Origin of the sequence: Quisquiliibacterium transsilvanicum, assembly GCF_014202215.1 — a bacterium.
Taxonomy (GTDB): domain Bacteria; phylum Pseudomonadota; class Gammaproteobacteria; order Burkholderiales; family Burkholderiaceae_E; genus Quisquiliibacterium; species Quisquiliibacterium transsilvanicum.
This window is the reverse complement of sequence record NZ_JACHGB010000002.1, coordinates 502383-559062: the sequence shown is the minus strand read 5'-3', so window position 1 is coordinate 559062 and position 56680 is coordinate 502383. Positions and strand designations below refer to the sequence as shown.

Genomic DNA, 56680 nt, shown 5'->3' with positions numbered 1-56680 from the left:
AGACCAGAGCCATCGTCACCGGGCACAGCCGCGGTCTGGGCGCGGGAATCGCCCGCGCGCTGGTGGAGCGCGGCGTCAGGGTGCTCGGGCTGTCCCGGCACGCCGCGTCCGCGCCCGCCGAGGCCACGGCCGCGCTGCTCGAGCAGCAGGCGCTCGACCTGGCCGATCCTGCCGCGCTGTCGTCCTGGCTGGCCGGCGGAGCGCTCGAGCGCTTCCTCGCGGACGCCGAGTTGGCGCTGCTGGTGAACAACGCCGGCGTCGTCACGCCGATCGGCCCCCTGCCCGTCCAGCCGGGCGGCGACGTGGCGCGCGCAGTGGCGCTCAACGTCACCGCGCCGCTGCTGCTGGCCGCCGCCTTCGCGCAGCTGCGCACGCCGGCCACCGAGCGGCGCATCCTGCACGTGTCGAGCGGCGCCGCGCGAAGCCCGTACCCGGGCTGGTCGGTCTACTGCGCCACCAAGGCGGCGCTGGACCAGCATGCACGCTGTGTCGCGCTGGACGCCACTCCGGGGCTGCGCATCTGCAGCCTGGCGCCGGGCGTCATCGACACCGGCATGCAGGGCGAGATCCGCGCGACCGACCCGGCACGTTTCCCGATGCATGATCGCTTCGTGAACATGGCGCGCCAGGGCGCGCTGGCGGATCCCGTGCAGTGCGGCGCAAGGATCGCCGACCACCTGCTCGGCGCGGACTTCGGCGCGTCCGCGGTGGCGGACCTGCGCGAGCTCGGCGCAGGCTGAGCGCGGGCAGGGCGGGGCTCCGTCGCTCCGCCCCCCGCTCCGCCCGCCGTTCCGCCTGCACCTGCGCCTGCACCTGCACCTGCACCTGCACCTGCGCCCAGCACCGCGCCGGTGCGTCCCGCCCCGCAACGGTCGGGCCGATCCGCCAAGGTACGCAGCCGCCAGACCGCCCCGCCCACGGAACGGGCGCACAATGACATCCCCGAGCGCAAACGGTCGCGGTGCCGGGCCCGGTCTTGCTGGCCTCGAACTTGCTTCGAGAATGCGCAACACATTCCCGCCGCGTCCCCACCGCATCCGCGCCGAACCGGCCCACGAGGACTGCCCGTGTCCATTCACGTTGCGCTGCACCACGTCACCCACTACCGCTACGACCGCCGCGTCGGCCTGTCGCCGCAGGTGGTCCGGCTGCGCCCGGCGCCGCACTGCCGTACCCCGATCCTCTCCTACTCGATGCAGGTGGAGCCGGCGACCCACTTCGTGAACTGGCAGCAGGATCCCTTCTCGAACCACCTGGCGCGGCTGGTCTTCCCGGAAAAGACCGAGGAATTCAAGGTCACGGTCGACCTGGTGGCCGAGCTGGCGGTCTACAACCCCTTCGACTTCTTCCTCGAACCCAGCGCCGAATCCTTCCCGTTCGCCTACGACGCAGAACTGCGCGAGGAGCTCGCCCCCTACCTGGCGGCCGATCCGCCGACCCCGGCGCTGACGGCTTTCCTGGCGACGATCGATCGCGCAGCGATGCCCACCATCGACTTCCTCGTCGGGCTGAACCAGCGCCTGCAGAGCGAAATTCGCTACGCGATCCGGATGGAACCGGGCGTCCAGACCCCGGAGGAAACGCTGCTGGGGGGCATCGGTTCCTGCCGGGACACCGGCTGGCTGCTGGTGCAGGTGCTGCGCCATCTGGGCCTGGCCGCCCGCTTCGTGTCCGGCTACCTGATCCAGCTGCGGCCGGACGTCGAGGCGCTCGACGGTCCCAGCGGCGCGCAGGCCGATTTCACCGACCTGCACGCCTGGTGCGAGGTCTACCTGCCCGGCGGTGGCTGGATCGGCCTCGATCCAACCTCCGGGCTGCTGGCCGGCGAGGGACACATCCCGGTGGCCTGCACGCCGGCGCCGTCGAGCGCGGCGCCGATCTCCGGGGCGATCGACCCCTGCGAAGTGAGCTTCGAGCACACGATGGAGGTGACGCGCATCCACGAGTCGCCGCGCGTCACCAGGCCCTACACCGAGCAGCAGTGGTCCCGGGTGCTCGCGCTGGGCGAGGCCGTCGACGCCGACCTCCAGCGGGGCGACGTGCGGCTGACGATGGGCGGCGAGCCGACCTTCGTGTCGGTGGACGATCGCGACGGCGCAGAATGGAACACCGATGCGCTCGGCCCCACCAAACGCCGACATGCCCAGGAGCTCCTCGAGCGCCTGCGCGCGCGCTACGGCGAAGGGGGCTTCCTGCACTTCGGCCAGGGCAAGTGGTATCCGGGCGAGCAGCTGCCGCGCTGGGCGCTCTCGATCCACTGGCGCGCCGACGGCGAGCCCTGCTGGCACGACCCGTCGCTGTTCGCCGACGAGCGCACGCCGACGCAGTACACCGCCCATGACGCGCGTCGCTTCATCGCTGCGCTCAGCGCCCGGCTGGGCCTGACCGACGAGCACATCCAGACCGCCTACGAGGACACCTGGTACTACCTCTGGCGCGAGCGCCAGCTGCCGGTGAACGTCGACCCGCTGGACAGCCGGCTCGATGACCCGCTCGAGCGCATGCGCCTGCGCCGCGTGTTCGACCGGGGCCTCGACGCCGAGGTCGGCTACGTCCTGCCGCTGGAGCATGCCGACGCGCCCGACGCGCCGGGCGTGGACGGCCCGCGCTGGGTCACCGGTCGCTGGCACTTCCGGGACGACCGGATGTACCTGACTCCGGGCGACTCCCCGATGGGCTATCGCCTGCCGCTGGACGCGCTGCCCTGGCTGAGCGAGACCGAGCGCCCCTACCACCTGGCCCGCGATCCCTTCGCACCGCGAGACGCCCTGCCCGCCGCAGCACAACCCGGGGCCCACTACGAGGCGCACGAGACCGGCGGCGGCTTCGCCGAGGGCGGCACCGTGGCGATGCAGGCGGCAGCGGACGCCGGGGGCCACGCGCCCCTGCAGGGGGCGAAGCACTCGGGCGACTCCGGCGCAGCGACGCGCGCTCCGGATCGCGCCGAGCCGGCGCCCGGGGCCCCCCGAACCGCGCTGTGCGTGGAGGTGCGCGACCCCCGGCGGGCCAGCGGGCCCAGAGCCGAAGCGACCGGCGAGCCCAGCGGCGTGCTCTACGTGTTCATGCCGCCGCTGCCACGCCTGGAGGACTACCTCGCGCTGGTCGCGGCAATCGAGGCCACCGCGGCCGGGCTTGGCGTGCGCATCGTCCTCGAAGGCTATGCGCCGCCGCGCGACCCGCGGCTGAAGACCCTGCAGGTCACTCCGGACCCCGGCGTGATCGAAGTCAACATCCACCCGGCGCACGACTGGGCGGAACTGGTCGAGCACACCGAGTTCCTGTACGACGCGGCCTGGCGCTCGCGGCTGTCGACCGAGAAGTTCATGCTCGACGGCCGGCATACCGGCACCGGCGGCGGCAACCACATGGTGCTCGGCGGCGCGACGCCGGCGGACTCCCCGTTCCTGCGGCGGCCGGACCTCCTGGCGAGCCTGCTCGCCTACTGGCACAACCACCCGTCGCTGAGCTACCTGTTCAGCGGCCTGTTCATCGGGCCGACCAGCCAGGCGCCACGGATCGACGAAGCGCGCAACGACCAGGTCTACGAGCTGGAGATCGCGCTGGCCGAGATCGAGCGCCGCCGGGCAGTCGATGGCGAGGACCTGCCCCCCTGGCTGATCGATCGCACGCTGCGCAACGTGCTGATCGACGTCACCGGCAACACTCATCGCGCCGAGTTCTGCATCGACAAGCTCTACTCGCCGGACACGGCCACCGGCCGGCTGGGCCTGCTGGAGCTGCGCGCCTTCGAGATGCCGCCGCACGCGCGGATGAGCATCGTCCAGCAGCTGCTGCTGCGCGCGCTGGTGGCGCGCTTCTGGAAGCAGCCCTACCGCGCGCCGCTGGTGCGCTGGGGCGCCGAGCTGCATGACCGATTCCTGCTGCCCAGCTTCGTCCGGATGGATTTCGACGAGGTGCTCGAGGAGATGCGACTGGCGGGCTACGGTTTCGAGCCGGAATGGTTCGATCCTCATTTCGAGTTCCGCTTCCCGAAAGTGGGCGAGATCAGCGCGCGCGGGCTGCAGCTCACGCTGCGCAACGCGCTGGAGCCCTGGCACGTGATGGGCGAGGAAGGCGCGCCTGGCGGCACGGTGCGCTACGTGGACTCGTCGCTCGAGCGCATCGAGGTCCGCGTAACCGGGATGGTGGACGCGCGCCACGCAATCACGGTCAACGGCCGCACGCTGCCGCTGCAGCCGACCGGGCGCACCGGGGAGTTCGTCGCGGGCGTGCGTTACCGCGCCTGGCAGCCGAGCTCGGCGCTGCACCCGACCATCGGCGTCCATGCGCCGCTGACCTTCGACGTGGTCGACCGCTGGATGCAGCGCGCGCTCGGCGGCTGCCAGTACCATGTGGCCCACCCCGGCGGACGCAACTACGAGACCTTCCCGGTAAACTCCTACGAAGCCGAGAGCCGGCGCCTGGCGCGGTTCTTCGCGATGGGCCACAGCATCGGCACGATCGAGGCGCGCCCGCCCGAGCGCAGCCTCGAATTCCCGTTCTCGCTCGACCTGCGGCGCAGCTGATTCCTTGTCCGTGTCTCCCGTAACGCTCCCCGCCGACCCTTCTTCCGAAGAGACCGATCGCCTGGTCGCCAAGGCCGCCGCGCCCGGCAGCCCTGGGCACTACGACGAGCTGCGCGGCCGCACGCACCCGGTCGCCGGGGCGGCCGGCGCCGCGCTCGCGCCGCTCTGGCAGCGCTTCTTCTCCGCCATCGGCAGCTCCGGCTGGCGCGATCTCCCCTCGCGCCGCTCGAGCGTCCAGCGCAAGCTGATCGAGGACGGGGCGAGCTACAACGTCCACGCCAGGACTGAGGATGCGACGCGGGTCTGGCCGCTGGAGCTGCTGCCCCTGCTGATCGACGCGCCCGAGTGGGCTGCGATCGAGCAAGGGGTACGCCAGCGGGCCCGGCTGCTGGAGGCAGCGCTGGCCGACCTGTACGGCCCGCGCCTGCTGCTGGAGGAGGGACTGCTGCCCGCGACGCTGGTCCATGGCCATCCCCAGTTCCTGCGGCCGATGCACGGAGTGCGCCCGCGCGGCGGCTGGGGGCTGCATCTGGTGGCCGTGGATCTCGCGCGGGGCCCGGAGGGCTGCTGGTGGGTGGTCGGGCAGCGCACCCAGGCGCCTTCCGGACTGGGCTATCTGCTCGAGAACCGGCTGATCATCGGCCCGCAGTTCCCGGAGGCCTTCCGGGCGCTGCGCGTGCAGCGCATCGCATCGGCGTTCCGGGCAATGCTCGACGGGCTCGCGGCCGCCAGCGGCGCCGGCGACGACGCGCGGCTCGCGCTGCTGACGCCGGGCCCCTACAACGAGACCTACTTCGAGCACGTGTTCCTGGCCCGCTACCTGGGCCTGACGCTGGTCGAGGCATCGGACCTGACGGTGCGCAGCCAGCAGCTCTACCTGAAGACCCTGCAGGGCCTCGAGCGGGTGCACGTGCTGCTGCGACGCGTCGACGACGAATGGCTCGACCCGCTGGAGCTGCGGGCGGACTCCACCCTCGGCGTGCCGGGCCTGCTCGAGGCGGTGCGGGCCGGGGGCGTGGTGCTGGCCAACCTGCCCGGCGCCGGCGTGCTGGAGAGCCCCGGGCTCACCGCGTTCTGGCCGGGGGTCGCGCACCGGCTGCTCGGCGAGGAGCTGCTGCTGCCGGCGGCCACCAGTTGGTGGTGCGGCGAGTCCAGCGTCTGGGCGGAGCAGCGCGCCAGGCTGCGCGACTACGTCATCGTGCCGACCTTCCCGGCGGGCGAGGTCACCCGCGACTTCGTTCCGGTGATGGGCGCCTCGCTCGACGCGAAGCAGTTCAAGGCCTGGCAGGAACGCATCGACCAGGATCCGGCGGCCTACACGCTGATGGAGCCGATACGCCCCTCGGAGCAGCCCGTCTGGCGCGACGGCCGGATCCGCCCGCGGCCGGTGGTGCTGCGGGTCTACGCGCTGCGCGACGCCAGCGGCGCCTGGCGGGTGCTGCCCGGCGGCCTGACCCGCGTGGCCAGTGCCGACGGTCCTGCGCCGGGGGGGGAGTCGTCCGCTGCGCCCCGGATCGGCGGCGCGGCCGGAACCGATGTGTACATGTCCTTCCAGCGCGGCAGCGCGAGCACCGATTCCTGGGTGCTGACCGAAGGCGAGGTGGATGCCACGTCGCTGGTGCCGCCGCCGCTGCAGGTCTCCGAGCTGGCCAATCCGCGCCGGACCATCACCAGCCGCTCAGCCGAGAACCTGTTCTGGCTGGGCCGCTATACCGAACGCGCCGAGTGCACCATCCGCCTGGCACGGCTATCGCTCGAAGACCTTCCCGCAGCCCGCGGCCCGGTGCTCGGCCTGCTCCACGCATTGCTGACGCAGAGCGACCTGATCGGCGAGGAAGTGCCCTCGCCGGCCTCCGGCTCAGCTCAGGCGACCCGCATCTTCCAGCGCACGCTGATCCGTTCGCTCGGCGACCCGAAGGCCAGCGCCAGCATCGCCTACAACCTGCGCGCGCTGCAGCAGTGCGCGCAGGCGATTCGCGAGCGGCTGTCGCCGGACCACTGGTCACTGATCGCCGACCTGGACACCCAGTTCCAGGCGCAGCTGCGCGCCGCGCAGCGCGCGCGCGGGCAGGTATCGCTCGTCGACGTGCTCGAGGCGCTCGGCTGGGCCAGCACCCGGCTGTCGGCGATCACCGGCGCGCAGACCGACCGGATGACCCGCGACGACGGCTGGCGACTGCAGAGCGTCGGCCGCCAGATCGAGCGCCTGGACACGCTTGCAGGCATCCTGGCCAGCGGCTTCGAGGCCGGGCTGCAGCGCGACGACGATGGCTTCGAACTGCTGCTCGCGCTGTTCGATTCGACGATCACGTACCGGGCCCAGTTCCAGGCCCGGCGCGAAGTGCCTCCGCTGCTGCACCTGCTGGTGCTGGACACCGACAATCCGCGCTCGATTTCGTGGGTAGCCCGGACCATGCGCGACCGGCTGCGCAAGCTCGCACGCCACGACCAGGATTGGGCCGACGCGATGATCGCGCGCCTGCCCTGCCCCGAGGACTGGTCGCTGGCCTCGCTGTGCCAGGCCGATTCCGAGGGGCGCCATCGCTTGCTGGAGCGTCAGCTGCAGGCCTGCAGCCAGGCGGCGCAGGAACTCTCCAACGAGATCGGCCGGCGCTTCTTCGCGCATGTCGCCGGCGCCGACCGCGCGGTCTGGCAATGAGCGACGCCGACGCCGTACCGCGTGCGCTGAGGGTCGAGCACGAGACCCGCTACGAGTACGACGCCGAGGTAGAACTCGCCCGCCATCTCGCGCACCTGCGACCGCGCGACACGCCGTGGCAGCGTGTCCTCCGCTGGCGGCTCGACATCGACCCGCAGCCCGACCCGCAGCCCGGAACGCTCGGCTCGCCCGTCACCGTCCATCCGCCCGGCGTGTCGCTCTCCGAGGACGTCTGGGGCAACTGGCGGGCGGTGTTCAGCCACTCGGCGGTGCACGATGCGCTCTGCGTCCGCTCCGTGTTCGTCGCCGAACTCCGACCACGGACGGCGCCGGTTCCTGCCGACAGCCCGGCCTGGGAGTCCGTCGCCCGGCGGATCTGCTACCGCGCGGGCGCGGTTTTCGAGTACGCGACGGAGTTCGCGCTGCCGACCGCCTACACACCGCGCACTCCTGCGCTGGCCGAGTACGGCCGCAGCTCCTTCACGCCCGGGCGCCCGCTGCTGGAGGCTGCCGTCGACCTGATGCAGCGGGTGCACCGGGACTTCGAGTACGCGCCGGACGCCACCTCGGTGTCCACCCGCGCGCCCGAGGCGCTGAGCCAGCGCAAAGGTGTCTGCCAGGACTTCGCGCACGTGATGATCGGCGCGATGCGCGCGCTGGGCCTGGCCGCCCGCTACGTGAGCGGCTATCTGCTGACCCGGCCCCCGCCCGGGAAGCCGCGGCTGGTCGGCGCGGACGCGACCCATGCGTGGGTCGAGGTCTGGTGCCCAACGCAGGGCTGGGTCGGGCTCGATCCCACCAACGACATCGCGGCCGATCTCGACCACGTCACCGTGGCCTGGGGGCGCGACTACGCCGACGTGGCGCCGCTGCGCGGAGTGATCCGCGGCGGCGGCCGCGTGGTTCCCAGCGTCGCCGTCACGGTGGAGCCGCTCGGGTGCGCCTGATCACCATGCGCCCGGCGGCACGTGCCCGCCGGCGCCGTGCGATCAGGCGCAGTCCGATCAGCCGCCGTCCGATCAGGCGAGCGTCTTCAGCGCCTCGCGGCTGAACGGCAGGATCTCTTCCTGCCGCCCTTCGCGGATCTTGCTCGCCCAGTCCGGGTCCGAAATGAGTGCCCGCCCGACGGCCACCAGGTCGAACTCGCCACGCGACAGCCGCTCCAGCAGCCCTTCGATGCCGGTGGGGCGCGCCACCTTGTCGGTGTCGGCCATGAACTGGATGAACTCGCCGTCCAGCCCCACGCTGCCGACCGTGATGGTCGGCTTGCCGGTCAGCTGCCGGGTCCAGCCAGCCAGGTTCAGGGTCGAGCCCTCGAACTCCGGCTCCCAGAAACGGCGGGTGGAGCAGTGGAAGATGTCCACGCCCGCCGCGGACAGCGGCCGCAGGAAGGCCTCCAGCAGCTCCGGGGTCGCCGCCAGGCGCGCGCTGTAGTCCTGCTGCTTCCACTGGGAGAAGCGGAAGATGATCGGATAGTCCGGCCCTACCGCGGCGCGCACCGCCTGCACCAGTTCGATCGCGAAGCGCGAGCGCCGCGCGGGATCGCCGCCGTACTCGTCGGTGCGGCGGTTGCTGCCTTCCCAGAAGAACTGGTCGATCAGGTAGCCGTGCGCGCCGTGCAGTTCGACGCCATCCATGCCGATCGCCTTCGCATCGGCAGCGGCCTGCGCGAAGGCGGCAATGACGGCGCGGATGTCCTCGTGCGTCATTTCGTGGACCAGCACCTTGCCGTCCTTTTCCTTGCCCGAGGGGCCGAACGCGGGCACCTCGGGGTTGGGCAGGTTCGTTCCGCGGCGGATGTTGCCGACGTGCCAGAGCTGGGGAACGATCCTCGCGCCGGCCGCATGCACCGCGTCGACCACACGCTTCCATCCCGCGAGCGCATCCGCGCCGTGAAAGCGCGGCACGCCGGGGTAGCCGCTGGCGGCCGGATGGTCGACCGTGGTGCCCTCGGTCACGATCAGCCCGACGCCCGCCGCGGCCCGGCGCCGGTAATACTCGACCACGTCGTCGCCCGGCACGCCGCCGGGGCTGAAGTTGCGGGTCATCGGGGCCATCACCACGCGGGTGGGCAGTTCGAGCGGGCCGAGGCGGAAGGGTTCGAACAGGGCGGAAGCCGCGGGGTTCGCGGAGGGACTGGACATGTGCGTGAGTCTCGATCGGGGTTCGGGAGGACAGCCCGCGGCTTGGCGCCGAGGGCAGTGCGCAGCCGGGACGACAGCTGCCGCCCGGGACGCGGCTGCGCCGCGCCGTGGCGGGCGATGCTAGCAGATCGCGCGGCGGGCCATGGGGCGGCACTGGCGGATGCCGAGCCCGCCTGCAGCCGAGCTCAGCGGACCACGTCGATGACCCGAACGCGCAGCTTCGCCTCGCGGCCGTCGCGCAGCACGGTGAGCTCGGCAAGGTTGCCGATGCCGACCCGGTCCAGCTCCGCGACGAAGCTCGACAGCGTGACGACGCGCCGGCCGTTGACCGCGACGATCACGTCGCCGAGCTCGCCGGTGCGCCGGTCAAGCGACCGCAGCCCCGCCTGCGCCGCCGGCGTGCCGCCGCCGACCTCGCCGACGACCACTCCCTGGATGCCGGCGCGCGCGACGAGATCGGGTCGCACCGGCGCGATGCCGATTCCAGGCAGCGGCGCGCGCCCGCGCGCGATCAACGCCGGCACCACGCGGTTGACCAGGTCCGCGGGAATCGCGAAACCGACGCCCGACGATGAGCCCGACGCCGAGCGGATCGCGGTGTTGACGCCGATCAGCCGGCCGGCGCTGTCGAGCAGCGGCCCGCCGGAGTTGCCCGGGTTGATCGCCGCGTCGGTCTGGATCACGCCGGACACCTCGCGGTACTCGGTGGTCGGCAGCTCCCGGTCGAGCGCGCTCACGAGCCCGCGCGTGAGCGTGCGGGACAGCCCGAAGGGGTTGCCGATCGCGTAGACGGCCTGGCCGATCCGCAGGTCTTTCGACGAGCCGAGCGGAATCGGGCGCAGGCCGCGCGGCGCGTTCTGCAGGCGCACCACCGCCAGGTCGTACTCGGGCGAGCGTCCCACCAGGGTGGCTTCGATCGGCTGGCCCGCGTCGAGCTGGACGAACAGCCGCCGCGCACCTTCAACCACGTGATCGTTGGTCACCACGTGCCCCGCCTCGTCCCAGACGAATCCGCTTCCGGCTGAGCGGGAGACCTCGGCGCGGAACAGCCCGTCGGACTGCACCACCTCGCTGGTGATGTAGGCGACCGAAGGCGCGGCGGTTTCGAAGAGCTCGACCACCCGGCGTTCCGCCTCCGGAAGCGGCCCGCGCGGCACCACGGGCCGGGGCGTCGCGGCACCCGGCTCGCGCGGCTGGGTGACGCCCGGAGCCGCCGGCAGCGCGAGCGCGAGCAGCAGCGCAGCCAGGCGGCAGGCTCTCGGGCGCAGCGATCGCTGCGCGGGGTCAGGCCTCATCTGCGGGCGCCTCCAGGTCATCCTTGCCAGCGGAAATGATACCGAGCAGGCCGGCCAGGCTGCGCAGCGCAGGCGTCACCCGCTCCGGCGCCCACACCATCCGGGTGACCGACCGCACCCGGCGGTTGCCGATCGCGACGAAGCGCACCCCCGCCATCCCGGAGCGGGCCAGCGACGCCGGCACCAGCGCCACCCCCATGCCCGCCGCGACGAAGGCCAGCACCGTAAGCCAGTGCCGCACCTCGTGGCGCTGCTCCGGCGTGAAGCCGGACTCTGCGCACAGCGAGACGATCCGGTCGTGATATTCGGGCGATGCCTCGCGGGCAAACAGCACCAGCGGCTCGCCGGCGAGCGCTGCCAGGTCGGCACGGCGGCGCTGCGCCTGCGGATGGCCCTGCGGCAGGCAGCAGACGAAGTGCTCGGTGAGCCAGGCGATTCCGTCGAGCCCGGCAGGCAGCGTGGGCGCGTGGATGAAGCCCGCATCCAGGCGCCCTGCGCGCAGCGCCTCAACCTGCTCGCCCGAGTTCAGCTCACGCAGGGCCAGTTCGATGCCGGGCCGCTCGAGGCGAAAGCGCGCCAGCAGCTCCGGCAGGCCGCGATAGAGCATCGACGCGACGAAGCCCAGCTGCAGCCGCCCGCTGAGCCCGGCCGCGATGCGACCGACCAGTGCCCGCGCATCCTCCGCCTGGCCGAGGATGCGGCGGCTCTCGACCAGGAAGGCCGCGCCCGCGGCGGTGAGCCGCACCTGGCGGCTGGTGCGCTCGAACAGGCGCACGCCGAGCTCCTCCTCCAGCCGGCGGATGCTGAAGCTCAGCGGCGGCTGGGAGATCGACAGCCGTCGGGCTGCCCGCCCGAAATGGAGCTCCTCGGCAAGGGCGACGAAGTGGCGCAGGTGGCGAAGTTCCATGGCGCTTGCGACCGGCGACCCATCGATACATCCGCCGTATCGTTCCAATGAAAAACAGTATTTGACCAGTATCGATGGCGGGAAAACAATCTCGGCATCCCCTACCCGCCGAGGACGCCCACATGCTCGAGCCCCGCCGACTGCAGCAAGCCGCCGACCACGTTCCCGACAACCTCGGCGCCAACCTGTTCCATGCCGACCCGGGCTTCGACGCCATCCTGCCGCTATACCTGCCGGCGGATCTGATGGCGCACCTGCGTCCGCACCTCGAACGGCTCGGCGCGATGGCTGGTGGCCGCTACGACGAGCTCGCCGGGGTCGCCGACCGCAATCCGCCCACGCTCTCGCACCGCACCCGCACGGGCCGCGACCTGCAGCGCATCGACAAGCACCCCGCCTTCGTCGAGCTCGAGCGCGCCGCCTACTCGGAGTACGGGCTGGCCGCGCTCTCGCATCGCGGCGGCGTGCTCGGCTGGCCGGATCCGATGCCGCCGGCCGCCAAGTACGCGCTCACCTACCTGTTCGTGCAGGCGGAGTTCGGCCTGTGCTGCCCGGTCAGCATGACCGACTCGCTGGCCCGCACGCTGCGCAAGTTCGGCGAGCCCGATCTGGTGGCACGCCACCTGCCGGCGCTTACCAGCCTGGACTTCGACGCGCTCTCCCAGGGGGCGATGTTCATGACCGAGCAGGGTGCAGGTTCCGACGTCGGCGCCACCGCCACGCGCGCCTGGCAGGATGCCGACGGACAGTGGCACCTGGAGGGCGACAAGTGGTTCTGCTCGAACCCGGACGCCGGCCTGGCGATGGTGCTGGCCCGCCCCGAGGGCGGCCAGCCGGGCACGAAGGGGCTCACGCTGTTCCTGCTGCCGCGCCTGCTCGAGGACGGCTCGCCGAACCACTACCGGATCCTGCGGCTGAAGGACAAGCTGGGCACGCGCTCGATGGCCAGCGGCGAGATCCGCCTGGAAGGCGCGGTCGCCTATCCGGTCGGCGACCTGGGCCGCGGCTTTCTGCAGATGACCGACATGATCAACAACTCTCGGTTGTCCAACGGCGTGCGCGCCGCGGGCCTGATGCGCCGCGCGCTGACCGAAGCGCTGTTCATCGCGCGCAACCGCGAGGCCTTCGGCAAGCGTCTGGTGGAGCTGCCGCTGATGCAGCGCCAGCTCGCCAAGATCATGGTCTGGACCGAGCAGGCGCGCAGCGTGGCTTTCCAGACCGCGGCGGCCCTGCAGCGCGCGGATGCCGGCGACGAGGAGTCCCGGCGCCTGCTGCGGGTGCTCACGCCGCTGCTCAAGTTCCGCGCCTGCCGCGACGCCCGCAAGGTCACCGGCGACGCGATGGAGGTGCGCGGCGGCTGCGGCTACATCGAGGAATGGAGCGACGCCCGGCTGCTGCGCGACGCGCACCTGGGTTCCATCTGGGAGGGCACCAGCAACATCGTCGCGCTCGACGTGATCCGCTCGATCCGCCGCGAGGACAGCCTCTCCGCCCTCGACCGGCAGATGGACCGCCAGCTGCAGCAGGCCGCCCTGCCCGCCGCGCTGGACGCCCGCTTCCGGCACGCCCGCGAGCGGGTGTCGGCGCTGGCCGCGGCAGCCTGCGCCCACGAGAACGAGAGCCTCACGCGGCAGGCCGCCTCGGCGCTCTACCACCTGTTTTCGGCGACCACCATGGCCAGCGAGGCACGCCGCGCGGATGGCGCGGGCGCCGGCCGACGCCTGCTGCTCGCGCAGCTGGTGCTGCGCCACCGCGTGCTGCCGCGCGATCCGCTCGCAGTGGTTGACGACTCCGCCGACTGGCTGCCGAAGCTGCTGTCGGAAGCGCCGATCGCCTTCGAGCAGGTGCCGGTGCTTCTTTCCGCGGCGGAGTTGCCATAAGGCTGAACAGGGCCCGGCCTCCAGCCGGGCCCGGCCGCTACGCTGCGCTGCCGCCCACCCTGCGCGTTGCCGCCACCATTGCCGCGGTGAGGGCAGCGAGCACGGCCCCGGCGAGGTCGGTATAGCCCTCGGGGATGAACAGCAGCAGTCCAGCGACGCAGAACGCCACCCGCGCCCAAGTCGACAACCTGCCCAGGCGCCAGAGGTAACCCTCGAACGAGGCCGCCAGCAGGATCACGGCCAGGGTTGCGGTGAACGCGGCCTGGATCACCAGCAGCGGCGCCCCCTTGAGGATCAGCGCCGGCTGCAGCACGAACAGCACCGGCAGCAGCAGCAGCACGCTGCCCACCCGCAGAGCCTTGAATCCGACCGCCATCGCATCGGCCTTGGCAATGGACGCGGCCGCGATCGCCGCCAGCGCCACCGGCGGCGTGATGAAGGAAACGATTCCCCAGTAGAAGATGTACAGGTGCGCCGCCATCGGGTCGATGCCCACCTGGATCAGCGCCGGCGCCAGCACGATCGCCAGAAAGATGTAGCAGGCCGAGGCGGTCATTCCCATGCCCAGCACGAAGCTGGTCAGCGCGCCCGCCGCCAGCAGCAGCGCCAGGTTGCCGCCGGCGTACTGCACCAGCTCGCGCGAAAACGAGTTGGCCACGCCGGTCACCGACATCGCGCCGACGATCAGGCCGATGCCGGCGATCAGGCAGACCAGCTGCGCAACCGCCTGCCCCACGTCGACCACCAGCCGCGCGAAGGCCCGGGCGCCAAAGCCCGTCTTCCTGCCGCGCAGCACCGCGACCGCCAGCAGGAAGAGCGACACCCAGAACGGCGCCTCGCCCTCGACGCGCCAGACCAGCAGCAGCGCAGTCAGCCCCGCCAGCGCGAGCAGGTAGTACCAGCCGCCTCCGATGGTGGGCAGCAGGCGGGGCACCTCGCTGGCATCAAGGCCGCGCAGCCCGTTGCGCGCCGCGTACAGGTCTGCCTGCACCATCAGCGCCAGGTAGAACAGAATGGCCGGCAGGAAGGCTGCGGTGACGACCTCCGCGTACGGCACGTTCAGGAAGCTCGCCATGATGAAGGCCGCCGCGCCCATCACCGGCGGCATCAGACAGCCGCCGGTGGACGCGCAGGCCTCGATCGCGCCGGCATAGGTGGCGTCGTAGCCGCTGCGCTTCATCGTCGGGATCGTCATCGTCCCGGTGGTGAGCACGTTGGAGGTCGGGCTGCCGGACAGCATTCCGAACAGGCCGGACGACACGATCGCGACCTTGGCCGGGCCGCCGCGGGCACGCCCCATCATCGACGACGCGAAATCCATGAAGAAGCCGCTGCCGCCGGTGTTGGCCAGCACCACGCCGAAAACGATGAAGCCGATCAGCGTGTCCGACACCACCTGCATCGGGATGCCGATGATGCTCTCCAGCCCGTAGACGTGTTCGCGCACCGTCTGGCCGAAGTCGAGTTGCACACCCCACAGGAAGCCCGGCATGTACCCCGCATAAAGCGGATAGCAGGCGAAGATCAGGCAGAACACCAGCAGGATGGTCTCGCCGGTGCGGCGCACGGCCTCGAGCGCCAGCAGCACGTAGAGCCCGGCCACCACCGTGGCCTCGATGGGCGCGTCCTGGTTCCAGCCGCGGTCGATGATGAACTGGGCCCGGCTTGCCAGCCAGAGCGAGGCGCCGAGCACCAGCGCTGCCAGCACCCAGTCGTACCAGCGCACCTGAAGCTGTCCTTTGCGCGCCGGGAAGGCCAGGAAGCCCACCGCCACGAACAGGCCGATCATCAGGTAGTAGTAGCCGGTGCTCACCGGCCTGAAGCCGCCGAGCCCGAGATTGAACAGCTGGTTGATCGAGATCAGCAGGCCGGCGCTGGTGAGCACGAAGGCCGCCCAGAAGGCTGGTCCTTCGAGCCGCACCGAGCGCGCTTCAGGGTCCTCGACCACGGGCAGTTCGGCCGGTGCTTGTGCTGGAGTGGCCATCAGAGGGACCGTTCAGGGGAGTGGGACGCGTGGGCGCGCGCAGGCACCGGCCAGGCAAGGACTCGATCCAGCGCGCGCCCCGTGAGGATCAGAGGCTGGCCAGCACGCCCGCGCGGCGGGCCTCCCAGATTTTCTGCAGGCCGGGAAGGTCAGCCGCACGCGCCGCCGGATCGTTGACCATCATTTCCTTCCAGGCCTTCTGCAGCGCCGCGTGCCGCTTGAGCGACGCATCCTGCCAGGCCTGGTGGTCCTGCTTCCAGAGCCCCACCTCCTTCAGGTAGCGGATCGCGCCAGGATGAAAGGCCGCATCCATCGGCGGCGTCCCCGCCTTGGCGACCTGCCAGCGCGGCATGATGGGATTGGCGTCCTTGTAGAGGTCGTAGGTTTCGGCGACGGCCTTGACCATCGCATAGACCTCGTCGTCCTTCGCGCTGGCGGGCACCGTGATCATCGGGTAGCGGTAGCCCATCATCCAGACCGGCTTGTCGGCCGACAGGCCCGCACCGATGCTCTCCTGGAAGGGCTCGACGAACGGCACAGCCTTCTTCGCGCGCGCCCAGCCCTCCTTGTTGGCGGGGTCGAGCGCGACCCAGCCGATGCCGTGCGGGCTGGCCTCGAGCTCGCGCAGCGCGGCTGCGTTCGGGGCCACGCCAGCGCAGTCCGCCCTGCCTTCGACCAGCCCCTTAAGGGTCGCACCGTAGGACGGGAACTCGACCAGCTCCACGTCCTTCCAGCTCAGCCCTGCAAAGGCGAGGATCGGCTCGACCTTGATGTTCACCGAGCTGTTGGCGCGTGCGATGGCGAAACGCTTGCCCTTGAGGTCCTTGGGCTCCTTGATGCCGCTGACCTTGGTGGCGACGACGGAGAAGGCGTTCAGGCGTCCGAGCAGGGTGCGCAGATCCTGCGGGCCCCAGTCCGGCGAGCAGTATTCGTACAGCCCCTCGACCGCGAAGTAGAGCTCGTTGGCGAGCCAGGCGTGCGAGGCGCGCCCGTCGGTGACCGGACGGACCCGGCCGATCGCCGTGCCCGAGGGCTGCAGGCGCACCCGGGAACCGTACTTCTTGCCGAAGGCGTCGGCGATCGCGGAGGCCTCGACGTAGCCGGTGGAACCGACATCGTAGGTGCTCCAGATCATCGTCGACGGCAGCCCCTTCGGCGCCTCCTGCGCGAGCGCCGGACTGACGCCCACCCGGCCGAGCACGCCCGATGCCACCAGCCCGCCGGCCCCCTGGAGATAATTCCTGCGGGTGATTCGAATGCTCATCTCGTCTCCTCGTTCGATGCCCGCGATGAATCGCGGTTGTTCTCGGGAATCAACGCGCACGCCGGGCAAATGCCATCGCCACGAGCAGCGCGGGAACCGACAGCGCAAGCGCCGCCATGGTCATCTGCAGCGGGGACAGCGGCATCAGCCCGCCCCCCGGCGCGATGAAGAGCAGTCCGCCGACGACCAGCGCCGCGCGCACCGGCCTTGCGCCCGGCGTTGCAGTCGATCTGCATGAAAAGCGCGAAGTAGTAGAGCAGCGCCGGCACGGCGGCGGCCAAGGCGACATCCGAGTACGGGATGTTCAGGAATTCGGCCATCACGAAGGCCGTGGCGCCCATCACCGGCGGCGCGAGCACCGCACCGGTGGATGCGCAGGCTTCGACCGCGCCGGCCGTGGAAGCCTTCATTCCGCTGCGCTTCATCGCGGGAATGGTCATCGCGCCGGTGGTCAGCACGTTCGAGATCACGCTGCCGCTCATCGAGCCGAGCAGCCCCGACGAGAAGATCGCGACCTTGGCGGCGCCGCCGCGGTACTGGCCGCACAGCGCGAACGCGAAGCTGATGAAGAAGGTGCCTGCGCCGGTGTACTGTAGCGCGGTGCCGAACACCAGGAAGCCGATGACCAGCTCGGCGAAGGCGCGCATCGGAATCCCGAGCACGCTCTCGCGCGAGAACAGGTGGAAGGACGCCGCATCCAGCAGGCTCACCGAGGGCGCGGTCAGCGGCGCGGGCATGACGCCCGAGAACAGCGGGAACATCGAGAACACCGCCATGATAGCCAGCAGCACCCAGCCGCCGGCGCGGCGCAGCGCCTCGAGCACCAGCGCCCACAGCGCCACCGCCGACCAGGCCGCCCAGCCCGGGGCGACGCTGGTGGCGCTGTATTCCCAGCCGTTGGCCGCGGCGTCGCGCGCGGTCCAGATCATGCCCACCGACAGGGCACTTGCGCCCGCGAACAGCAGCAGGTCGTAGAACGGCACCCGATCGACGTGCAGCCCTGGCTTGAGCGGATAGACCACCCCGCGGCAGCAGCAGCAGCGGCAGCAGCAGGCGCCAGCCGCCGGACAGGCGCCTGGTCCGGCCGGGACCGGACCCCTCGTCCGCTTCAGCGGAAGCTTCGGACACTTGGACCTCTCTTGGGCTGCGCAGGACTCAGCAGGGATCGGGCACTTTGCACTGGAGCTCCTCGCGTTGCAGGGCGGGAGCGAGGAGCGATGCAGCGCATCGCTCCGGCGGCTCCGCGACCAGCCGATCGTGACGCATGGCCCCCGCACCGACAACACTCGCTAACCCTGCCCCGCCCAGGGGCATCAGGCCAGCTCGGTGCTGCGCTCCTTCACTGCGCGCTCGAAGGCATCGAGACGAATCGAGAAATTGCCGAGCGCGTTCACCGGAGTGATCGCAACGCCGACCGGCGTCGGCAGCGTCTCGTAGAAGTGGCAGGCCACCCGGTGACCCGGCGCCGCGTCGCGCAGCACCGGCTCTTCGGTGCGGCAACGCTCCTGGGCATGCGGGCAGCGCGTGTTGAAGCGGCAGCCAGGCGGCGGCTTCATCGCACTGGGCACGTCGCCCGCGAGGATCATCCGCTGCCGCTCCGCGTGCGGATCGGGACGCGGGATCGCCGACAGCAGCGCCTGCGTGTATGGATGCAGCGGCCTGGCGTACAGCGTCTTCTTGTCGGCGATCTCGACCAGCTTGCCCAGGTACATCACCGCCACCCGGTCACTGATGTGCTTGACCACCGCCAGGTCGTGCGCGATGAACAGGTAGGACAGGCCGAAGCGCTGCTGCAGGTTCTGCAGCAGGTTCACGACCTGCGCCTGGATCGACACGTCGAGCGCGGAGACCGGCTCGTCGCAGACGATCAGTTCCGGGTTCACGGTCAGGGCCCGCGCGATGCCGATGCGCTGGCGCTGGCCGCCCGAGAACTGATGCGGATAGCGCCGCGCGAACTCGGGCGGCAGGCCGACCAGCTCGAGCAGTTCGCGCACCTTCTCCTCGCGCTCGGCGGGCGTGCCGATTTCATGCACCTGCATCGGCTCGAGCAGAATGTCCTGGATCCGCATCCGCGGATTCAGCGACGCGTACGGGTCCTGGAAAATGATCTGCAGGTGACGGCGCATCCTGCGCATCTCGTCGGCCTTCAGGTTGGCGATCTCCTGCCCCTGGAACCGGACCGAGCCGCCGGTCGGCTCCATCAGCTTGAGAATCAGCCTTCCCGTGGTGGACTTGCCGCAGCCGGACTCGCCAACCAGCGCCAGGGTCTCGCCGCGAGCGATGTCGAAGCTGACATCATCCACCGCCCTCACCTGCCCGACTGTCTTGCTGAAGACCACGCCGCGCTTGATCGGGAAGTGCTTGACCAGCCCCCGCACGCTCAGAAGTGGTTCGGTCGTCATGCGGCCACCCTCCTATCGATCGCTACGGACGAGATCGTTTCGACGGGCGCCCTCCAGCAGGCCACCTCGTGGCCGGCGCCGAGCTCGCGCAGCGGCGGCGGCTCGGCATGGCAGCGGCTGTCCGCGAACGGGCAGCGCGGCGCGAAACGGCAACCGACCGGCTGGTTCGCCGGGCTGGGCACCATGCCCTCGATCGTCGCCAGGCGCTCGCGCTCGACGTCCAGCCGCGGGATGGACCCCAGCAGGCCGATGGTGTAGGGGTGCTGAGGATCGTCGAACAGCGCATGCACCGGCGCCTTCTCGACCACCTTGCCCGCGTACATCACCACCACCTCGTCGACCAGCTCGGCGATCACGCCGAGGTCGTGGGTGATGATCAGCACCGACATCCCGAGGCGCTGCTGCAGGTCGCGCAGCAGCTCCAGGATCTGCGCCTGGATGGTCACGTCGAGCGCGGTGGTCGGCTCGTCGGCGATCAGCAGCGAGGGCTCGCAGGCCAGCGCCATCGCGATCATCACGCGCTGGCGCTGGCCGCCGGACATGTTGTGCGGGTAGTCGTCGAAGCGCTGCGCCGCCGACGGAATCTTCACGAGCTCGAGCACCTCGATCGCGCGCTTCTTCGCCTGCTCCGCCGACATGTCGGAGTGGGCGCGGATCGCCTCGACGATCTGCCGGCCGATCGTGTGGACCGGATTCAGCGAGGTCATCGGCTCCTGGAACACCATTGACATGCGCCCGCCGCGCAGCTGCCTGCGATCGTGCGCCGACAGGTCGAGGAGGTTGCGGCCTTCGAACATGATCGAGTCCGCGCTGACCTGCCCCGGCGGCGACGGCACGAGGCCCATCAGCGACAGGGAGGTCACGCTCTTGCCGCAGCCGGATTCGCCAACGAGCCCCACGGAACGCCCGCGGGGAACGTCGAAACTGATGCCGTCGACGGCGCGGAACAGCCCGCGATCGGTGTCGAACCAGGTGCGCAGGTTGCGCACCTCGAGGAGTTTTTCGGGCGGCGCCGAGGCGCCCCCGGATCGGTCGTTGTTGCTCACAGCGAGAGGTCCAGTCCCTTGTAGATGGTTTGCTGGAACAGCATGTGCGCCCGCGCGTTCTTGATCCTCTTGTTGGAGGTCATGTACATGTTGATGTTCTTGATCGGGAGCATCAGGTGCTCGTTCATCACGCGCTCCTGCACCTTGGCATAGCCACGCATCCGGGTCGCGTCGTCGATCGCGGTCCGGCCTTCCTTCAGGCCGGCATCAGTGATCTCGTCCTTCCAGAACAGCCGGTTGGGCACCGGGATGTTCGCGGAGTCGAAGTAGAAGGTCATCAGCTCGCCCGCCGACATGTACGGAACCGTGACGGTCCACATGTCGTAATCGTCGGCGCCCAGGCGGCCCACCATCGTGCTCACGTCCACCGCGATGATCTGCCAGTCGATGCCGATCTTGCGGAAGTAGCCCTGCATCGCCTCGGACATGCGCGGGTAGAAGGTCAGGTTCGGAATCACCGCCTTCGGCGCGAGCCGCACGCCGTCCTTCATCCGGATGCCGTCCTTGTCGCGCTGCGTCCAGCCGGCCTCGTCGAGCAGCTTGTTGGCCCGCGCCACGTCCTCCTTGACGATGCCCTTGGTGCTCGGCGCGAAGTCACGCGCATTCGGGTGCACGTAGGTGTAGGCGGGCTCGCCCTGGCCCAGCATCACGCCCTGCACCAGCTCCTTGCGGTTGAGCGCCAGGTTCATCGCCTCGCGCACCCGCTTGTCGGCCACCAGCGGGCGGTCCTTCATCCGGAAGGCGAACATGGTGAACTGGAAGTTCGGATTGGCCTGGCTGACCTGCAGCATCGGCGATTTCTTCGCCTGGTCGATGAACTGCAGCGGGAACTGCGTGGTCAGGTCGAAGGCGCCGCTCAGCATGCCGGCGAGGCGGCTGGAATCCTCGGGGATGATCTTGATGACCATCTTCTCGAACTTCACCGGACCCGGGTTCTTGTACATCGACGGGCCCCACTTGTAGGCGTCGTGGCGCTTCAGAACCGTCTCGGTGCGCGGGCGCCAGGACTCGAAGCACCAGGGGCCGGTGCCGTCGAGGCCCTTGAGGCCGTAGTCCTTGCCCCACTGCTCGACGCTGTCCTTGTTGTGGATCGCGTTGTTGTACATGGTCAGCTGCAGCAGCAGATCCGAGTACGGCTCGTTCAGCTCGTACTCCACCGTGTAGGGGTCCGGTGCGCGCAGGTCCTTGATCTTGCCGGCGCGCCAGGCATAGGGCGCGCGCGTGGCCGGGTCCTTCTGGCGGTTGAAGCTGTAGATCACGTCGGCCGCGGTGAACTTCTTGCCGCTGCAGAACTGCACGTCGTCGCGCAGCTTGAAGGTGTAGAGCTTGCCGTCCGGGCTCACCGTCCAGGACTTGGCCAGCAGCGGGATCGGCGTCCTGCCGTCCCAGTCCAGCGCCACCAGCGTGTCCTGGACCAGGTTGACCACGTCGGCAGCGGCGGACCAGCCGGCACGGTGCCCGTCGAAATGGGGCGCGTCGCCCGATTTCGCCACGGTGAGGGTCTGGGCCTGCGCTGCCGGCAAGGCGGTGGCCAGCGCAAGGGCGGCGGCAGTGAGTAGTTGCTTCATACGATCTCCGGACTGCGATGATTCTCGATGACTGGCGGCGCGCGGGGCGCCGCTGGAGGATGGAACGGGCTGGCGCGGTGGGCAGCCCCCGCGGCGGCGCACCGCGCTCGCCGGGGAAACCGCCCCGCCCGGCCGCTCAGAAAGACGCGTCCAGGCCCTTGTACCAGGAGTACTGGAACAGCATGTGGGCGCGGGTGCCCTTCAGCTTCTTGTTGGTGACGAGGTACATTTTCGAATTCATCACCGGGATCCAGAGGTGCTCCTTGGTCACGATCTCCTGGGCGCGCTGGTAGCCCTTGGCGCGGTCGGCATCGGTGAGCGCGATGCGGCCCTGGCGGATCGCCTCGTCGGTGGCGGCATCCTTCCAGTTCATCCGGTTGGGCACCGGCATCTGCGAGGAATCGAAGTAGAAGTTCATCAGCTCGCCGGCCGACAGGTAGGGCACCGTCACGGTCCACAGGTCGAAGTCCTGGCTGGACAGCTTGGCCGGCATGATCGTGGAGTCGAGCGTGGTGATCTGCCACTCGACGCCGATCTTGCGCATCTGGCCCTGGATGGCCTCGGCGATGCGCGGGAAAATCGTCACCTGCGGCACGTAGACCACCGGAGCGAGCCGAACGCCATCCTTGGTCCGGATGCCGTCCTTGTCGCGCTTGGTCCAGCCGGCCTCGTCGAGCAGCCTGTTGGCGCGCGCAACGTCTTCCTTGACGATCCCCCGGGTGCTCGGCGCGAAGTCCAGCGCATCCGGGTGGATGTAGGTCAGCGAAGGCTCCGACTGGCCGAGCGTCACCGCCTGGACGATGTCGGCACGATTGACCGCGATGCTCATCGCCTCGCGCACGCGCTTGTCCGAGACCAGCGGACGGGTGATCTTGAAGCCGTAGTAGTTCAACTGGAAGTTGGGCTTGGCCTCCTCCACGTTGAGGACCGCGCTCTTCTTGGCCTGGTCGATGAACTGGCCGGGGAAGTGCTGGGTGACGTCGAAGTGGCCGCTCATCATTGCCGCCAGCCGGCTGGAGTCCTCCGGCACGATCTTGATGACCATCTTCTCGAACTTCACCGGGCCCGGATTCTTGTAGATCCGCGGGCCCCACTTGTAGGCGTCGTGGCGCTTGAGCACCATCTCGGTGCGCGGCTGCCAGGAGACCCAGCACCAGGGGCCAGTGCCGTCGACACCCTTGAGGCCGTAGTCCTTGCCCAGGGCGTCGACGCTGTCCTTGTTGTGGATCGAATTATTGAACATCGTCAACTGCACCAGCAGGTCCGAGTACGGCTCGACCAGCTCGTACTCCACCGTGTAGGGATCAGGCGCGCGAAGGTCCTTGATCTTGCCGGCGCGCCAGGCATAGGGCGCGCGCGTGGCCGGATCCTTCTGGCGGTTGAAGCTGTAGATCACGTCCTGGGCAGTGAACTTCTTGCCGCTGCAGAACTGCACGTCGTCGCGCAGCTTGAAGGTGTAGAGCTTGCCGTCGGGGCTCACCGTCCAGGACTTGGCCAGCAGCGGCACCGGGGTCTTGCCGTCCCAGTCCAAGGCCACCAGCGTGTCCTGGATCATGTGCGTGACGTCCGAGGTCGGCGACCAGGTCGTCCGCTGGCTGTCGTAGTGCGGCGAATCCAGGGCCTTGGCGAAGGTGATCGTCTGTGCCTGGGTCGCAGGGATGACGGATGCCAGCGCAAGCGCAAGGGCAAAGGTCGAGGGTCTCATCGTGTCTCCAGCTTTGGTACGGTTGCTTTTGTTCTGGTGTGGACCGGGGAGGCATCGAGCATTGCCCCCGGAAACCTGTTTCCGCGGATCAGAAAGTGGCGTCCAGGCCCTTGTAGAAGGTGTACTGGAACAGCATGTGCGCCCGCAGGTTCTTCAGCTTCTTGTTGGTGGTCTGGTACATCTTCGTCGTCATGACGGGAATCCAAAGGTGCTCGGCCATGACGATCTCCTGGGCGCGCTGGTAGCCCTTGGCGCGCTCGGCGTCATTGAGCGCGGTGCGACCGAGGCGGATCGCTTCGTCGGTGGCCGGGTCCTTCCAGTTCATCCGATTGGGCACGGGCATCTGCGCGGAATCGAAGTAGAAGTTCATCAGCTCGCCGGCCGACAGGTAGGGCACCGTCACGGTCCACAGGTCGAAGTCCTGGCTGGACAGCTTGGCCGGCATCACCGACGAGTCGAGCGAGACGATCTTCCAGTCGACGCCGATCTTGCGCATGTAGCCCTGGATCGCCTCCGACACGCGCGGAAAATAGGCCAGCGCCGGGATGTACACGATCGGCTCCATCCGCTGGCCGTCCTTGGTGCGGATGCCGTCCTTGTCGCGCTTGGTCCAGCCGGCGTCGTCGAGCAGCTTGTTGGCGCGCGCCAGGTCTTCCTTGACCACGCCCTTGGTGCTCGGCGCGAAGTCCAGCGCGTCCGGGTGGATGTAGGTGTACGCCGGATCGGACGCCCCGAGCATCACCGCCTTGGTCAGTTCGGCGCGGTTGATCGCGATGCTCATCGCCTCGCGCACGCGCTTGTCCGACACCAGGGGGCGCGTGGCCTTGAAGCCGTAGTACATCAGCTGGAAGTTCGGCTTGGCCTCTTCCACCTTGAGCATCGGGTTCTTCTTCGCCTGCTCGATGAACTGGGTCGGGAAGTCGCGCGTGCTGTCGAAGGCGCCGCTCATCATCGCGGCCAGGCGGCTGGTGTCCTCCGGGACGATCTTGATGACCAGCTTCTCGAAGTTCACCGGGCCGCGGTTCTTGTACATCGAGGGACCCCAGCGGTAGGCGTCATGGCGCTTGAGGACCGTCTCGGTCCGCGGCTGCCAGGACACGAAGCAGTACGGCCCGGTGCCGTCGATGCCCTTGATGCCGTAGTCCTTGCCGAGCGCGTCCACGCTCTCCTTGTTCTGGATCGCGCTGTTGAACATCGTCAGCTGCACCAGCAGGTCCGAATAGGGCTCGGCCAGCTCGTATTCCACGGTGTAGGGATCCGGCGCGCGAAGCTCCTTGATCTTGCCGGCGCGCCACGCATAGGGCGACTTCTTGCCGTCGACCTGCCCGATCTGGCGCTTGAAGCTGTAGATGACGTCCTCGGCGGTGAACTTCTTGCCGCTGCAGAAGGTGACGTCGTCGCGCAGCTTGAAGGTGTAGAGCTTGCCGTCCGGGGTCACCGTCCACGACTTGGCCAGCAGCGGGATCGCGGTCTTGCCGTCCCAGTCCAGGGCCACCAGCGTGTCCTGCGTCATGTGGGTGACGTCGGAGGTCGCCGACCAGGTCGTACGCTGCGGGTCGTAGTGCGGCGCCTCGGTGGCGCGCACGATGTTCAGCGTCTGCGCGCTCGCGAGCGGCGCGGCGACCGACAGCGCCAGCGCCGCGCTCATCCAGATCTTGTTCATGGCTGTCTCCATCATTTGTGTGTCGTCGGCGACGGATTCACTGCTGCAACCGGGGATCGAGGACGTCCCGGACTGCATCGCCCAGCAGGTTGGCGGCCAGCACGATCACGAAGATCGCAAGACTGGGAACGGTGGAGATGTGCGGCGCCATGAACAGGAAATCCCTGCCCTGCGCAGCCATCATGCCGAGCTCCGCGGTCGGCGGCTGCGCACCCATGCCCAGGAAGCCCAGGGCCGAGCCGACCAGGATCACCTGGCCGAAACGCAGCGTGAGGAACACGGAGATCGTCGAGATGCAGTTCAGCGTGAGGTAGCGCCAGATCAGGGTGCGGTTTGAGACCCCGACCGCGCGGCCCGCCTCCATGAACTCCTGGCTCATCACGCCGATGGCCGAACCGCGCGCCACGCGCGCCACGTCGGGCACCGTCGACACCACCAGTGCGACGATGACCGCCGTGAGGCCGGCGCCGAAGATCGCCGCGACCGCGAGGCCGATCAGGATGGCCGGGAAGGCCAGCATGATGTCCACCAGGCGCATGATCCACGGATCGAGCTTGCGGTAGAACGCGGCGAGGATGCCGAGGACTCCGCCGAACACGCCGCCGATCAGCACGCCCGCAAGACCCATCATCAGCGTGTTGCGCGTTCCATAGAGCACGCGGCTGAGGATGTCGCGGCCGGTATTGTCCATGCCGAACCAGTGCTCGGCGCTGGGCGGCTGCATGGCCTTGGACAGGTCGGTGTAGTAGGGATCGTAGGGCGAGATCCACGGCGCGAACAGCGCCGCCAAGACGACCAGGCCCAGCACGATCGCAGCCGTGAACGCGATCCTGTCGCGGACGAGCCGCGCAACCAGGCCGCTGCTGCGGCCGGCGCCCACCGGGGCCGCGGGAGCGGTCACTGCAATGCTTTCGGCGCTCATGAGTGCTGCACCCTCGGGTCGAGATAGACGTACAGGACGTCGACGAACAGGTTGATCAGGAGGAAGGCCAGCGCAAGGATCATGATTGCGCCCTGCGCCGTCGGGAAATCGCTGGAGATGATCGCGCCCACCGCCAGGCGGCCGACGCCGGGCCAGGAGAACATCGTCTCGGTGACCACGGCGCCGCCGAGCAGGTAGGCCGCCTGCAGCCCCACCAGCGTGACCACCGGGATCAGCGCGTTGCGCAGCGCGTGATGGACAACCACCACGGATTCGCGCAGCCCTTTGGCGCGGGCGGTGCGCACGAAGTCAGCACCCAGCACTTCCAGCACCGCGGTTCGCGTGAGACGGGCCACCGGACCGACCAGCACGCTGGCAAGCGTCAGCGAGGGCAGGATCAGGCTGGGCAGTCCGCCCGCCCAGATGGGGCCGGTGCGCCCGGTGAAGGGCAGCAGCCCCCAGTGGAAGCCGACGTACTGGATCAGGATCAGGCCGACGAAGAACACCGGCATCGAGACGCCGGCCACCGAAATGGCCATGATGATGCGGTCGACCGCCGTGCCGCGGCGCACCGCGGCCAGCGTGCCGAGCAGCAGCCCGATCGGCACTGCCATGACCATCGAGGCGATCATCAGCTCCGCCGTCGGCCCGACGGTGTCGGCAAGCTCTTCGCTGACCGACTTGTTGGAGATGATCGAGCGGCCGAGGTCGCCTTGTGCGACGCGGCCGATGTACTCCACGAACTGGACGGGAATGGACCGGTCGAGACCGAGCTCCTTGCGGATCTCGGCGACGACTTCGGGCCGCGCGTCGGGGCCGGCGATGATCTGCGCAGGATCGGTGGGAACGATCTGCAGCAGCGCGAAACAAAGGAACAGCACGCCGATCAGCGCGGGCAGCGATACGAGCAATCGCCGAATGATCAATGGTCCCACCAAGAGTCTCCTCGAATACGTTTGTCTCGAGGCTGACAGTCTTGTCAGGTAGCGTCAATCAGGGGTCTCACCGCCTTTCCACCCCTGCCGTCGTATTCGGAACGAGAGGGTCTCGCGGGTCGATGAAACGCGCAGTTCCTTACCGGCGCACGCCAGGCGGCATCGACGGAAAACGCAGGGATCGAGACGGCAGGAAATCGGGAAGCGGACGTGGTGACATCCGAGGGCCGGCAGCCGGACGGCCGGCCTTGCCGGCGGCAGCAGGACGCTGCCGCCGGACGCCCGCAGGCCCGCCAGGGGCCCGCGGGCGAAGCGGAATCAGACCCGCTCGATGATGATCGCAGGCGCCATGCCGCCGGCCGCGCACATCGTGACCAGGCCGCGGCGCAGGTCGCGGCGCTCGAGCTCGTCGAGCAGCGTGCCGATCAGGATGGAGCCGGTGCCGCCGATCGGGTGACCCAGCGCCATCGCACCGCCGTTCACGTTGACCTTCTCGCGATCAAGCTTCAGGTCGCGGATGAACTTCTCAGCCACCACCGCGAAGGCTTCGTTGATTTCCCACAGGTCGATGTCCTCGACCTTCAGGCCGGCCTTGGCCAGCGCCTTGCGGGCAGCGGGCACCGGGGCGTTGAGCATCAGCGTCGGGCAGTCGCCGACGTTGGCCATCGCGACGATGCGGGCGCGCGGCTTGAGGCCGTTCTTCTTCGCGTACTCGGGCGAGGCGAGCAACACGGCGCCGGCGCCGTCGACCACGCCCGACGAATTGCCGGCGTGGTGCACGTACTGGATGTCGAGGCCTGGATACTTCTGCAGGATCAGGCCCTTGTACGTGGTGCCCTTGTCATCCAGCGGCATCTCGGCGAGCGCCGGGAACGCGGCCTTCAGCGAAGCGAGGCCCTCGAGCGTGGTGCCCGGGCGGGGGAACTCTTCGTGGTCGAGCGCCAGGCTGCCGTCGGCCTTGAAGACCGGGACCAGGCTCTTGCTGAAAGCGCCCTCGGCGATCGCCTTGGCGGCGCGCTGCTGGCTGACCAGCGCGAGCTCGTCCAGAGCCTGGCGCGGAATGCCTTCCAGGGTGGCGATCGCGTCGGCGCACACGCCCTGGTGCGACTGCGGATGACGGGCGCGCAGGCGCAGGTTGCCCGCGTCCATCATGCTCGGACCGTCGTTCGGGTTGCGCTGGCCGGTGAACGACATCATCTCGGTGCCGCCGGCGATCATCAGGTCTTCCATGCCCGACATGATCGAGGAGGCAGCGAGGTTGACCGAGGTAATGCCCGAGCCGCAGAAGCGGTCCAGGGTGACGCCGCTGGCGCGGGTGTCGTAGCCGGCGTCGAGCAGGGCCATGCGGGCCATGTCGTTGCCCTGCACGCCGCGCTGGGAGCTGCAGCCCCAGATGACGTCGTCCACTTCCGCGGTCTTCAGGTTGTTGCGCTCGGCCAGGGCCTTGAGCACGGTGGCCGCCAGGTGCTGCGGATGCATGTCGGCGAGCGCGCCTTTGCCGACCTTGCCGATACCGCGGGGCGTGCGGCAGGCGTCGATGATGAAAGCTTCGGGCATGGAGAACCTCCAGGAGAGTGAATGGACGGCCGACGGTCGACCGGAGACAGGAATGCCGTGGTCCGGCCGCTGCAGGTAACTGCGGACCCGGATAACCCGACATGATGCCACCACCGGCCCCGAGCCCGCCCGCCCGCTGGCCACGCGCAGGCGCGCCGGGACGTCCAGCGGCCCGCCGGGAACCGGGCAGCACTGATTTCGGAACCCCGCGTCCCCGCGGCGGCGCCCTGCCCCCGGCCGCGCGCGGTTTAAGCTGCACGAAACCAATTTGCGGGAGCCGCGCATGACCCCCTTCCATTCCCGCCCGCTGCCGTCCGGCAGGAGCCGGTCCGGCCTGGCCAGGCGGTTCGCCAGCGCCGCACTCGCCGCCCTGCTGGGCGCCTGCGCAACAGCGCCACAACAGGAGCGCGGCGACGGACTCGATCGCTGGGCCGCCGCGGCGCACCGCTCGCCGGTCAACGTCGCACGCGACCCGCACCGGCATCCGGTCGAAACGCTGCGCTTCCTCGGCGTGCGCGAGGACAGCACGGTGGTCGAGATCCTTCCCGGCAGCGCCGGCTATTACATGGAGATCCTCGCGCCCTGGCTGCGGGAGAAGGGCCGCTATGTGGCCGCCGGACGCGACGAGACCGCCCCGCCCCAATACCGCGCGGACCATGAGCGGATGGTGGCGCGGCTGGCTTCGCAGCCGGCCCTCTACGACCGCGTCGTGGTCACGAAATTCAACGGCGATCGCCACGACGTGGCGCCCCCCGGCAGCGCGGACTTCGTGCTGACCTTCCGAAACCTGCACAACTGGATGGAGCGCGGCGAAGCGCAGGCGGCGCTGCGCGCCTTCCACCGCGCGCTGAAACCGGGCGGCGTGCTCGGGGTCGTCGACCATCGCGCGCGCACGGACCTGTCGGAGAAGGCGCAGATGCGCGCCGGCTACATCCGGCAGGACACCGCCATCGGGCTCATCGAGAGCGCCGGCTTCAGGCTGGTGGCCAGCTCGGAGGTGAATGCGAACCCGCGCGACGAGAGGAGCCACCCGGAAGGCGTCTGGACGCTGCCGCCCAGCTACCGCCTCGGCGACCGGGATCGCGATCGCTACCGGGCCATCGGCGAGAGCGACCGCTTCACGCTGAAATTCGTGAAGCGGTGACGCCGATGCTGGCCCGGCCGAGGGCTCAGCCCCTGCCCTTGACCTTGCCGTAGATGAACAGAAGCACCAGAGCGCCGACCACGGAGGCGATGAAGCCCGCGCCTGCGCCAGGCGGGTAAAGGCCGAGCGCCTGGCCGAGGAACCCCGCCACCAGCGAGCCGACGATGCCGAGCACCGACGTCAGCACGATTCCCAGGTTCTGCGAACCGGGCATGACCGCGCGCGCCACCAGCCCGACGATGAACCCCACGACCACCATCCATACGATCTGCATCGTTCTTCCTTTTTCGAGCCGAAGCCATCAGGGTAGTGGACTCCTGGCTTCTGCGCCAACCGTGGCGCCACCGCCACCCCTCGTCACATCCCTGCAAAACTCGGACGGCAGGCAGGCGTGCCCCTGAGGCACCCGGCCAACCGACCGACCCGACCGGAGCCGACACCATGATGCTGAGCGCAGACGAAACCGCCCTCCTCGAGCGCGCCGGCGAATTCGCCCGTCAGGTCGTCGCCGTGCAGGCGCCCACCTGGGAGCGCCAGCGCCGGATCGGCCGCGAGGCCCTGCTCGAGGCCGCGCGGCTCGGCCTGACGCGGCTCGAGGTTCCCGCGGCATGGGGCGGACTCGGCATGTCCTTCTCCTGCAAGGCCCGGCTCGCCGACATCCTCGGCGCGGCGGACTTCGGCTTCACGATGTCGCTGCTGAACACGCACAACGTCGCGGCCAAGCTCGCGCGCGATGCGCCGCCCGAGGTGGCACGTCGCTACCTGCCCGGGCTGCTCGAGGGCAGCCTGATCGGCTGCACCGCGCTCACCGAGCCCGGCGCGGGCTCGGACTTCGCCGCGATCGAAACCCGTGCGACGCGCACCGCCGACGGCTGGCGCATCGACGGCGCCAAGGCCTGGATCACCAACGCGTCGGACGCGGACGTCGTGCTGCTCTATGCGCAGACCGAGCCCGGCTCCGGCGGCCGGGGAATCGCCGGCTTCGTGGTCGACGCGCGGCGGGCCGGATTCGTGCGCGAACCGGCCTTCCAGCTCGCCGGGCAGCATTCGATCGGCACTGGCGGCTTCCGGCTCGAGGGCTATCTGGCCCATGGCGACGAGATGCTGCAGCCGCCCGGACGCGCCTTCAAGGCGGCGCTGGGCTCGATCAACGGCGCGCGCACCTACATCGCGGCAATGAGCTGCGGGATGACCGCCGAGGCGCTGCGGGTGGCCAGCGCGTACGGCGAGCAGCGCCACACCTTCGGTGAACCGCTGGCGGCCCACCAGGGCTGGCGCTGGCGCCTGGCCGAAGCCTCGAGCGAGCTCGCCGCCTGCCGGCTGATGGTGGACCGCGCCGCCACCCTGATCGATGCCGGCGAGGATGCGCAGTTGGCCAGCGCCCAGGCCAAGCTGCTGTCGACCCGGATGGCCGAGCGCCAGCTGCATGCGCTGTCCCAGGCGATGGGCGCCGAGGGACTGCGCGAGGCCCACCCGTTCGGGCGCCACCTGATCGGCGCGCGGGTGGCGAGCTTCGTCGACGGCTCGACCGAGATGCTGCTGGAGCGCATCTCGGCGGTGCTGCGCAAGGGCAGCTGAGCTCAGGACACCCGCACCATCCGCTTGCCCAGGTTCTCGCCGGCGAGCAGCCCCACCAGGCCGGCCGGTGCGTTCTCGAGCCCGTCGACGATGTCCTCCTTCACTTTCAGCCGGCCCTCGGCCACCCATTTCTGCAGCTCGGCGAGCGCCTCGCCTGAACGGGGCATGAAGTCGTGCAGGATGAAGCCCTGCAGCGTGAGGCGCTTGGTCACGATCAGGCCCGGCACGCCGCGCGGCCCGTGCGCCGGGGGCTTGCCATCGTACTGCGACACCGCGCCGCAGCAGGCGATCCGGCCGTGCAGGTTCATCTGGAACAGGCAGGCCTCGAAAATGTCGCCGCCGACGTTGTCGAAGTAGACGTCGATGCCGGCCGGCGCGGCCGCCTTCAGATCCTTGTAGAGGGAACCGGCCTTGTAGTCGACGGCAGCGTCGAAGCCCAGTTCACCGGTCAGTGCCGCGCACTTGGCGGGGCCGCCGGCGATGCCGACCACCCGCGCGCCGTGGATCTTCGCGATCTGCCCGACCAGCGAACCGACCGAACCGGCCGCGGCCGACACCACCACCGTGTCGCCGGCCTTGGGCCGCCCGATCTCCAGCAGCCCGAAGTAGGCGGTCAGGCCCGCGATCCCGTAGACGCTGAGCAGGTGCGTGAGCGGCTCGAGCCTCGGCAGCGGCTGCAGGCCCTTCGCGGGCAGCGCCGCGTATTCCTGCCAGCCGGTGTCGGCGAACACCAGGTCGCCGGCCGTCAGTCCCTGAGCGCGGGATTCGACCACCTCGGCCAGCGCGTGGCCGGCCATCACGCTGCCGGACTCGACCGCGGCGCGGTAGGTCGCACCCTGCATCCAGGCGCGGTTGGCGGCGTCGAGCGAGAGATAGCGCACGCGCAGGAGCACCTCGCCCTCGGCGGGGACGGGCATCGGGGCCGGGTGCAGCCGGAAATGGCCGACCTCGAGCTTGCCGGACGGCGACTCGGTCAGCAGGACCTGGCGGTTGGTGGTCACGGACATGGGTGGTCTCCTCATTGTTGGCGTGTGCGCGAGCATACGGGCTGGCCGGCCGGCACGGTTCCGAAAGCGGCCTCGCGCTGCGGGTCCGGGCCTGCGCCCGGCTGTAGGATTCCCCGGCGGCCTGCGCCCTCGCGACGGCGATCCCACGCGACGGCGATCCCACGCGACGGCGCCCCAGAAGCGCCGCTCCAGTATCGAACACCTCGGAGACACAGCTTGAATCCCCTGCCCCTGAACGGAATCCGCGTGCTGGACTTCGGCCGCTACATCGCCGGCCCCTATTGCGCCGCCCTGCTCGCCGAGTACGGCGCGGACGTGATCCGCATCGAGAAGCGCAGCGGCAGCGAGGACCGCTACACCGCCCCGATCACGCCCCAGGGCGAAGGCGGCCTGTTCATGCAGATGAACCGGAACAAGCGCTGCCTCACCCTGGACCCGATGAGCGAAGGTGGCCGCGAAGTCGTGCGCCGGCTGGTGGCCACCGCCGACGTTGTGGTCGCCAACCTGCCTGCGCCGGCGCTCGCCCAGATGGGCCTGGACGATGACGCTCTGCGCGCGGTCAAGCCGGACATCATCCTCACCACCAGTTCCGCGTTCGGGGCACAGGGACCGATGAGCAGCTACGTCGGCTTCGACGGGGTCGGCCAGGCGATGTCCGGGGCGGTCTACATGACCGGCGAGCCCGGCCAGCCCTACCGGGCGGCGATCAACTGGGTCGACTTCGGCACCGCGCTGCACTGCGCGCTCGGCACGCTGGTCGCGCTGATGGAGCGCTCGCAGAGCGGCCGCGGCCAGAAAATCGAGGGCTCGCTGCTGGGCACCGCGCTGTCGCTGAACAATTCCTCGCTGATCGAGCAGGCGATCGCCGCCCCCAACCGCGTTCCCACCGGCAACCGCGGCCAGACCGCCGCGCCGGTCGACATCTACCGCACGAAGGACGGCTGGGTGCTGTGCCAGGTGGTCGGCCAGCCCCTTTACAAGCGGTGGGTACAGCTCATGGGTGAGCCCGAGTGGCTGACCGACCCCCGTTTCAAGGACGACGAGGCGCGCGGTCTGCACGGCGTCCTGATCAGCGAGCGCATGAGCCGCTGGTGCGCCGAGCGCAGCAACGACGAGGCGATCCGCGCGCTGGGCGAGGCGAAGATTCCCTGCGGGCCGGTGCTCTCCCCGCAGCAGGCGCTGGACCATCCGCAGACTGCGGCGCTGGGCTTCTACCAGCCGGTGGACTACCCGGGGCTGCCGAAGCCCGCGCCAATCTCGGCGGTGCCGCTGCGCATGACCGTCACGCAGGGCGGCATCCGGCACCGCGCGCCGACGCTGGGCGAGCACACCGACGAGATCCTGGCGGAGCTGGGTTACGACGCCGCGGCGATCGCAGCGCTGCGGGAGTCGAAGGTGGTCTGAGCGAGGCGCGCGATCCGGGCGCCGATCCGGGCGCCCCGGAACGCAGAACTGGTGCCCGCGTCAGCCCGCGGCCAGCCGGCGGCGGCGAGCCGCGGCGCGCGGCCGCTCCGGTTCAGCCGGCTCGTGCGCACGCAATGCGAACGGATTCACCACCCGCAGCTCGCCAAAACGCATGCCGTCCTGAAGGTCTTCGCTGAACAGCACCTCGCATTCCGACTCGATGGCTGCCTGCACCACCAGGGCGTCCCACAGCGAGATGCCGTAGCGCCTGGCGACGCCCACGGCACGGACGACGAAGCCTGCGCTGGACGGGACCACCCGCTCCTGCGCCAGCGTGGCGATCATCTCCTCCGCATCCGGCGGCGCGAGCAGGCGGCGTCTGGTGACGGTGACGTAGAGCTCCTGCAGCACCTGGGTGCTGATCACCAGGCTTCGATCGCGCAGGTGCGCGGGCACCAGCTCGAGAGCGACCGCCCGCTTCGCCGGATCGACCGAATCGACCAGGTAGACCAGGACGTTGGTGTCGAAGAAGACGCTCATCGCGCAGGACTCTTCCGGACGGCGGGAAGCTCCGGCCCCGCCAATCCGCGCTCACGCATGATTTCGTCGTAGAAGCGCTCGCGCCCCGGCCAGGCAGCCCCCGCTGCGCGCCCCTCGGCGGGCAAGGCCCGGCCGGCGATGGCGCGGAGCCGGCCCACGCGTGCCAGCACCTCCTGATCCGCCTGCGCGAAGCGCGCGATCGCTTCCCGGCAGACCTCGTTGACGCTGGTGCCCTGCTCCGCCGCCTTGACCCTTGCGGCCTGCAGGAGCCGGTCGTCGATGACGATGGTGAGATTGGCCATGTCGATCTCCAAACGAACACGGGATCAGTGTAGCGCTGATCCCGTGTTCTCCAGCCGACGCTGGCCTTCAGCAGGGCCTCAGGCCGGAGGCCTTGACCTCATTCGAAGGGCACTTCCTTCCACCACGGGTAGAAGTCGGGCATGTCGGAGGACACCTTGTTCGGGTACACCGGCTTGCGCTTCTCGAGGAAGGAGCTCACGCCCTCCTTCGCATCGGCGGCCTTGCCGCGGGCCTGGATTGCGCGGCTGTCGATCCGGTGCGCGTACATCGGGTCGTCTGCAGCGGCGAGGCGCCAGAGCATCTGCCGGGTCAGCGCGACCGACACTGGCGCGGTGTTGTCGGCGATCTCGCGGGCCAGCGCGCGGGCCGCCGGCATCAGGTCCCCGGGCGCATGCAGCGAGCGCACCAGGCCGCGCTGCAGCGCCTCCTCGGCATTGAACACGCGGCCGGTGTAGCACCACTCCAGCGCGGTCTGCATGCCCACTGCGCGGGCCAGGAACCAGGACGAGGCCGCCTCGGGAACGATGCCACGGCGCGAGAACACGAAGCCGAAGCGGGCGGTGGTGGACGCCAGCCGGATGTCCATCGGCAGCTGCATCGTCACGCCGATGCCCACGGCCGCGCCGTTGATGGCGCCGATCACCGGCTTGAGGCTCTTGTAGATGCGCAGCGTGGTCATGCCGCCGCCGTCGCGGTACACGCCGTTGACCACTGCCTCCTCGCGCGATGCTTCCTTGCGGTCCGCATAGTCGAAGGTGTTGCCGCCACTGGAGAGGTCGGCGCCGGCGCAGAAGGCACGGTCGCCAGCGCCGGTGAAGATCACCGCGCGAACCTTGTCGTCGCGGTCGGTCTCGTCGAGCGCGGCGACGATCTCGTCGCGCATCTTCGCGGTGAACGCGTTCATCTTCTCGGGACGGTTCAGCGTGATCGTGGCGATGCCGTCGTCGACGGAATACAGAATGGTCTCGAGCTGGTTCAGTGCCATCGGGGCTCCTTCGAATGTCGGATGGGGTGACTGCAAATCAGCTGCGAGCGTACTTCAATCGCTACCGGGGCGCGGCCGCCCGTGTCTCGATCGGGGCGCTTCGCCGCGGGGCTCGACCGAGCCCGGATCGTCGATGCTCTGCAGTCCCGAGGTGCCGAGCAGGGGCCGCCCGAAGCGGCGGGCGAAGTGGCGGGCGAAGCGGCGCGCTCCACACTCGGCTAGGGAATCCCCAGCAGCTTGTGCGTCTGCAGGCTCAGCCGCCATTGCGGGTGCGCCAGACAGTAGGCGATCGCCGCCTGCGTGTTCGCCTCGCGCTGCGGGCCGTCCATCGGCTGCAGGAAGAACTGCTCGAAGGCCAGCGACTCGAAGCGCTCGGGCATCGCGGCAGGCTGCGGGTAGACCAGCTTGAGCTCCTGCCCGCGCGCGAGCTTCACCGGCGCGCCGGCCTTTGGGCTGACGCAGATCCAGTCGATGCCCTCGGGCGCGTCCTGCGTGCCATTGGTCTCCACCGCGATCTCGAAGCCGCGCGCATGGAAGGCCTCGACCAGCGCCGCATCAAGCTGCAGCAGCGGCTCGCCGCCGGTGCACACCACCAGCGGCTGGCCGCGGCGCGGCAGGTCCGGCCAGCGGGCGGCCACCGCGTCGGCGAGCGCATCCGCGGTCGTGAACTTGCCGCCGCCCTCGCCGTCGGTGCCGACGAAATCCGTGTCGCAGAAGGTGCATACCGCCTGCGCGCGATCCTGCTCGCGCCCGGTCCAGAGGTTGCAGCCGGCGAAACGGCAGAACACTGCCGGGCGACCGGCGTTGCCGCCCTCGCCCTGCAGCGTGTAGAAGATCTCCTTGACGCTGTAGGTCATCGCTTGCCCTCCCTCAGACCGGCAGCGCCGGGCCCAGCTCGCCCCAGGACAGGATCACGCCGCTGCCGCGGGTCTGGTACAGGTCGATGCGGTCGAGCTGCGGCAGCAGCGGCGCGGCCTGCGCGCGGATCCAGCGCGCGAGGCTCGCGGTGTCCGCATCCGCGAGGCCGGGCAGCTCGTGCAGCGGCTGATGGTCGAGCCTCCTGAAGATCGGATCGAAGACCGACTTCACGTCGCCGAAGTCCACCGTCCAGCCGCGCAGCTCGTCGAGCGGCGCATGCAGGTGCAGGCGCAAGGTGTAGGTATGTCCGTGGATTCGGCGACGGGCGTCGCCCTCGGGCGCGCGCGACAGCCGCACCGCGCTGTCGAGGGTGAGCTCCTTCCAGATCCGGTAGTGCCGGCCGTCGAAATGGGCGCCGCAGCTGCCGGTCTCGTAGACCGTCACCCAGGACAGCTCCGGCAGCTGCGGCTCCAGCCGCTCCCAGATCCAGCTCGACAGCATCTCGCTGGTCGGGTTCTCGAGACCGGGCAGGTCGTTGAGGCAGGCGTGGTCGAGCTGCGCGTGGATCGGCGCCCAGAGCGCGTCGAGGTGATCGTAGTCGACCCCCATCGCGCGCGCGCCGAGATCCTGGTCGGCATGCAGGATCACCTCGAAGCCATGGCCGTGCATGCGGCCGCACTTGTGGCCGGCGGGCACGTTGGGCAGCCGGTGCGCGGACTGGAACACGTAGCGGCGCCAGACGTGCGCATGGTCCGCGCCGTCCACGTCCACGCCTTCGTGCTGCGTGCTCTGGATGCCGATGCTGTCCAGGCCGGGGACCTCGAGGCGGGCGCGCAGCCAGCGCGCCAGGTTCTCGTCGGTGGGTGTGTCGAGCTCGCGGTTGAGCTCGTTGTAGTCGAGCGGGGCCACGGCCGCCGCCAGCCTCGCGGCGAGCGCGTCCACCTCGCCACCCGCGAAGCCTCCCCAGCCCTCGGGCAGCCGCGCGCGGATCTCGGCCAGGAAGGAATGGCCGTGCAGGCGGCTGGATCGGTGGCTGTCGGGCAGCGCGCCCACGCGGCGCGCGGACTCGAAGCCGGCGGAGGCGGCGTACAGAAGATGTTCGGTCATGCTGGGCTCTGGAGTGGGCGACTGCCGCCGGAGGGATGCCGGCGCCGCGGCCAACCGCCAAGGATAGCGCGGCGCGCCCTCAGCCGCCGCAATGCCTGCCGATCCAGGCCGCCAGGCCGGCGCGCGGCACGGACTGCAGCGCACACAGGGTGGAATGATCGGGATCGGGCAGGCGATAGCGCTGCGCGAGCGCACGGCGGATCCCCAGCCAGAGCCCGGCCGCCATCTCGGCGTCGGCCATCGCCCGGTGCGCGCGTCCGGTCACCGGTAACGCGAGATGCCGGGCCAGCGTGCCCAGCTTGTGGTTGGGCGCCTCCGGATAGACCCGGCGCGCGAGCAGCAGCGTGCAGGCGAAGGGGTTCCCGCCCGCCCTGCCCGCCCGGGCCAGCTCGGCTTCCCAGAACCGGCGGTCGAAGGACGCGTTGTGCGCCACCATCGGGACGCCGCCGACGAACTCCGCGACTTCCCGCATCACGCGTTCTGCGGGGGGCGCGTCGTCGAGCATCTCGTTGCTGATGCCGGTGAGTTCCTCGATGAAGGGCGGCACCCAGGCGCCAGTGTTCATCAGGCTCTGGAAGCGGTCGACCACCTCGCCGCCGCGCAGCAGCACCACCGCGATCTCGGTGGCGCGAGCGCCCTGCTCCGGCGACATGCCGGTGGTCTCGAAGTCGATGACGGCGACGCTGTCCATGTCAGCGCAAGCCGCCCCTGACCAGTGAGGCCGGGTCGGCGAAGTCCGCGCGGGCCGCGCGCCTCACTCCTCGAGCAGGCTGCGCAGCATCCAGGCGGTCTGCTCGTGGACCGTCAGGCGCTGCGTGAGCAGGTCGGCGGTCGGTTCGTCGCCAGCCTTCTCCACCAGCGGGAAGATGCTGCGCGCGGTGCGCGCCACGGCCTCGTGGCCGTCGACCAGAATGCGGACCATCTCCAGGGCCTTGGGGCTGACCTCGGGAGCGTCGGGGATCGACGCCAGGCGGCCGTAGGCGGCATAGGAGCCCGGGGCGGGGTGCCCCAGCGAGCGGATGCGCTCGGCGATCGGATCGACCGCATTCCAGAGTTCGGTGTACTGCCCCATGAACATCGCATGGAGCGTGTTGAACATCGGGCCGGTGACGTTCCAGTGGAAGTTGTGCGTGGTCAGGTACAGCGTGTAGGTGTCGGCGAGCAGCCTGCTCAGGCCGCCGGCGATTGCCGCGCGGTCCTTCTCGCCGATGCCGATGTTGATCGCCACCCCGGCGGCGCTTCTCTCGGAGGACTTCTTCGCCATGGATTCGACTCCTTCGTCTGGTATTCAGGCCTGCAAGGATAAGCCAAGGCCCTGCTACTGGTTGCGCACCATGGCGACGATCTGGCCGACGTCGATGGTGCGCGCCTTCTGCTCGATCTGCGGCAGGTACTGCGACTGCAGGGACTTCGCCTGGCCCAGCGTCTGGGCGTAGGTGTCCTTGAGCACCTGGGCGCTCATCACGCGCCCGCCGGCGTAGTAGCGGCGCGCCACCTGGCCGAGCGCCCAGGTGGTGGCGAACGAGAAGGCCATGCCGGTGGCGCCGCGCGCCAGCCCGCCGATCATGCGGCCGGCAGCCTTGCCGAACAGCCCGCCGACCAGCTTGCGGCCGATCTCCTCGAGGTACTGGCCGGTGAGGCCGACGCCCATCGCGGCCAGCAGGTCGCGGACGTGGCCGCGATCGAGCTCGTAGCCGTAATCCTTGCCGATCCGGTAGACCATCTTCATCTGCAGCGGGATGATCGCCATCGACGCGGTGGACTGCGGCAGCAGTTCGAGCGCGCCGTTGAGGATCGCGTAGTTGACGATCATCGAGTCGATCTCGGACTCGGGACGCCGCGGGGTGGCCGCGACCACGGGTCCGGGGGGCGCGGCGGCGCCCGTTGCGGCCGGTGCGGCCGTTGCGCCAGCCTGCACCTCCGGCTCCGCACCCGCCTCCAGCGGCAGCGACGCGAGCGCGTCGCCGTCCTCGATCGGCGCAGCCGCCTCGCGCGCGCCCAGGCCCAGCGCGCGCGCCAGTTCCGACAGGAAGCGGGTCTCGTCGGCGTTGCGCAGACCGTCGGCCTCGCACACGCCCACCGCGAGCTCGTAGGCCAGCTGGCGCAGCTCCGGTTCGGGCAGCCGGTCGATGGCCCAGGCGAGGTCGATGCGCTTGAGCAGCACGTCGCGCAGCATCGCCTGCATGTCGCCGTCGCTGCCGAGCGTCTCGGCGACGCGCCGCACCTCGTCGCGCTCGGAATCCGCCTTGCTGCCATCGGCGAAGGCTGCGAGGATGGAAATGGCCAGGATGGCCTTCTGCTGTTCGTGGTTCATGGCGCTTGTGGTCGGAAAGCTCGTCCTCATCTTACGCTCAGCGCAGTGCGTTCCCCGCGGGCTGCCGCCCCACCCAGCAGCGCTCGTCGAAAGGCATCGAATTGGACATCCTCCTCTGGTCCCTCGCCGTCATTCTCGTGATCGCTGGCGTCGTCGGCACCGTGCTGCCGGCGCTGCCCGGCACCGCCCTGGTGTTCGCCGGCCTGCTGCTGGGCGCCTGGATCGACGGGTTCACTGCGGTCGGCGCGATCACCATCGCAGTGCTCGGCCTGCTGACGGTGCTCGCCTGGGTGGCCGAATACGTGGCCGGCATGCTGGGCGCCAAGCGGGCCGGCGCCGGCCGCCTTGCGCTGCTCGGCGCGGCGATCGGCACCGTGCTGGGCGTGTTCACCGGCCTGTGGGGACTGATCTTCATGCCGCTGGCGGGCGCCGCCATCGGCGAGTATCTCGAGATGCGTGACATCGCCCGCGCCGGACACGTCGGCGTCTCGACCTGGATCGGCATCATGCTCGGAACCGCGGTGAAGATCGCGATCACCTTCGCGATGATCGGCATCTTCGTCGCCGCACTCATTTTCTGAAAGCCGCCCCGCGCCAGCGGGCGCGGCGGGCACCGGTGCCGGCGGGATCCCGGACTATCATCGCCCGGTCCCGACCGCAGCGGAGCCCGCATGACCCGAAGCCTGGCCAGTCGCCTGCCCTTCTTCTACGGCTGGCTCGTCGTCGCAGTGGTCTTCGTCACCATGGCGCTGGGCGTGAACTCGCGCACCGCGTTCTCGCTGCTGCTGCCGCCGGTGCTCGACGAGTTCGGCTGGGACCGCGGCGTCACCGCAGGCGCCTTCTCCTTCGGCTTCCTGGTCTCAGCGGTGCTCAGCCCGACGCTGGGGCGCCTGATGGACACGCGGGGTCCGCGCGCGGTGATGCTGCTGGGCGTGGGGCTCACCGGCACCGGCCTGCTGCTGGCGCCCCTGGTCAGCCAGCCCTGGCATCTCTATGGGACCCTCGGCGTGCTGGTGGGCGCCGGCAGCGTCTGCCTGGGCTACACCGGGCAGACGCTGTTCCTGCCCAACTGGTTCGTGCGACGCCGCGGCCTGGCCACCGGAATCGCCTTCGCAGGCGTCGGTGCCGGCTCCATCCTGCTGCTGCCCTGGTTCCAGCGCGTGATCGAAGCCGACGGCTGGCGCACGGCCTGCTGGACCCTGGGGATCATCGTGCTGGTGGTCGCCGGACCGCTGAACCTGCTGCTGCGGCGGCGCCCGGAGGACCTGGGACTGGCGCCCGACGGAGATCCCGAGCCGGCCGCAGGCACGGCGGGCCGGGTGAAGAAGAACGTGGTCGACCCCGAGTGGGCCGCGATCGACTGGACGCTGGCGCGCGCGATGCGCACCGCGCGCTTCTGGTGGGTGGGCGCAGGCATGTTCGGCGCCCTTTTCGCCTGGTACGCGGTGCAGGTGCATCAGACCAAGTACCTGCTCGAGGTGGGCTTCACGGCGCGGGACGCCGCCTGGGCGCTGGGCGCGGTGAGCCTCGCCGGCATCCCCGGCCAGATCGCGCTGGGCCATCTCTCCGACCGGATCGGCCGCGAGCCCGTCTGGGCGATCGGCTGCCTGGGCTTCGTCCTCACCTACCTTGCGCTGCTGGCGCTGGAGTCCTCGCCCAGCCTGGGCCTGCTGTACCTGATGGTGATCCTGCAGGGCCTGCTCGGGTACGGGATGACCTCGGTGGTGGGCGCGATTCCGGCCGAGATCTTCGAGGGCAGGCACTTCGGAAGCATCTTCGGTACGCTGACGCTGTGCGGGATCGCCGGCGGCGCGCTCGGTCCCTGGGCGCTGGGCGCGCTGCACGACGCCACCGGCAATTACGTCGCCGGGTTCTGGCTTTCGCTGGCGTTCGCGGTGCTGTCGGCGTTCGCGATGTGGCGGGCCTCGCCCGGCAAGATCCGCGCGGTCGCCGGCCGCATACGGTGAGCCGTCGATCCGCTTTCCGATGACGGCCAGCGATCGGCCGGGACCACTTCCACCATGACGAGGAGACGACCATGAGCGCCGACGACCGCAAGGACATCGAACGCACCGTCCAGGCCTATTTCGACGGCCTCTACGAAGGCGATGCCGATCGGCTCGCCGAAGTGTTCCACGAAACCGCTTCGCTCACCTGGGCACAGGACGGCCGGCTCGAATCGATGCCGCTGGCGAAGTGGCTGGAATCGGTGCGCGCGCGCCCGTCCGCGAAGTCCAGGGGACTCGAGCGCGACGACGCCATCCTGGTGCTCGACCAGTCCGGGCCGGCCTCGGCCTTCGTGAAGGTGAAGTGCCAGATCCCCCCGCTGCACTTCACCGACTATCTCAACCTGCTGAAGGTCGGCGGCCGCTGGGTGGTGGCGCAGAAGGTCTTCGCCACCGAGGTCCGCAAAAGCCCATGACCCGCAAGATTCGCCTCACCGACACCGTCATCGACTACCTGAGCATCGAGGAGGCGCGCCGGCGCCCCGGGCTGCGCCTGGTGCTGGGCGCCTACACGGTGCCCGGTCCCTGGCGGGAGGCCTGCAAGGGCATCTTCCACGTCAAGGGAATTCCGTACGCATCGGTGAGCACCGCCGACCCGGGCCGCGCCGACGGCGAGTTCGGGATGGCCGGCGCCGACAGCCAGCTGCGCGACTGGACCGGGCAGTCGAGCGCGCCGGTGGCGATCTGGAACGACGAGAAGCCCTGCAGCACCTGGATCGAGCAGCTGCAGCTTGCCGAGCGGCTGGCCCCGACGCCGTCACTGCTGCCGCAGGGTGTCGACGAGCGTGCGCTGACGTTCGGGCTCTGCCACGAACTCGCCGGGCGGGACGGCTTCGGCTGGACCCGGCGCATCGGCATGATCCACGACAATCTCGCCGGCCTCGCCGACGATCATCCGTCGCGTGCGTTCTGGCAGCACATGGCGGCCAAGTACGGCTACACCCCCGACAGCGGCGCGGCAGCCTCGGCACGGCTGGCCGGCATCGTGCGCGCCTTCGCGCGCCGCATCGAGGCACAGCGCGACGCGGGCCGCCGCTACCTGGTCGGCGACCGTCTGAGCGCGGTCGACATCCACTGGGCCTGTTTCGTCGGCATGATCTCGCCGATGGACGAGGAGCGCTGCCCGATGGCCAGTTCGTTCAGGGCGTCCTACACCAACCCCTACCCCGAGGTGCAGGCGGCGCTGTCGCCGCTGCTGCTCGAGCACCGGGATTTCGTCTACGAAACGCACCTGGAGCTGCCGGTCCGTTTCTGAGCCGCGCCGCCGGCTCGCCCGCCGGCTGTCACGACACCGAAACGCCAGGCCGCCAGGATTCCCGGATTTCACCCCGGGAATCCTCATGCATTCGAAGAAGAAGAGCATCCTCTCCGCCGCCATCGCGCTCGGCCTCGGCGCGGGCCTCGCCGCCTGCGGCAGCAGCGGCGGCGACACCGCGCCGGCGCCGGCGCCGGCGCCCGCGGAACGCTCGTTCAAGCGCGTCGCCAGCTTCCCGGTCTGCGCCCAGCTGGGCTCGTCCTGCGAAAGCGACGACACCACCGCGGCGGAGATCGTCGCGGCCAGCACCGACGGGATGACTCTGGTCTACAGCAACAGTCCGGCCGGCGAAATCGGCTTCATCGACATCGCCGACCCGGCCCAGCCCCGACCCGCGGGCAGCCTCAAGGTCGGCGGCGAGCCCACCTCGGTGAGCGTGCTCGGCGCCTACGCACTGGTCGCGGTGAACACCTCGGCCGATCACGTGAACACCTCCGGCAAGCTGCTGGTGGTCGACATCGCCACGCGGGCCGTCGTTGCCACCCTGCCGCTGGGCGGCCAGCCCGATTCGGTGGCAGTCAGCAAGGACGGCCGATACGTTGCGATCGCGATCGAGAACGAGCGCGACGAAGACCTCGGCGACGGCGCCCCGCCCCAACTGCCCGCCGGACACCTGGCGATCGTCGATTCGGTCGGCGCACCCGCCACCTGGACCCTGCGCAACGTCGACCTGCGCGGGCTGGCCGCGCGCTTCCCGGATGACCCCGAACCAGAGTACGTCGACATCAACGACGACAACGTGGCGGTGGTCACGATGCAGGAGAACAACCACGTCGTCATGATCGACCTGCCGACTGGCAAGGTGCTGCGCCACTTCCCGGCCGGCGCGGTGACCCTCGCCGGAGTGGACGCCAGCGACAACCGCCCTGCCCTCATCTCGCTGACCGAAACCCTGCAGGACGTGCTGCGCGAACCGGATGGCGTGGCCTGGATCGCGAAGGATCGCTTCGTCACTGCCGACGAGGGCGACCTCGCCGGCGGCAGCCGCGGCTTCACGATCTTCAACGCCGACGGAACGGTGGCCTGGGCGTCGGGCACCGAGCTGGAGCGCGAGACGGTGCGCCTGGGCCATTACCCGGACCGCCGGTCCGACGCCAAGGGCAACGAGCCGGAGAACGTCGACTATGGACGCTACGGCGACAAGGACTACCTGTTCGTCGCCTCCGAGCGCGCCAGCCTGCTCTTCGTCTACGACATCGCCAATCCGCTGGCTCCGGTGCTGAAACAGGCGCTGCCCGCCGGGTCCGCGCCCGAAGGCGTGCTGGCGATCCCCTCGCGCAACCTGCTGGTCGCCGCCAGCGAAGCGGATGACCGCAGCATCATCGTGCGCTCGGTCGTCAACATCTACAGCTACGGCGAAGGCGCTCCCACCTACCCCACGATGAAGTCGGTCGACCGGGCCGATGGTCACCCGATCCCCTGGGGCGCGATCTCCGGCCTGGCGGCCGCGCCCGCGGACAGCACCCGCCTGTTCGCGATCGACGACAGCTTCTATCGCGCCAACCGCATCTTCGGCATCGACGTCACGAAGAAGCCTGCGGCGATCGACACCGAACTGCGGATCACCGACACCGCGGGCGTGCTGGCCGCGCTGCCGGTGGCCGATGCCGCGAGCGCGGACAGGGCCGCGAACTTCGACTCGCTCGACCTCGCTGCGATGATCAACCCCGACAAGACGGTCAACCTCGACCCCGAGGGCATCGCGGTGGCCAGCGACGGCGGCTTCTGGATCGCCTCCGAGGGCGGCGGCACCGTGGGCGAGGCGGGCCGGCCGGTCACCAGCCACAACCTGATCCTCAAGCTCGACGCCACCGGCGTGATCCGGCGGGTCATCACGCTGCCGGCCGCGCTGAACGCGGTCCAGCTGCGCTTCGGCTTCGAGGGCGTGGCCGAGTCCGACGGCAAGCTCGTGGTGGCCTTCCAGCGCGCCTGGAACCGCGAGGCCAACCCGCGCCTTGGCATCTTCGACCTGGCCGCGGGCACCTGGAGCTTCGTGCACTACCCGCTCGAGCCGGTGGCCTCGCCAAACGGCGGCTGGGTGGGCCTGTCCGACATCACCGCGCTGGGCAACCAGCAGTTCCTGGTGGTCGAGCGCGACAACCAGGCGGGCCCGGATGCGCGGATCAAGCGGCTCTACCGGATCGACCTCAAGGGTGCGGCGGCCGGAAGCACGCTGGCCAAGACGCTGGTGCGCGACCTGCTGCCCGACCTCAAGGCGCAGGGCGGGCTGGTGGTCGAGAAGATCGAAGGTTCGGCGGTGCTGGCCAACGGCGACGTCTACGTGGTCAACGACAACGACGGCGTCAACGACAACAGCGGCGAGACGCTGCTGCTGAAGCTCGGCCGGCTGCAGTGAGCTTGCTCCGGGGGTCGGACCGCGGTCGATCCGGCCCCCGGACGACAGGGGCCGCGAAGACGGATAATCTTCGGCAAGACCCCCGGACAAGGAACTCCAGATGAACATCCTCGAAACCATCCTCTCCGCACAGGGCGGCGGCGGCGTGCGGCAGATGGCCGACCGCCTCGGCCTCGAGCAGGGACAGGCGCAATCGGCGATCGAGGCGCTGCTGCCGATGCTGGCGGGCGCAGTGAGCCGCAACGCACAGCAGCCAGGCGGGCTCGAGGGTCTGCTCGGCGCGCTCTCCGACGGCCATCACCAGCGCTACCTCGACGATCCCTCCACGCTGCAGGACGAAAGCACGGTCCAGGACGGCAACGCCATCCTGGGTCACCTGTTCGGCGACCGAGAGGTGAGTCGGCAGGCGGCCGAGCGCGCCTCGGCGCAGACCGGCATCGGCGCCGACGTGCTCCGGAAGATGCTGCCGATGCTCGCCGCCCTGCTGATGGGCGGCCTCAGCAAGGGCGCATCGCAAGGCGGGATGTTCGGCTCGCCGACAGCCGGCCAGGGCGGTCTCGGCGATGCGCTGGGCGGCGCGCTCGGCGGCGGCGCCGGGGGCGGCCTGGGCCAGGTGCTCGGCGGCCTGCTGGGCGGCGGCCAGCGTCCGGGGCTCGGCCAGGCGCAGCCGCAGGCCGGCGGCGGCCTGCTCGAAATGCTCACGCCGATGCTCGACCGCAACCGCGATGGCTCGGCGATGGACGACATCCTCGGAATGGCGGCGCAGTTCCTGCAGCGGCGCTGAATGAGCCGGCGGGTCTGGCAGCTGCGGCTCGCCGCAGCACGCGAGGCGCCGCGCCGCGGGGGGCATGACGCATGAACGTCCATCCGCTGCTGGTCGCCCTGTTCCTGCTGTTCGCCCTGGCGCTGCTCGCCTGGGCGATCGCCCGCTTCCGCCTGCAGGGGCCGGATCTGTCGATGTTCGACCGCCCAGCCGGCCGCTGCCTGTCGCCACCCGGTCCGGCCAGCGATGCGCACCGCGCAGTGGTGGCATCGCTGGGCGGTGCGGCCCGCCTGCTCGACGGGGTGCCGCGCAGCCGGCACGTGGCCGTGCTGCGCCAGTACATCGACACGCTCTTTCCCGATGACGCACAGGGTGTGAGCGTCACTCCGGCGGACGCCGGCGGGGTGCGCGCGGAGTGGGTGCTGGCCCCGGGCGCCGATCCGGCCCGCAGGCTGCTCTACATCCACGGCGGCGCCTTCATCATGGGCAGTCCACGCAGCCATCGCCGCCTCACCAGCCGGTTCTCCGAGATCAGCGGCGCTGCGGTGCTGGCGATCGACTACCGCCTGATGCCCGAACATCCGCGCATCGCCGGCATCCAGGATTGCCGCAGCGCCTACGGGTGGATGCTCGACAACGGCCCGCAGGGCGCGGGGCCTGCTGCCCGCGTTTACGTGGCAGGCGACTCGGCCGGCGGCAACCTCACGCTGTCGCTGCTGGCCTGGATCCGCGACCACGGTCTGCGGGCCCCGGACGCGGCAGTGGCGCTTTCACCGCTGACCGACGCGACGATGGGCAGCCCCAGCCTGAAGCAGAACCGCCCCACCGATCCGATGCTTGGCCCGTTCTTCGGCGCGCTCGCGAAGATTCCCCACAGCCTGCTGCTGTGGGGCGCCTGGCTGCAGACCCGGATCAGGCCCAGCGACCCGCTCGTCTCCCCCGTATATGGCAATCTCGCCGGCCTGCCGCCGCTGCTGATTCAGTCGAGCGAGGCCGAGATGCTGCACGACGACGCCCGGCGCTACGCCAACAAGGCCGCAGCCGCCGGATCTCCGGTCACGCTGCAGACCTGGACGCACATGGTCCATGTCTGGCAGATCTTCCATCCCGACCTCCCCGAGGGCCGCGAGGCCTTCGAGGAGATCCGCAGCTTCCTTGCGACACACTGAGCCGGGCCGGTTGCCGGCGCGGGTCCGCCTTGCTCGATTTCTCCGACCAGTCCGTCGCCGCCGAGTTCCGCGTCATCAACGACGGGGTGATGGGCGGGGTGTCGAACTCGCGGCTTTCCCAGATCGACGGCGCGCTGCGCTTCGAGGGCCAGGTCTCGCTCGACAACAACGGCGGCTTCGCGTCCTTCCGCGGCCCGCTGCGCGTGCCCGCGGGCGCCGCCGCACTGCTGGTGACGCTGCGCGGCGACGGTCAGCGTTACAAGCTCACCTTGAAGCTCGACGACAGCAACGCCACTGCGCAGTATCAGGCACGGTTCAGCGCACCGCGGGAGTGGACGACGCTGCGCTTCTCGCCCGCGGACTTCACGGCGAGCTTCAGGGGCCGGCCGGTGGCGGCTCCGCCGCTCGATTTTGGCGGCGTGCGATCGGTGGGGGTGCTGATCTCGGACGGCCAGGCGGGAGCGTTTCGCGTGGAGCTCAGGACCCTTCGCGCCGAGTGAGCGAGTAGTGGGCAGGACGTCGAGCGCGCAGGCGACTGATCCGGCTCAGCGCCCGGACCAGTAGTCCGCCTTGTCCGGGAAGATCCACCTGACCCCGCCGCGTGGGTCTGGCCGATCCCCCTCGTATCTCGGGATCAGGTGGACGTGCAGGTGCATCACCGTCTGGCCCGCGGCCCGGCCATCGTTGACGCCGACGTTGTAGCCGTCAGGTCGGAGTTCCGTGCCGAACAGGAATCACCAGGGTATGGCCGGGCGAAACGGGGAAGCCGTCACGAATGGCGACCGCGAGCCCATTGGCGTGCGCGATGCGTTCCGCATCGGGAGGGCAGAAAGGGCATGTCCTGATCATCGCCCGGGATGACATCGGCCCTGCGCCTCCAGCGCCGCGCCGGCCAGGCTCACGGCGTGCGCCCAGCCTCGTCCGTCCCCGCCAGGAAGCGCGCCAGTTCCACCAGCCCCAGCGTGTCCAGCGCGCAATAGCGCCGCAGCCCCGCCTCCAGCTCGCGCCTGCGCGCAGGCGAAGTGGCCGGTGCGATGCACTCCATGTAGGCCGCCTGCGCGGCCGTGCCGTCCTGCACCTCGCCCAGCGACGCGTGGTCCAGCCCTGCCCCGATGGTCGGCAGCACCGCCTTGATCGAGCGCGAGCCCATCATGTCGCGATGGTAGTAGTGACTGCGCACCACCGGCAGCAGGTCGAACAGACGCTGTGCGATCCGGGTCAGCGGTTCGCCGAGGTCGGGGAAGCGCCGCGCCAGCTGGTTGATCACGTTGCGCTCGAACCCGGCGTTGTAGGCGATCACCACGCCGTCGGCCGGAATCGCGCGCACCAGCGCCTCGGCGCAGCCACGGCTGGGATCGGCGCCGGAGAGGTCGAGGAACTCCAGCGGTTCGAGCCGGCCGTCCGCGTGTTCGACATGGCAGGACCACTGGAAGGGCAACTGCTGCCAGGGCCGGGTGCCCGGCCAGACCGGCACCGCAAAACCGATGGTCTCGAAGTCGAGGCAGGCGCGCGGATAGGGCAGCGCCCGCACGATGCGCGCCGCCATCGGGTCGATCCAGGGTTCGCCTTCGCGGGTGACGCGGGCGACCAGCGCGAGGTCTGCTTCGGTGAACCGGTCCGCGGGCACTCGTCGCAGGTCGAGATGGCCCTCCGCGATCAGCTGCGCGGCCAGCCGCTTGCCCGCGTTGCCAGGCAGCAGCGTGACCGGGTACTCCGGCTGTGCGCCGGCCTGCGCGGCGCAGTGCGCGGCAAAGGGGCAGTTGAACGGCGAGTTGCACTGCTCGCCCATGGCGACCGACGGCTCCCCGCCCTCCAGCGTCGCGGCAGCCGCTGCAGCCCAGCCGGAAACCTGTGCGGCGATGCCGCGGGTGGCGGCATCGAGGTCGTGGCGCATCAGCAGCCCCTCGTAGCGCCCGCCGCCCGGATAGGTCCAGCCGGTGTCCAGGTGCCAGAGCTCCACCCCTTTCAGCGGCAGGCCAGCGCCCTCGAGCACCCAGCGCTGGATGGCGACATCCTCGAGATAATGGCCTTTCACCGAGCCGGAGGACTTCACCTCGGCCAGGGTCCAGCCGCCGTCCTGAGGCAGCAGCAGATCCGCCCGCATCAGCACGCCGCGATGCTCGAAGGTGGCCTCGAAGAGCGGCCTGGGCGGAACTTGTGCGACCAGCTCGCGCGTCAGCCGAAGCGCCTCGCCCAGGCCCTCGGCCGGCTCGACGAGCACACCCTCCGGGTACAGGCCGCGCGCCGCTTCGCCCACGCTGTGGCCCGCGGCGAAGGCCAGCCGGGTAGCGGCGGCATCCTCGCGCAGCTCCGGATGACGAACCTGCAGCCACAGCCGCTTGGGGCACTGCCGGAACTCGACGAGACGGGACTTGGAGAGGCGGGGCATGCGTTCGGCTCGTTGTCGGTCGTGACCGAAGGCAGGCAGCTTAAGGAGTCGGGCGGCGGGCCGGTGTGCGCCAGTTCCGGTGGGCGCAGGCGCTGCGCTTGCGCCGTGACCGAGCGGTCGGTGGCGGACGACAGGCGGCAAGGCTGGCCTGCCGAACGACACCCGACCCGAGCATCCGAGTGAACTTCGCCTGCAGGGCGATCATTGCAGTCCGCGGCCACGCCGCCCATCTGCCCCCGACTCAGGCCGCTGCCGCCCGCTGATACGCCGGCCGCGCCGACAGCCTGGCCCAGTACGCATTCAGCTCGTCCAGCCCCTCGGTCGAGGTGAAGCGCTGAGCCAGCATCACCGAGTAGCCCATCATGATGTCGGCAGCGCTGAACTCCTCGCCCAGCAGATAGCTGCGGCCGCGCAGCGCGCGGTCCACCGCCTCGGAGCACAGGCGGGCGCGGCCCTTCATCTCCTCGACCACGGCCGGGATCTCGCCTGCCTCGCCGAACGCGCGCCGGTGGTTGACGATCTCGCCGATCGGGCGCGCGTAGGTGGCCTCGGCGAACCAGCTCCATTGCAGGTAGATGCCATGTGACTCGGTGCCAGGCGCCGGCTGCAGCCGGCCCTTGCCATGACGGTCGAGCAGGTACTGCACCATGGCGCCGGACTCGAACATCGTGAACCCGCCGTCGGTCATCGCCGGCACCTTGCCCACCGGGTTCAGCGCGCGCCACTCCGGGCCGGCGCGGTAGGCGGCGGCGAAGTCGACGGTCTTCACCTGGTGCGGCAGCTCCAGCTCCTGGCACAGCCACAGGACGCGCAGCGATCGGGTGACGGGGACGTGATAGACGGTCAGCATCGCTGGCTCCGGATGGGGTTGAACAGCACTGGGCGCCAGCCTACGCCGGGCGCATCGCTGCGGCATCGCGCACGCGCAGGAAAGCGGAAGTCCCCGCGTCCTCAGAGCGCCTGCCACCGGGACTGAAGGCCCGGGCCAGTCCATCGAATCGACCACAGGGTCGATTGCGCCCCGAGCCACCCTTCAGGACGATGGTGTACCCAGCAAGCGTCGATCTTCATCGATGCGAGCCCCCGACGATGTGTATCGTGTCTATCTCGACTAGAGGCGAAATGAAGTACCCCATCGCAATCGAACCGGGCAGTGATGAAGCCGCCTGGGGTGTGGCCGTCCCCGACCTGCCGGGATGTTTTTCCGCAGCCGACGGCGGCGTCGACGAGGCGATCGAAAACGCGAAGGAGGCGATCGCGGCGTGGATCGAAGCGGCGGTGGACTCCGGCGAACCCGTGCCGATGCCGTCGAGCATCCACGCGCATCGCGCGAACCCCGAGTTCGCCGGATGGATCTGGGCGATCGCGGAAGTGGACCCCGCGGTGCTCGACGAACGTGCCGAGCGGGTGAACATCACGCTGCCCCGCCGTGTGCTCGCGCGCCTCGACGCCAAGGCACGCGCGGCTGGCGAGACCCGCTCCGGCTACATCGCCCGGCTTGCGCTGTCGGCACCCTGAGCGAGCGGCGCGCTCGCTGCGGTCCGCTCGCTGCGGTCCGCTCGCTGCCGCGCGCTAGCGCTTTCCCTCGATCTCGATCTCCACCAGCCGCGGCCCGCCCGCGGCGAAGGCCTGCGCGATGGCCGCTGCCACCTCGTCCGGATTCGTCACGCGCACGCCCGGCACGCCCATTCCCGCCGCCATCTCGACGAAGCCCAGTTCGGGGCCCTCGAGGTCCATCTTCGGATAGGGCTTGTCGGAGGCCGCGTCGAAGCGCTGGCGGTAGATGTCCAGGTTGTGCTTGAGCACGCGGTACTCGCGATTCACCAGGATGGCGAACACGATCGGCAGCCGGTGGTGCGCGGCGCTCCAGAGCGCCTGGATCGAGTACATAGCCGAGCCGTCGCCGGACACGCACAGCACCGGGCGGCCAGGGTTGCCCACGCTCGCACCGATGGCCCCGGCAAGACCCTGGCCGATGCCGCCGCCACGCGCGCCGAGGAACTGGTCGGGGGCGTCGAAGCCGAAGGCGGCGGCGAAGTCCATGCTCGCGGTGATCGACTCCTCGACGATCACTGCCTCGGCCGGCGCGCCCTTGCGCAGTTCGGTCATCACGCGCGGCATCGAGATCGGGGCGCGCGCCCAGGCCTTGTCGCGGCGCGACGCGTAAGCGGCGAGGTCCGCCGCCTTCTGCTCGGCCAGCGTCGCGCAGCGCGCTGCGGCCGCGGTGCGCCAGGGCTCACCGGTGGCCGCCGCCAGCGCGATGTCCAGCGCGCGAAGCGAGGCGCCGAGCTCGGCGACGACACCGACATCCACCGCGTGGTTGAAGGCGAGCGGCCTGGCCGACGATTCGAGTTGCACGACGCGCGCGCCCTCCGGGAACGGCGAGCCCGGCGTGAACCACACCTCCTCGAAGAAGGCGCCGCCCACCAGCAGCACCAGGTCGGCGCCGGCCAGAGTCTTGCGGATGGCGCCCGCGTCGAAGGGCACGCCGCTGCGGGCATGCGGATGCGCGCTCGGGAACGAGGCATGGCCGCGAATGCCCTCGAACCACACCGGCGCGCCGATCCGCTCGGCCAGCTTCACCAGGTCAGCGGTGGCCCCGGTGCGCGCGACCTCGTCGCCGACCACGATCACCGGCGCCGATGAAGCCTCGAGCAGCGCGCAGGCCTCGGCGATGCCGCGCGGATCGGGCGCGGCGGTGCGGTACAGCCGGCCGGGCGCACGGGCATGGTTGCCGGTCTCCTGCTCCATCACGTCGATGGGCAGCGATACGAACACCGGACCGTAGGGCGGATCGTTGGCGATCTTGAACGCGCGGCGCATCACCTCGTCCATCTCGCCCGCGCTGCGCACCTCGGTGCTCCACTTGGTGACCGGAGCGGCCATCGCGGCGAGGTCGTGGCTCAGGATGGGCTCGCGACGCAGCATGCGCGTGTCCTGCTGGCCCGCGGTGACCACCAGCGGCGCGCTGGCCTTCAGCGCGTTGTAGATCATGCCGATGCCGTTGCCCAGACCGGGCGCGACGTGCAGGCTGACCACGCCGGTGCGGCCGGTGGTGCGCGCGTAGTAGCTGGCCGCGCCCACCGCCATGCCCTCGTGCAGCGCGACGATGTAGTCGACCGACGGGTAGTCGAGAAGCGCGTCGAGCAGCGGACTCTCGGTGGTTCCGGGGTTGCCGAAGATGTGTCGTACGCCGTGGGCGACGAGGCTGTCCATGAAGACCGTGCGGCCGCGCATGCTGTGCTCCTTGTGTGCGTGATTCGCGCCGATCGTATCGGAGATCGGCGCGAGAGCCTGCACGAGGTGGGCGAAAGCGGGACGGCGGTCCGGCAGTCCCTCGATCGGCTCAGCCCTTTGCCGGCCGCCCGACCGTCTGTGACAGCAGCACCTGCTGGTCGTGCGACAGGCCCAGCGCCCGGGCGATCGCCTCGCGGTCGATCCAGGCGCGGATCACCGCGGCCAGCCCGGCGCTCGCGCAGTACAGGTAGACGTTCTGCGAGATCGCGCCGGCCGCGCAGTACGCGTAGCGGTCGCGCTCGCCAGCGGGTACCAGCCGCATGCGCGCGTGGTCTGCGACGTAGACCAGGTCCAGCGGCGCCTCGTCGACGAAATCCTGGTAGCCGGTGACCCTGCGCACGTCGGCGCCAGCAGCCAGCTGCAGCGAATGTTCGCGGGGGTCGTAGAGGTACGCACCCGAGGGCATCGCCACGTACACGTCGACCTCCTGCGCATTGAGCGCCGAGGGGGCGGTGCGCCCGCCCTCCTCGCGGTTGACGCCGAAGGCGGCCCACAGCAGGTCCGAGAGCGTCCGCGCCGGCAGCGCGTCTGGCGCGAACTCCCGCGACGACCGCCGCAGCGCCAGCGCCTCCATCAGCGGCATGCCGCCGGCCTTGTGCGGCGGCGGCAGCGCGATCGCCTGCTCGGCCTCGCCCAGCGTCGGCTTCGGCCGCAGCTGCCCCATCATTCCGAGCGCCAGCTTGGTCAGCGTGGACATGTGTTCTCCCTTCAGGCGTGAGGGATCGGCCGCAGGGGCCCGGCGAACTCTTCCCTCAGCGGGGCGCCGTGGAGCGGCGGGAACTTGAAGGTCTCCACAGGCACTTCAACGTCCGGCACCCGGTCGAGCAGGTGACGGATCAGCGTCAGGCGTCCACGCCGCTGGTCGTTGAAGTCCACCAGCGTCCAGGGCGCCTGCTCGGTGTGCGTGGCCTCGAGCATCGCATCGCGTGCCTTGCCGTATTCGCGGTACTTCGTGCGCGCCTTCAGGTCGATCGGCGACAGCTTCCAGCGCTTGAGCGGATCGTCGAAGCGCTCCTGGAAGCGCTCCTCCTGGCGTTCCTGGTCGACGGTGAGCCAGTACTTGAAGAGCAGGATCCCGTCGTCGACCAGCAGCTTCTCGAAGACCGGAGCCTCGCGTAGGAAGCGCCGGTACTCCTCATCCGTGCAGAAGCCCATCACCTTCTCCACTCCGGCGCGGTTGTACCAGCTGCGATCGAACAGCACGATTTCGCCCGCCGCCGGCAGGTGCGCAACGTAGCGCTGGAAGTACCACTGGGTGCTCTCGGCATCGCTGGGCTTGGGCAGTGCCACGACGCGGAACTGCCGGGGGTTGAGGGTTTCGGCGATTGCGCTGATGACGCCGCCCTTGCCCGCGGTGTCGCGCCCCTCGAAGAGCACGACCACGCGCTTGCCGCGATGCTGAACCCAGCGGGCGAGCTGGTTGAGCTCGATCTGCAGCGGCTCGAGAAAATCCTCGTACTCGCTCTTGCCGATTCCCTTCCCGTTGGCCTTGGTCTTGGCCTTGGTCTTGCCGTTGCCGCTGGCCTTTGCCTTGCCGTTGGACTTGTCGTTGCCCTTGGACTTGCGGTCGTCGCTCTTGGACATGCGCTGCGCTCCGTTCGCTGATGGTTCCGACAGTTCCGCTATTGGCCCGCTATTGGCCCGCCGCACCCGCGCCGCTCCTCGCCGTCGAAGCGCAGCAGCACGGTGACCGGATGGACCTCGCCGCTCATGTCGTCGGTGCACCGGGCAGGCCGGAGCGTCAGGCGCAGGCTGTGCGCGCCGGACGCGCCCTCGTGAACCGTGTCGCCGTTGGGCAGCGTGCGCGCAGTAACACCCGGAAAATCGGCGCGCACCGTGCCGTAATGATGGACGACGCGGACCAGATCCCCGGGCCCGACCTCGACGCGCCAGCCGGGTTCGTTGCCCCGCCCGAGGAAACGCACCCCGCGCGCCGCCGCGGCGGCGGCCAGGCCGGCGCCACCGGTGGCGGTCGGTGAGGCGGTCGGTGAGGCGGCGGGGGCCGCGGCCGGTGCCGGGGTCGACGCAGCGGGGGCGCCTGTCGCCATGGCCGGCGACGGCGCGACGCGCGGCGTTTCGGGCGGCGCGGAGCCGAACGGGATGGTGCATGCGGAGAGCAGCGCGAGTGCGCTGCCGAGAGCGAAGGATCGGATCATTTCCATCCGCCAAGTATGTCAGGTCCATGCGATCCGGCGGCCCGCATCGGACGCCGACGCGCGCCGCCATTCCCGCCGATAATTCCACAGGATCTCATCCATGCCCTCGCTGACCGGCACGCACATGCCCGCTGAAGACCTGCTCCCTACCGTACGCCGCTGGATCGACGGCGCCACGCGCATCGTCGTGCTCACTGGCGCCGGCATCTCCACCGACTCGGGCATTCCCGATTTCCGGGGCCCGCAAGGTGTGTGGACTCGCAACCCGGCCGCCGAGAAGCAGGCCACGATCCAGAACTACCTGGCCGAGCCCGATGTGCGCAAGGCGGCCTGGCGCGGCCGGCTGGAGCACACCGCCTGGACGGCCCGGCCGAACGCGGGCCACCTGGCGCTGGTCGACCTCGAGCGCCGCGGCAAGCTGCACGCGCTGATCACCCAGAACGTGGACGAACTGCACCAGATCGCAGGCAACAGCGCCGACAAGGTGATCGAGGTGCACGGCACCATCCGCCGGGTGATGTGCTGGCAGTGCGGTGCGCGCTCGCCGATGCAGGACACGCTCGCGCGGGTGCGCGCCGGAGAGGAGGATCCGCGCTGCAGGCTCTGCGGCGGCATCCTGAAGAGCGACACCATCTCCTTCGGCCAGTCGCTGGTCCCCGAAGTGATCGACCGGGCGATGCGGGCCGCCGGCGAGGCGGACCTGCTGCTGGCGGTGGGCTCGACGCTGCAGGTCTATCCGGTGGCGAGTGTCGTGCCGCTGGCGCGCAGGGCCGGCGCGCGGGTGGTCATCGTCAATGCCGAGGAGACCGCGCTCGACAATCTCGCCGACGCGCTGCTGATGGGGCAGATCGGCAGGCTGCTGCCGGCGATCTGCGGTTCCGGCCAGGGCCAGGGCCAGGGCTAAGGCTAAGGCTAAGGCTAAGGCTAAGGCTAGGGTCCGGGTCCGGCACCGGGTCCGGACCCGGGCACGCGGGACACGCGGGGCCCGGCGGGCGGGCGGCGCCACGGCAGCAGGCCCAGCGTGAGCGCGGTGCCCACCAGGATCACTGCGCACCCGACAAGCATGCGCAGCGTGATCTCCTCGCCCAGGTAGACCGCTCCGGCAGCAATCGCCACCAGCGGGCTCAGGAAGGTGACGGAGGTGGCGCGCACCGGGCCGATGCTGCGCAACAGCGAGAAGTACAGCAGGAAGCCGGCCCCGGACGAGGCCACGCCGAGAAAAATCACCTCGGCCCAGGCCTTCGCCCCCGGCGGCTGTTCCGGCCAGGTGGCGAGGGCCAGCGGCGCGAGCGCCAGCGCCGCCACGCCGATGCTCCCGGCAGCCTGCACGAAGGGATCCACCGCTTGCAGCCGGGTGCGCGCGTAGTTCGAGGACACCCCCCAGAGCGCAGTGACGAAGAGCGTGAGCAGGATGGCTAGCCCCGCCTCCTCGCGAACGCCCGCCTTGTCCCAGACCAGGATGGCCACGCCTACGAAGCCGATCAGCAGGCCGAGCGCGCGCTCGCGGGTGATCGGTTCGCCGACCCAGATGC

The 56680-nt window shown here is 70.1% G+C and carries 50 protein-coding genes (2 of these 50 only partly in view); 18 read left to right on the top strand and 32 right to left on the bottom strand.

Annotated features, from left to right (window positions below):
• From HNQ70_RS20115 to HNQ70_RS06035, 4 genes are all read left to right on the top strand, one after another.
• Positions 1 to 740, top strand: partial view of an SDR family oxidoreductase gene (locus tag HNQ70_RS20115; protein WP_246434743.1) — the 3' portion only. It extends 13 nt beyond the left edge of the window; 740 of the gene's 753 nt are visible here — the last part of the coding sequence; the start codon falls outside the window, past its left edge; the stop codon is at positions 738 to 740.
• A 327-nt stretch (positions 741 to 1067) separates the two neighbouring features.
• Complete coding sequence (locus HNQ70_RS06045) at positions 1068 to 4526, top strand: transglutaminase family protein (RefSeq protein WP_183965259.1); 3459 nt, start codon at positions 1068 to 1070, stop codon at positions 4524 to 4526.
• A gap of 10 nt (positions 4527 to 4536) precedes the next feature.
• A complete protein-coding gene (locus HNQ70_RS06040) occupies positions 4537 to 7185 on the top strand; it encodes a circularly permuted type 2 ATP-grasp protein (RefSeq protein ID WP_183965257.1) in 2649 nt (882 codons plus the stop codon).
• Complete coding sequence (locus HNQ70_RS06035; protein ID WP_183965255.1) at positions 7182 to 8132, top strand: transglutaminase family protein; 951 nt, start codon at positions 7182 to 7184, stop codon at positions 8130 to 8132. Before HNQ70_RS06040 ends, HNQ70_RS06035 begins: the two co-directional genes overlap by 4 nt.
• Before the next feature lie 72 nt (positions 8133 to 8204).
• On the opposite strand, the gene HNQ70_RS06030 is transcribed toward HNQ70_RS06035, so the two are convergent.
• The 3 genes from HNQ70_RS06030 to HNQ70_RS06020 form a co-directional block, all read right to left on the bottom strand.
• A complete protein-coding gene (locus tag HNQ70_RS06030) occupies positions 8205 to 9329 on the bottom strand; it encodes an NADH:flavin oxidoreductase (RefSeq protein ID WP_183965253.1) in 1125 nt (374 codons plus the stop codon).
• A gap of 185 nt (positions 9330 to 9514) precedes the next feature.
• A complete protein-coding gene (locus HNQ70_RS06025) occupies positions 9515 to 10624 on the bottom strand; it encodes a S1C family serine protease (RefSeq protein WP_183965251.1) in 1110 nt (369 codons plus the stop codon).
• The gene (locus HNQ70_RS06020; RefSeq protein ID WP_183965249.1) at positions 10614 to 11531 is read right to left on the bottom strand and encodes a LysR family transcriptional regulator; all 918 of its coding nucleotides are present in this window, start codon (positions 11529 to 11531) and stop codon (positions 10614 to 10616) included. Before HNQ70_RS06020 ends, HNQ70_RS06025 begins: the two co-directional genes overlap by 11 nt.
• 122 nt (positions 11532 to 11653) lie before the next feature.
• On the opposite strand from HNQ70_RS06020, the gene HNQ70_RS06015 reads away from it, so the two are divergent.
• Positions 11654 to 13411, top strand: coding sequence for an acyl-CoA dehydrogenase family protein (locus HNQ70_RS06015; protein WP_183965247.1), 1758 nt, complete (start codon positions 11654 to 11656; stop codon positions 13409 to 13411).
• A gap of 37 nt (positions 13412 to 13448) precedes the next feature.
• Here the strand turns inward: HNQ70_RS06015 and HNQ70_RS06010 are convergent, their stop codons facing one another.
• The 11 genes from HNQ70_RS06010 to HNQ70_RS05960 all read right to left on the bottom strand — a co-directional run bounded on the left by HNQ70_RS06010 (position 13449) and on the right by HNQ70_RS05960 (position 28457).
• Entirely contained in the window at positions 13449 to 15395 is a 1947-nt protein-coding gene (locus tag HNQ70_RS06010) for a TRAP transporter permease (protein ID WP_183965245.1), read from the bottom strand.
• 88 nt (positions 15396 to 15483) lie between these two features.
• Positions 15484 to 16659 carry a TAXI family TRAP transporter solute-binding subunit gene (locus HNQ70_RS06005; protein ID WP_221302653.1) on the bottom strand — a complete coding sequence of 392 codons (1176 nt, stop codon included), beginning with the start codon at positions 16657 to 16659 and terminating at the stop codon, positions 15484 to 15486.
• Positions 16656 to 17681 carry a TRAP transporter large permease subunit gene (locus HNQ70_RS06000; RefSeq protein WP_183965243.1) on the bottom strand — a complete coding sequence of 342 codons (1026 nt, stop codon included), beginning with the start codon at positions 17679 to 17681 and terminating at the stop codon, positions 16656 to 16658. Before HNQ70_RS06000 ends, HNQ70_RS06005 begins: the two co-directional genes overlap by 4 nt.
• Positions 17682 to 17972: 291 nt before the next feature.
• Complete coding sequence (locus HNQ70_RS05995; protein ID WP_183965241.1) at positions 17973 to 19061, bottom strand: ABC transporter ATP-binding protein; 1089 nt, start codon at positions 19059 to 19061, stop codon at positions 17973 to 17975.
• Entirely contained in the window at positions 19058 to 20107 is a 1050-nt protein-coding gene (locus tag HNQ70_RS05990; protein WP_183965239.1) for an oligopeptide/dipeptide ABC transporter ATP-binding protein, read from the bottom strand. Before HNQ70_RS05990 ends, HNQ70_RS05995 begins: the two co-directional genes overlap by 4 nt.
• Positions 20104 to 21675, bottom strand: coding sequence for an ABC transporter substrate-binding protein (locus HNQ70_RS05985; RefSeq protein ID WP_183965237.1), 1572 nt, complete (start codon positions 21673 to 21675; stop codon positions 20104 to 20106). Before HNQ70_RS05985 ends, HNQ70_RS05990 begins: the two co-directional genes overlap by 4 nt.
• 136 nt (positions 21676 to 21811) lie before the next feature.
• On the bottom strand, positions 21812 to 23380 hold the full coding sequence (locus tag HNQ70_RS05980) for an ABC transporter substrate-binding protein (RefSeq protein ID WP_183965235.1): 1569 nt from the start codon (positions 23378 to 23380) through the stop codon (positions 21812 to 21814).
• A gap of 88 nt (positions 23381 to 23468) precedes the next feature.
• Positions 23469 to 25043: an ABC transporter substrate-binding protein gene (locus HNQ70_RS05975; RefSeq protein WP_183965233.1), complete on the bottom strand. Its 1575-nt coding sequence runs from the start codon at positions 25041 to 25043 to the stop codon at positions 23469 to 23471.
• 37 nt (positions 25044 to 25080) lie between these two features.
• Positions 25081 to 25965, bottom strand: coding sequence for an ABC transporter permease (locus HNQ70_RS05970; protein WP_183965231.1), 885 nt, complete (start codon positions 25963 to 25965; stop codon positions 25081 to 25083).
• The gene (locus tag HNQ70_RS05965) at positions 25962 to 26900 is read right to left on the bottom strand and encodes an ABC transporter permease (RefSeq protein WP_183965229.1); all 939 of its coding nucleotides are present in this window, start codon (positions 26898 to 26900) and stop codon (positions 25962 to 25964) included. The genes HNQ70_RS05970 and HNQ70_RS05965 overlap by 4 nt, the downstream gene beginning before the upstream one ends.
• Positions 26901 to 27218: 318 nt before the next feature.
• A complete protein-coding gene (locus tag HNQ70_RS05960) occupies positions 27219 to 28457 on the bottom strand; it encodes an acetyl-CoA C-acetyltransferase (RefSeq protein WP_183965227.1) in 1239 nt (412 codons plus the stop codon).
• 283 nt (positions 28458 to 28740) lie between these two features.
• On the opposite strand from HNQ70_RS05960, the gene HNQ70_RS05955 reads away from it, so the two are divergent.
• Entirely contained in the window at positions 28741 to 29601 is an 861-nt protein-coding gene (locus HNQ70_RS05955) for a class I SAM-dependent methyltransferase (RefSeq protein ID WP_246434738.1), read from the top strand.
• A gap of 25 nt (positions 29602 to 29626) precedes the next feature.
• Here the strand turns inward: HNQ70_RS05955 and HNQ70_RS05950 are convergent, their stop codons facing one another.
• Complete coding sequence (locus tag HNQ70_RS05950; RefSeq protein ID WP_183965225.1) at positions 29627 to 29875, bottom strand: GlsB/YeaQ/YmgE family stress response membrane protein; 249 nt, start codon at positions 29873 to 29875, stop codon at positions 29627 to 29629.
• Positions 29876 to 30042: 167 nt separating this feature from the next.
• Between HNQ70_RS05950 and HNQ70_RS05945 the strand changes: the two genes are divergently transcribed.
• On the top strand, positions 30043 to 31179 hold the full coding sequence (locus tag HNQ70_RS05945; RefSeq protein WP_183965223.1) for an acyl-CoA dehydrogenase family protein: 1137 nt from the start codon (positions 30043 to 30045) through the stop codon (positions 31177 to 31179).
• A 2-nt stretch (positions 31180 to 31181) separates the two neighbouring features.
• Here the strand turns inward: HNQ70_RS05945 and HNQ70_RS05940 are convergent, their stop codons facing one another.
• Positions 31182 to 32186, bottom strand: a complete 1005-nt coding sequence (locus tag HNQ70_RS05940; protein WP_183965221.1) for an NADP-dependent oxidoreductase — start codon at positions 32184 to 32186, stop codon at positions 31182 to 31184.
• A gap of 216 nt (positions 32187 to 32402) precedes the next feature.
• Between HNQ70_RS05940 and HNQ70_RS05935 the strand changes: the two genes are divergently transcribed.
• Entirely contained in the window at positions 32403 to 33590 is a 1188-nt protein-coding gene (locus HNQ70_RS05935) for a CaiB/BaiF CoA transferase family protein (protein ID WP_246434736.1), read from the top strand.
• A 60-nt stretch (positions 33591 to 33650) separates the two neighbouring features.
• On the opposite strand, the gene HNQ70_RS05930 is transcribed toward HNQ70_RS05935, so the two are convergent.
• The 8 genes from HNQ70_RS05930 to HNQ70_RS05895 form a co-directional block, all read right to left on the bottom strand.
• Complete coding sequence (locus tag HNQ70_RS05930; RefSeq protein WP_183965217.1) at positions 33651 to 34130, bottom strand: PIN domain-containing protein; 480 nt, start codon at positions 34128 to 34130, stop codon at positions 33651 to 33653.
• Positions 34127 to 34432 (bottom strand): hypothetical protein, encoded by a 306-nt coding sequence (locus HNQ70_RS05925; protein WP_183965215.1) that lies wholly within the window; start codon positions 34430 to 34432, stop codon positions 34127 to 34129. The genes HNQ70_RS05930 and HNQ70_RS05925 overlap by 4 nt, the downstream gene beginning before the upstream one ends.
• Before the next feature lie 98 nt (positions 34433 to 34530).
• Positions 34531 to 35418, bottom strand: a complete 888-nt coding sequence (locus HNQ70_RS05920; RefSeq protein ID WP_183965213.1) for a crotonase/enoyl-CoA hydratase family protein — start codon at positions 35416 to 35418, stop codon at positions 34531 to 34533.
• Between the two features lie 218 nt (positions 35419 to 35636).
• Entirely contained in the window at positions 35637 to 36275 is a 639-nt protein-coding gene (gene queE / locus HNQ70_RS05915; RefSeq protein WP_183965211.1) for a 7-carboxy-7-deazaguanine synthase, read from the bottom strand.
• A 13-nt stretch (positions 36276 to 36288) separates the two neighbouring features.
• The gene (locus HNQ70_RS05910) at positions 36289 to 37383 is read right to left on the bottom strand and encodes a 6-pyruvoyl trahydropterin synthase family protein (protein WP_183965209.1); all 1095 of its coding nucleotides are present in this window, start codon (positions 37381 to 37383) and stop codon (positions 36289 to 36291) included.
• A gap of 79 nt (positions 37384 to 37462) precedes the next feature.
• On the bottom strand, positions 37463 to 38074 hold the full coding sequence (locus HNQ70_RS05905; protein WP_183965207.1) for a 3'-5' exonuclease: 612 nt from the start codon (positions 38072 to 38074) through the stop codon (positions 37463 to 37465).
• 63 nt (positions 38075 to 38137) lie between these two features.
• A complete protein-coding gene (locus tag HNQ70_RS05900) occupies positions 38138 to 38647 on the bottom strand; it encodes a Dps family protein (protein ID WP_183965205.1) in 510 nt (169 codons plus the stop codon).
• A gap of 54 nt (positions 38648 to 38701) precedes the next feature.
• Complete coding sequence (locus HNQ70_RS05895) at positions 38702 to 39727, bottom strand: YcjF family protein (protein WP_425504334.1); 1026 nt, start codon at positions 39725 to 39727, stop codon at positions 38702 to 38704.
• A gap of 71 nt (positions 39728 to 39798) precedes the next feature.
• Between HNQ70_RS05895 and HNQ70_RS05890 the strand changes: the two genes are divergently transcribed.
• From HNQ70_RS05890 to HNQ70_RS05855, 8 genes are all read left to right on the top strand, one after another.
• A complete protein-coding gene (locus HNQ70_RS05890; protein WP_183965201.1) occupies positions 39799 to 40278 on the top strand; it encodes a DUF456 domain-containing protein in 480 nt (159 codons plus the stop codon).
• Positions 40279 to 40368: 90 nt separating this feature from the next.
• The gene (locus tag HNQ70_RS05885) at positions 40369 to 41664 is read left to right on the top strand and encodes an MFS transporter (RefSeq protein WP_183965199.1); all 1296 of its coding nucleotides are present in this window, start codon (positions 40369 to 40371) and stop codon (positions 41662 to 41664) included.
• 71 nt (positions 41665 to 41735) lie between these two features.
• Positions 41736 to 42119 carry a nuclear transport factor 2 family protein gene (locus HNQ70_RS05880; RefSeq protein ID WP_183965197.1) on the top strand — a complete coding sequence of 128 codons (384 nt, stop codon included), beginning with the start codon at positions 41736 to 41738 and terminating at the stop codon, positions 42117 to 42119.
• Positions 42116 to 42958 (top strand): glutathione S-transferase family protein, encoded by an 843-nt coding sequence (locus HNQ70_RS05875; protein ID WP_183965195.1) that lies wholly within the window; start codon positions 42116 to 42118, stop codon positions 42956 to 42958. Before HNQ70_RS05880 ends, HNQ70_RS05875 begins: the two co-directional genes overlap by 4 nt.
• 85 nt (positions 42959 to 43043) lie before the next feature.
• The gene (locus HNQ70_RS05870) at positions 43044 to 45374 is read left to right on the top strand and encodes an esterase-like activity of phytase family protein (RefSeq protein WP_183965193.1); all 2331 of its coding nucleotides are present in this window, start codon (positions 43044 to 43046) and stop codon (positions 45372 to 45374) included.
• Between the two features lie 100 nt (positions 45375 to 45474).
• Positions 45475 to 46158, top strand: coding sequence for a DUF937 domain-containing protein (locus HNQ70_RS05865; RefSeq protein WP_183965191.1), 684 nt, complete (start codon positions 45475 to 45477; stop codon positions 46156 to 46158).
• Between the two features lie 71 nt (positions 46159 to 46229).
• On the top strand, positions 46230 to 47306 hold the full coding sequence (locus HNQ70_RS05860; protein WP_221302651.1) for an alpha/beta hydrolase: 1077 nt from the start codon (positions 46230 to 46232) through the stop codon (positions 47304 to 47306).
• Positions 47307 to 47335: 29 nt separating this feature from the next.
• Complete coding sequence (locus tag HNQ70_RS05855) at positions 47336 to 47806, top strand: CIA30 family protein (RefSeq protein WP_183965189.1); 471 nt, start codon at positions 47336 to 47338, stop codon at positions 47804 to 47806.
• A 45-nt stretch (positions 47807 to 47851) separates the two neighbouring features.
• Here HNQ70_RS05855 and HNQ70_RS20110 read toward each other — a convergent pair whose 3' ends face one another.
• From HNQ70_RS20110 to HNQ70_RS05840, 3 genes are all read right to left on the bottom strand, one after another.
• Entirely contained in the window at positions 47852 to 48037 is a 186-nt protein-coding gene (locus HNQ70_RS20110) for an HIT family protein (protein WP_246434812.1), read from the bottom strand.
• Positions 48038 to 48204: 167 nt separating this feature from the next.
• Positions 48205 to 49695: a DUF2779 domain-containing protein gene (locus tag HNQ70_RS05845; RefSeq protein WP_183965187.1), complete on the bottom strand. Its 1491-nt coding sequence runs from the start codon at positions 49693 to 49695 to the stop codon at positions 48205 to 48207.
• Between the two features lie 241 nt (positions 49696 to 49936).
• Positions 49937 to 50545, bottom strand: a complete 609-nt coding sequence (locus HNQ70_RS05840) for a glutathione S-transferase family protein (RefSeq protein WP_183965185.1) — start codon at positions 50543 to 50545, stop codon at positions 49937 to 49939.
• Between the two features lie 272 nt (positions 50546 to 50817).
• Between HNQ70_RS05840 and HNQ70_RS05835 the strand changes: the two genes are divergently transcribed.
• A complete protein-coding gene (locus tag HNQ70_RS05835; protein WP_183965183.1) occupies positions 50818 to 51213 on the top strand; it encodes a type II toxin-antitoxin system HicB family antitoxin in 396 nt (131 codons plus the stop codon).
• Positions 51214 to 51267: 54 nt separating this feature from the next.
• Here the strand turns inward: HNQ70_RS05835 and HNQ70_RS05830 are convergent, their stop codons facing one another.
• From HNQ70_RS05830 to HNQ70_RS05815, 4 genes are all read right to left on the bottom strand, one after another.
• Positions 51268 to 52932 carry a thiamine pyrophosphate-binding protein gene (locus HNQ70_RS05830; protein WP_183965181.1) on the bottom strand — a complete coding sequence of 555 codons (1665 nt, stop codon included), beginning with the start codon at positions 52930 to 52932 and terminating at the stop codon, positions 51268 to 51270.
• A gap of 109 nt (positions 52933 to 53041) precedes the next feature.
• Positions 53042 to 53689 carry a SagB/ThcOx family dehydrogenase gene (locus tag HNQ70_RS05825; RefSeq protein WP_183965180.1) on the bottom strand — a complete coding sequence of 216 codons (648 nt, stop codon included), beginning with the start codon at positions 53687 to 53689 and terminating at the stop codon, positions 53042 to 53044.
• A gap of 11 nt (positions 53690 to 53700) precedes the next feature.
• The gene (ppk2, locus tag HNQ70_RS05820; RefSeq protein ID WP_183965179.1) at positions 53701 to 54576 is read right to left on the bottom strand and encodes a polyphosphate kinase 2; all 876 of its coding nucleotides are present in this window, start codon (positions 54574 to 54576) and stop codon (positions 53701 to 53703) included.
• A 38-nt stretch (positions 54577 to 54614) separates the two neighbouring features.
• Positions 54615 to 55148: a hypothetical protein gene (locus tag HNQ70_RS05815; protein WP_183965178.1), complete on the bottom strand. Its 534-nt coding sequence runs from the start codon at positions 55146 to 55148 to the stop codon at positions 54615 to 54617.
• Between the two features lie 100 nt (positions 55149 to 55248).
• Between HNQ70_RS05815 and HNQ70_RS05810 the strand changes: the two genes are divergently transcribed.
• The gene (locus HNQ70_RS05810; RefSeq protein WP_221302650.1) at positions 55249 to 56052 is read left to right on the top strand and encodes an SIR2 family NAD-dependent protein deacylase; all 804 of its coding nucleotides are present in this window, start codon (positions 55249 to 55251) and stop codon (positions 56050 to 56052) included.
• Positions 56053 to 56078: 26 nt separating this feature from the next.
• Here HNQ70_RS05810 and HNQ70_RS05805 read toward each other — a convergent pair whose 3' ends face one another.
• On the bottom strand, positions 56079 to 56680 hold the 3' portion of the coding sequence (locus HNQ70_RS05805; protein ID WP_183965177.1) for a DMT family transporter. Its footprint extends 331 nt past the window's final position; the window shows 602 of its 933 coding nt (coding positions 332–933); its start codon lies off the right edge, out of view; its stop codon occupies positions 56079 to 56081.

Coding starts and splice junctions, on each gene's coding strand:
- queE (WP_183965211.1), bottom strand. CDS start 36,275: ATGACCTACAGCGTCAAGGAGATCTTCTACACGCTGCAGGGCGAGGGC.
- HNQ70_RS05815 (WP_183965178.1), bottom strand. CDS start 55,148: ATGATCCGATCCTTCGCTCTCGGCAGCGCACTCGCGCTGCTCTCCGCA.
- HNQ70_RS05875 (WP_183965195.1), top strand. CDS start 42,116: ATGACCCGCAAGATTCGCCTCACCGACACCGTCATCGACTACCTGAGC.
- HNQ70_RS06005 (WP_221302653.1), bottom strand. CDS start 16,659: ATGAGCATTCGAATCACCCGCAGGAATTATCTCCAGGGGGCCGGCGGG.
- HNQ70_RS06015 (WP_183965247.1), top strand. CDS start 11,654: ATGCTCGAGCCCCGCCGACTGCAGCAAGCCGCCGACCACGTTCCCGAC.
- HNQ70_RS06020 (WP_183965249.1), bottom strand. CDS start 11,531: ATGGAACTTCGCCACCTGCGCCACTTCGTCGCCCTTGCCGAGGAGCTC.
- HNQ70_RS06025 (WP_183965251.1), bottom strand. CDS start 10,624: ATGAGGCCTGACCCCGCGCAGCGATCGCTGCGCCCGAGAGCCTGCCGC.
- HNQ70_RS05905 (WP_183965207.1), bottom strand. CDS start 38,074: ATGGACAGCGTCGCCGTCATCGACTTCGAGACCACCGGCATGTCGCCG.
- HNQ70_RS05900 (WP_183965205.1), bottom strand. CDS start 38,647: ATGGCGAAGAAGTCCTCCGAGAGAAGCGCCGCCGGGGTGGCGATCAAC.
- HNQ70_RS06030 (WP_183965253.1), bottom strand. CDS start 9,329: ATGTCCAGTCCCTCCGCGAACCCCGCGGCTTCCGCCCTGTTCGAACCC.
- HNQ70_RS05925 (WP_183965215.1), bottom strand. CDS start 34,432: ATGGCCAATCTCACCATCGTCATCGACGACCGGCTCCTGCAGGCCGCA.
- HNQ70_RS05950 (WP_183965225.1), bottom strand. CDS start 29,875: ATGCAGATCGTATGGATGGTGGTCGTGGGGTTCATCGTCGGGCTGGTG.
- HNQ70_RS05980 (WP_183965235.1), bottom strand. CDS start 23,380: ATGAGACCCTCGACCTTTGCCCTTGCGCTTGCGCTGGCATCCGTCATC.
- HNQ70_RS05940 (WP_183965221.1), bottom strand. CDS start 32,186: ATGTCCGTGACCACCAACCGCCAGGTCCTGCTGACCGAGTCGCCGTCC.
- HNQ70_RS05970 (WP_183965231.1), bottom strand. CDS start 25,965: ATGAGCGCCGAAAGCATTGCAGTGACCGCTCCCGCGGCCCCGGTGGGC.
- HNQ70_RS05960 (WP_183965227.1), bottom strand. CDS start 28,457: ATGCCCGAAGCTTTCATCATCGACGCCTGCCGCACGCCCCGCGGTATC.
- HNQ70_RS05865 (WP_183965191.1), top strand. CDS start 45,475: ATGAACATCCTCGAAACCATCCTCTCCGCACAGGGCGGCGGCGGCGTG.
- HNQ70_RS05830 (WP_183965181.1), bottom strand. CDS start 52,932: ATGCGCGGCCGCACGGTCTTCATGGACAGCCTCGTCGCCCACGGCGTA.
- HNQ70_RS05955 (WP_246434738.1), top strand. CDS start 28,741: ATGACCCCCTTCCATTCCCGCCCGCTGCCGTCCGGCAGGAGCCGGTCC.
- HNQ70_RS05975 (WP_183965233.1), bottom strand. CDS start 25,043: ATGAACAAGATCTGGATGAGCGCGGCGCTGGCGCTGTCGGTCGCCGCG.
- HNQ70_RS05870 (WP_183965193.1), top strand. CDS start 43,044: ATGCATTCGAAGAAGAAGAGCATCCTCTCCGCCGCCATCGCGCTCGGC.
- HNQ70_RS05835 (WP_183965183.1), top strand. CDS start 50,818: ATGAAGTACCCCATCGCAATCGAACCGGGCAGTGATGAAGCCGCCTGG.
- HNQ70_RS06010 (WP_183965245.1), bottom strand. CDS start 15,395: ATGGCCACTCCAGCACAAGCACCGGCCGAACTGCCCGTGGTCGAGGAC.
- HNQ70_RS05810 (WP_221302650.1), top strand. CDS start 55,249: ATGCCCTCGCTGACCGGCACGCACATGCCCGCTGAAGACCTGCTCCCT.
- HNQ70_RS05840 (WP_183965185.1), bottom strand. CDS start 50,545: ATGCTGACCGTCTATCACGTCCCCGTCACCCGATCGCTGCGCGTCCTG.
- HNQ70_RS05985 (WP_183965237.1), bottom strand. CDS start 21,675: ATGAAGCAACTACTCACTGCCGCCGCCCTTGCGCTGGCCACCGCCTTG.
- HNQ70_RS06035 (WP_183965255.1), top strand. CDS start 7,182: ATGAGCGACGCCGACGCCGTACCGCGTGCGCTGAGGGTCGAGCACGAG.
- HNQ70_RS05995 (WP_183965241.1), bottom strand. CDS start 19,061: ATGACGACCGAACCACTTCTGAGCGTGCGGGGGCTGGTCAAGCACTTC.
- HNQ70_RS05920 (WP_183965213.1), bottom strand. CDS start 35,418: ATGGCACTGAACCAGCTCGAGACCATTCTGTATTCCGTCGACGACGGC.
- HNQ70_RS05930 (WP_183965217.1), bottom strand. CDS start 34,130: ATGAGCGTCTTCTTCGACACCAACGTCCTGGTCTACCTGGTCGATTCG.
- HNQ70_RS05825 (WP_183965180.1), bottom strand. CDS start 53,689: ATGTCCACGCTGACCAAGCTGGCGCTCGGAATGATGGGGCAGCTGCGG.
- HNQ70_RS05860 (WP_221302651.1), top strand. CDS start 46,230: ATGAACGTCCATCCGCTGCTGGTCGCCCTGTTCCTGCTGTTCGCCCTG.
- HNQ70_RS05845 (WP_183965187.1), bottom strand. CDS start 49,695: ATGCCCCGCCTCTCCAAGTCCCGTCTCGTCGAGTTCCGGCAGTGCCCC.
- ppk2 (WP_183965179.1), bottom strand. CDS start 54,576: ATGTCCAAGAGCGACGACCGCAAGTCCAAGGGCAACGACAAGTCCAAC.
- HNQ70_RS05880 (WP_183965197.1), top strand. CDS start 41,736: ATGAGCGCCGACGACCGCAAGGACATCGAACGCACCGTCCAGGCCTAT.
- HNQ70_RS05945 (WP_183965223.1), top strand. CDS start 30,043: ATGATGCTGAGCGCAGACGAAACCGCCCTCCTCGAGCGCGCCGGCGAA.
- HNQ70_RS05910 (WP_183965209.1), bottom strand. CDS start 37,383: ATGACCGAACATCTTCTGTACGCCGCCTCCGCCGGCTTCGAGTCCGCG.
- HNQ70_RS05895 (WP_425504334.1), bottom strand. CDS start 39,727: ATGAGGACGAGCTTTCCGACCACAAGCGCCATGAACCACGAACAGCAG.
- HNQ70_RS05885 (WP_183965199.1), top strand. CDS start 40,369: ATGACCCGAAGCCTGGCCAGTCGCCTGCCCTTCTTCTACGGCTGGCTC.